The sequence below is a fragment of the Alteromonas sp. a30 genome (assembly GCF_026788005.1).
Classification (GTDB): domain Bacteria; phylum Pseudomonadota; class Gammaproteobacteria; order Enterobacterales; family Alteromonadaceae; genus Paraneptunicella.
Genome location: NZ_JABEPE010000021.1, coordinates 1 through 57,671, shown reverse-complemented (window position 1 = coordinate 57,671; position 57,671 = coordinate 1). Strand labels below are relative to the sequence as shown.

9 protein-coding genes (1 of these 9 running past the window's edge) are annotated in these 57,671 nt (G+C 48.7%); all 9 read left to right on the top strand.

Going from position 1 to position 57,671, the window contains the following annotated elements:
• Positions 1-10,219, top strand: partial view of an SDR family NAD(P)-dependent oxidoreductase gene (locus HJG39_RS16540; protein ID WP_268410873.1) — the 3' portion only. The gene continues 4,055 nt to the left of window position 1, outside the view; only the last 10,219 of its 14,274 coding nucleotides appear in the window; the start codon falls outside the window, past its left edge; its stop codon occupies positions 10,217-10,219.
• Positions 10,220-10,232: 13 nt separating this feature from the next.
• The gene (locus HJG39_RS16535; protein ID WP_268410870.1) at positions 10,233-10,472 is read left to right on the top strand and encodes an acyl carrier protein; all 240 of its coding nucleotides are present in this window, start codon (positions 10,233-10,235) and stop codon (positions 10,470-10,472) included.
• A gap of 23 nt (positions 10,473-10,495) precedes the next feature.
• Complete coding sequence (locus HJG39_RS16530) at positions 10,496-11,758, top strand: hydroxymethylglutaryl-CoA synthase family protein (RefSeq protein ID WP_268410869.1); 1,263 nt, start codon at positions 10,496-10,498, stop codon at positions 11,756-11,758.
• Complete coding sequence (locus HJG39_RS16525; protein ID WP_268410867.1) at positions 11,749-12,546, top strand: enoyl-CoA hydratase/isomerase; 798 nt, start codon at positions 11,749-11,751, stop codon at positions 12,544-12,546. The genes HJG39_RS16530 and HJG39_RS16525 overlap by 10 nt, the downstream gene beginning before the upstream one ends.
• Before the next feature lie 182 nt (positions 12,547-12,728).
• Positions 12,729-22,721 carry a beta-ketoacyl synthase N-terminal-like domain-containing protein gene (locus HJG39_RS16520; RefSeq protein ID WP_268410864.1) on the top strand — a complete coding sequence of 3,331 codons (9,993 nt, stop codon included), beginning with the start codon at positions 12,729-12,731 and terminating at the stop codon, positions 22,719-22,721.
• Positions 22,722-22,727: 6 nt separating this feature from the next.
• Entirely contained in the window at positions 22,728-39,341 is a 16,614-nt protein-coding gene (locus tag HJG39_RS16515) for a MupA/Atu3671 family FMN-dependent luciferase-like monooxygenase (protein ID WP_268410861.1), read from the top strand.
• 9 nt (positions 39,342-39,350) lie between these two features.
• Positions 39,351-40,487, top strand: coding sequence for a MupA/Atu3671 family FMN-dependent luciferase-like monooxygenase (locus tag HJG39_RS16510; RefSeq protein ID WP_268410859.1), 1,137 nt, complete (start codon positions 39,351-39,353; stop codon positions 40,485-40,487).
• 10 nt (positions 40,488-40,497) lie between these two features.
• Entirely contained in the window at positions 40,498-42,843 is a 2,346-nt protein-coding gene (locus HJG39_RS16505; RefSeq protein ID WP_268410857.1) for a type I polyketide synthase, read from the top strand.
• 189 nt (positions 42,844-43,032) lie between these two features.
• The coding region (locus HJG39_RS16500; RefSeq protein ID WP_268410856.1) for a non-ribosomal peptide synthetase at positions 43,033-57,671 on the top strand (14,639 nt) is incomplete at its 3' end.

Below are 57,671 nucleotides of genomic sequence, written 5' to 3'. Positions count from 1 at the left end.
GAGCGTGTCCCAGACAACGCCTCAAAATGCACTGCCAACGGCACACGCTCAGCCAATGCCAACAACGTTAGCGACTGCGGCTCCAGAATCGGCCGAACCCGGTGTTGCCGCGTTGCATAACGATGCGCCTTCGTCACCTAAAATTGCAGTTGTTGGCATAAGCTGCGAGTTTCCGCAGGCCAGTGATGTTAACGCCTATTGGGATGTGCTGGCGCAAGGTAAGGATTGCATTACTGAAATACCTGAGTCTCGTTGGGATTGGCAATCCCTTTATGGGAACCCTCAAACAGAAGCCAATAAAACCAATGCCAAGTGGGGCGGTTTTATTGCTGATATAGACAAATTCGACCCACTCTTCTTCGGTGTCTCACCGCGTGAGGCTTTAGTTATGGATCCGAACCAGCGTTTACTGCTTACGCATGTTTGGAAAGCCTTGGAAGATGCGGCGATTACGCCATCTAGTCTTGCAGGTAGCAATACTGCGGTGCTTATTGGTACGGCTATTAGCGGTTATGATCAACGCGCCGTTGAAGCGGATATGGTGGTAGAAGGTTATACCGCTACTGGTGTTTCGCCTAGTCTTGGACCCAATCGTATTAGCTATTTGCTTGATATTCATGGACCCAGTGAACCTATCGAAACTGCTTGTTCTAGTGCATTAGTGGCAATGCATCGAGCTATCCGACATCTACGCCACAAAGAATGCGATTTAGCCATTACCGGTGGTGTGAATACACTGGTTTCTCCCACGGAACATATCAGTTTTAGCAAAGCGGGGATGCTCAGTGAAGATGGCCGTTGTAAAACCTTTGCGAAAGACGCCAATGGGTATGTGCGAGGCGAAGGTGTTGGCATTGTTATTCTTAAGCGTCTAGAGGATGCTCAACGCGATGGAAACCCCATTTATGCCTGTGTTTTAGGCAGTGCTGAAAATCACGGTGGTCGAGCGACTTCCCTAACCGCGCCTAATGTTAAAGCTCAGACGGCATTACTGGTTGCCGCTTATCGTGATGCCAACGTGTCGCCTGATAGCATTGGTTACATAGAAGCTCATGGAACCGGAACGCCATTAGGCGACCCGGTTGAAATTAACAGTTTGAAAAATGCGTTTTCCCAGCTCTATGCCGCGTCTGGACTAGACTTTCAGCAGGCGCAAAACCAGTGCGCTCTAGGTTCTGTTAAAACCAATATAGGGCACCTTGAACTGGCAGCAGGTATTGCTGGGGTCATCAAAGTGCTACTTCAATTAAAACATCAGTATTTGGCGAAAAGCCTACATTGCCAGCAAATCAATCCTTACATTGAATTGGAGAACGCTGCATTTAGCATCGTACAGCAAGGGCAGGCGTGGCCTGCACTTAGCAATGCCCAAGGACAAGAGCTGCCTCGTCGAGCGGGCGTCAGCTCTTTCGGCTATGGTGGGGTGAATGCACATGTTGTTTTAGAAGAATACAGCCTGCCATTGTCGCAACGTGAATTCGATATGTGTATTTCCGTTTCTCACGCACCGGCTTCTCGGGTGGTTGTCCTATCTGCGAAAACAGAACAGCAACTTAAATCACGAGTAGAACAGTTATTGTTTTGGCTTAACCAACAGTTAGGTGCGGCCATTGATCATCAAGATGACCATCATGCGGCGTTGTTTACTCGGCTCACTTATACCTTACAAGTTGGCAGAGAAGCCTACACACATCGCCTCGCCTTTGTTGCAAGCAATCTTGAAGACATCAAATCTGCATTAAGCGTTTATTCGCAACAAACGCTTAGCAACGTACCTGAATACGCACGGGTGAAACGAGGCGATATTAAAACAAGCCAGATGCAACATTTCGAGACAGGCACAAACGCACAAACGTTAGTAAATGCGTGGCTCGCGGGGACATTCAAAGATTGGCGTAGTCAATATCCTCAGCCCAATATGGCACTGCCAATGTTGCATTTACCAACGTATCCATTTGCTAAAGAGGTTTATTGGATTACCACCTCCAACAAACATAACGCTTCGGCATCGCACTCTTTAGGTGTTAGCGAAACAGCGCTCAACAATGAGGTTCAACATTCCATGACGAGTCAAGCTTCTCCGTCAACTTCGCCCACGGTTACAGAAGTAAAAGTCGCGCTATTGGACGCGGCATCAGGGCCATTGCAGCAAAAATTACAGGGGTTGGAAAAACCAACACCAGACGCAGCGAAGCAACAACGCTATCAAGCCTTTGATCAACTCTTGTTGCAATGGATGTGGTTACAACTTGAGCCTTTAGGGTTAACCGTAACCGCAGAGTCTTGGGATACCAAAACCGCCATTTCACCTATGTATCAAAAATGGATGCATCAATGTGCGCGTATTTTCCGCAGCAATGGGTTTGTCACTGGGCTTTATACCTCACCAGAAAAAGCCGTTTTAGATGCCAAATGGCAAGCCTTTAAAGCGCAAGACATGGTTGCTGCCAACCTAGAAAACCATGTGAGTTTAGTGTGGGATACCTTGTCGGCACTGCCTGCCATTGTGACCGGGCAAACTCCCATTACCGACATTATGTTCCCGAATTCATCCATGCATAAAGTAGAAGGCATTTACAAACGGAATGCACAATCTGACTACTTCAACTTTACCGTTGCCAAAGCGGTTCAAACAATTGCTGAAAACCATACTGGCGCACCGCTGCGTATTGTGGAAATTGGAGCTGGAACCGGGGGAACAACCGAATCCGTGTTGTCGCACCTAGCCGGGATGCATGATCGCATTGACGAATATTGCTACACCGATATTTCACGCGCTTTTTTAATTCATGCCGAGAAGCACTATTTATCGGCCAATCCGTTTATTAATTGCCAATTATTAAACGTGGAAAAGCCGCTTGATGATCAGCCTGTTAAACGTGGCAGTTACGATATCGTTATTGCTAGCAATGTGTTACATGCGACAAAAGACATTGATGTGACGCTGACGCATTTACAGCAGTTAATGAAATATAACGGTGTATTGCTGCTTAATGAATTAACGCAATTTAGCATTTTCAGCCACCTGACATTCGGGTTGACCGAAGGGTGGTGGCTAGCCAACGATCCACAAAATCGTATTGCGGGCAGTCCGTTACTTTCACCCGAAAATTGGCACAACATCCTAACAAAACTCGGCTTCTCGCCGGTGCAGCATCCGCTTAAAGATGATGAAGCGCTTGGGCAGCAAGTGTTTATTGCTCACAACAAAGTCATGCCTGAAGCGAATAACGAAAATAACGTTGAGCACCGCCAAGAGAGCCAAAAACGGTCTCCCAGTGTCGGCTCGCCTGTGAAAACCGCAGCCTACGAAAAGCCAAACGCCACCTTGGTTGAGAATACTTCAAGCCAAAGTGTATCAACACAAATGTTGGCACAGGACGTTCGCGACTTACTCAGGGATGTGATCGCTAGCGTGTTAAATGTAGAAGAACACATCATCGAAGATGATATTCCATTCTCCGATTATGGCGTGGATTCCATCTTGGCTGTGAATTTGGTCAACACCATTAATACACGTTGCGGATTGTCTTTACCTACCGCAGTGCTGTTTGATTACGCCAGCGTTGATCGCTTATTAGCGTATATTCTGAAATCTCATGGTGAAGCGGTCAGCGCCACCTTAAGCGGCACTGCGCCAGCACAAACACAATCCTTGCAGCAAGCGCAATCACAACCCGTTTCTGATGTTTCCTCGCACGCGGCAGATACGCACACCGCAACCAACGAACAAGCACAACCCTCGTCGTTACTAATGAAAATCGCGGTTATCGGTATGAGCGGGCGTTTTGCACAATCTCAAAATATACAGGCGTTATGGCAGCACCTTATCAATGGTGATGATTTAGTTACGCCATCCTCTCGCTGGACGTTGCCAGAGTTCAACGACAGAGGTGAGCCAGTGTGTCAACAGGGCGCGTTTATTGATGACATCGACAAATTCGATCCTTGGTTCTTCAATATTTCCGGTACGGAAGCCATTTTCATGGAGCCGCAACAACGCTTGTTCTTGCAAGAAAGCTGGAACGCGCTCGAAGATGCAGGGTACGCATGCGATTCACCTTACCGTCAACGCACAGGTGTTTATGTTGGCTGCGAAACCAGCGATTACCATAATTTATTTGTTGGTAAAAAAGTACCGCCTCAGGGTTTTTGGGGGAATTCATCATCGTTAGTTGCCGCTCGAATTGCCTACTTCCTTGATTTACAAGGTCCGGCGATGACCTTGGACACCGCTTGTTCCAGCTCGTTATCGTCGATTCATATTGCCTGCCAAGCCATACGTTGTGGTGACGCAAACATGGCCATCGCGGGGGGAGTCTTCCTGCAATCAACCAATGATTTCTTCTACTTGTGTAATAACGCCGATATGTTGTCGCCCAAAGGGCACTGTCATACCTTTGATTCTCGTGCCGATGGTTTTGCTCCGGGAGAAGGCGTGGGGGCGCTTGTCTTAAAACCATTAGACGCCGCTATTGCCGATGGTGATCATATCTACGCCACTATTGTTGGCTCAGGCATGAATCAGGATGGCGCAACCAATGGTATTACCGCTCCCAGTGCTAATTCTCAAGAGCGGTTAGAGTGCGAAGTTTACGATCGTTTTGGTATTAATCCTGAGCACATTCAATACGTTGAAGCCCATGGAACTGGCACAATTTTAGGCGACCCCATCGAATACCAAGCGTTAACGAAAGCCTTTAAGCGCTATACAGATAAGCGCCAATATTGCGCGCTGGGTTCCATCAAAAGCAATATGGGGCACCTTGCTACCGCAGCAGGCGTGGCTGGGGCAATTAAAACCATTTTATGCTTACATCACAAACAGCTCGTTCCATCGTTGCATTTTGAGCAAGGCAACCCCGCTATTGATTTTGAAAACAGCGCGTTTTATGTGAACACGGAAAAACGTGACTGGCAAACTGCACAGGGTGAAAAACGCTTAGCTGCTATCAGCTCGTTTGGGTTTGGTGGTACAAACGCGCACATGGTGTTTGAGGAAGCGCCAGACATCTATCAACCCGCGCCAATAAAAGCGGCGCACTTAGTGGTGTTATCGGCTCGCTCGGAAGCACAGTTACAACAGCAAGTTGAAAACCTACAAGACTTTTTACAAGCTAACCCGGAAACCGACCTCGGTCACTTGAGCTTTACCTTGCTCGTTGCGCGTAAACACTTCGAATACCGCATTGCAACTGTTGCTAGAAGTCTAGATGAATTGCGAAGCGCGCTAGCGAAATGGTTGCAACAGGTTAGCGCCAAAGGCTTTGCTTCCGGCTCTTTTGGGCGCATTGAAGCTGGCTTTACCGGTGATAGCAACCTTGTTGTTCAACAAAGTCTATTGCGTTTTGGTAATCAGTGTTTAATCGAAAGTAGTGCATTACAAAGTGGTGCCGAATATCTCGAAAACTTATCCACCATTGGGCATCTATTCTCGCAGGGCTATGCCTTGGACTACACCAACTTATTCGCACAAGGCCGTTATTTGCGTTTGTCGTTGCCAACTTATCCGTTTGAGAAAGCACGTTTTTGGGCAATGGATGAGAATTTGCAGGATTTAGATTCAGGTTTTTCATTTATTGATAACCCAAATGAGAGCGTTAAGGCGGATTCAAATCACTGTGCGGAAGCTGTAAATCCTTCTACTCAAACTGAAGGGTCAGTTAATGCATCTGCTCAGCCGAGCGAGATCCTAATGATGCAGCCTCACTGGCAGGATTTGCCAGAAGACACAAAGCATACAGGCTTTTCTGCAATTCAAGGCAGTGTATTGATTGTTAGCGCCTGTTTGTCGCAGCTTGGTGATGGTTGGCAAGTCAGTGCTGAAGCTTTGCAAAGTGGCATACGCTCTGAGTTAGCCAAGGCCACTTATCCTGTCAATCAAGACGCTGTGCAATGTCATGCGCTTGAATTACCTCAAGCGCACTTATCAGAGGCGATAAATGCCTTTGCAGTGAAGCTTACGCGGCTGTTACAAGCGTGTTTGGATAGCGCACAAGCCGCGCCAGAACAACTCATTTTGTTGTTGCCGGATGACCCACAAAGTCAACTATTACGAGCCAGTTATGGTTTATTTGGCACAGCGATGGCAGAAGCAGGTGATTTGAAATGCAGTGTATTAACACTACCAGCTAATGCCTCTGAGCAAACATTGGTGGCGTCGGTGATGGGGCAAATTCAGCATGCGCAACATCATAACAACAACCATGTCAGAGTGGTGCCGGCTACGTCCCTCATCCGTCAACAGTGGAGGTGGGACGAAACCGAATTGAACAACCGTCATGCGGCGCCCATTTGGCAAGATGGCGACGTTTATTTAATCACCGGAGGCTTAGGAGGAGCGGGACTTGCGCTTACCCAAGCGCTAGTGGCAGCAGGTCATGCCGTCACGGTTGTGTTATGCGGTCGCACCTCTGCTGAGTCATTGAGCGAACAACAACAAAACACTCTCGTTGAGCTTAACAAGCAAGCTGCAACCGTCCGTTATCGCTCGGTAGATTTAGGGGATAAACAACGTGTGCAGCAATTGATCGCAGATATTCAAGCTGAGTTTGGCGCGCTGCATGGGATTTTGCACAGTGCTGGCGTAAATAAAGACGACTTTATCGTGCGTAAATCTCTTGATGACATTAACGCGGTCTTGCGCCCCAAAGTAAGCGGATTAATTCAGTTAGATCATGCCAGTGCGAAAGAGCCGCTTAAATTCTTTGTGGCATTTTCCTCGGTTGCTGCCATTGAAGGCAATGTGGGGCAAGGTGATTACGCGTTTGCCAATGCCTTTATGGACCATTACATGCGCTATCGCAATGACCTTGTGGAAAAAGGCATTCGTTCAGGCGCAAGTATTTCGGTGAATTGGTCGCAGTGGCAAAGCGGTGGTATGCATATTGACGCCGCCACAACGGCGATTTTGAACGAATGGGGTATGTATCCCATGAGCGACGCTCAAGGCTTTGAAACATTGCAAAACATCATTGCAAGCGGTGCAGGGCAGTACGCCGTGTATTGCGGCGATAAGGCGAAAATTAAGCAGTCTTTGACCATGCTAACACAAGCCAAACCGGAGCCAGCGGCGGTACTCGAAACGTCTACTATACCAAGTGAGCAAGCGCAGAATGTGGACGCAGTGGAAGCTGTCTCGCCAGAAACTCCCGCGTTTTCGCAATCCGGTACAGAAGACTTACTGGCGGCCACCTTATCACACCTCACACAGGTGTTTTCACAAGTCGCCAAGTTGCCTGCGAACAGGCTCAAACCCACGCAATCCTTTACCGATTACGGCATGGACTCGCTCATTGTGACGGAACTAAACCACCTACTTGGGCAACAGTTTGGTAGCTTGTCGAAAACACTTTTCTACGAGCGCGACAATTTACAAGCTGTTAGTGAGTATTTGGTAAAAGGCTTCCCAGCGCAATGTCAGAAGTGGGTAGGACAATCACAAACAGCGCAAACAAAGCCAGAAGAGACGCAAACCGCGCCTCAAACTGAACCTCAAGCAGCGCCTAATGTTGACGCGAATGCTGCTTTGGAAAATACCGCGCTAAATATTGCAGCGCTGTTTAGCGAATCAGAGAAGAGTGAACCAGAACAGCACGCGCCAGCTCGCACGGCAATGAATGCCAAAGACATCGCCATTATTGGGGTTGCTGGGCGTTATCCGCAGGCTGAAAACATCGACCAATTCTGGGACAACCTCAAAGCCGGAGTTAACGCCGTAACCGAAGTGCCATCGGACCGTTGGTCGCTCGATAACTTCTACGTAGCTGACGTGGATGAAGCCGTTTCCGCTGGTCGTAGCTACAGCAAATGGGGAGGATTTATAGAAGGTATCGATACCTTCGATTCCGAACTATTTGGTATCAGCCCACGAGAAGCACAAAACATGGATCCGCAAGAGCGTTTGTTCATGGAAATTTGCTGGGAAGTGATGGAAGACGCAGGCTATACACCTGAAGGCTTAGCCAAGCAAAACGCCGGTAATGTTGGCGTGTTTGCAGGCATTACCAAAACCGGATTTGAGTTGAACAACTATGCACAGTGGCAACATGGCCGATCGGTGCATGGGCGCACTTCGTTTAGTTCGTTAGCGAATCGAGTGTCGTTTGTGTTCGATTTCCACGGCCCAAGCATGCCATTCGACACCATGTGTTCGGCCTCACTTACCGCGATTCACGAAGCCTGTCTGCATTTGCGTGCTGGTGAATGTAACGTGGCGATTGCTGGTGGCGTGAACGTGTATTTGCATCCTCGCAACTATGCCGACATGTGTTTTATGCGAATGTTGTCGGAGGATGGCAAATGTAAAAGCTTTGGTGAAAACGGCAACGGGTTTGTGCCCGGCGAAGGCGTGGGTGCATTGTTGTTAAAACCTTTGCCGCAAGCCGAACAAGATGGCGATCACATTTATGCCTTAATTACGGCTTCTGCGGTGAATCACGGAGGCAGAACCCACGGTTACACAGTGCCTAACCCCAACGCTCAAGGTGATTTAATTGCCAATACCTTAGCCAAAGCGGGTATTAGTGGTAATCAAGTGAGCTGCATCGAAGCACATGGCACAGGCACTAAGCTTGGCGATCCCATTGAAATGACAGGTTTAAAGCAGGCGTTTGGCGTGGATGAATACGCCAGCGAAGTGGCAAAAACCTGCGCGTTAGGATCGGTAAAATCCAATATTGGTCATTTAGAAGCTGCGGCTGGCATTGCCAGCGTTACCAAAGTCATTTTACAGCTTAAGCACCAAATGCTTGCGCCAACATTGCACGCCGAGCGGGAAAATCCCAACATTGACTTCAAGGCAACGCCGTTCACCTTGCAAAAACGTTTAGGCGCTTGGCAGTTGAACAAAAATGCGCAGCAAACAACACGCATAGCGGGTGTCTCTTCCTTTGGTGCGGGCAGCGCTAATGCCCATGTTTTATTGGCTGAATATGCGCCTTCACAAGCGGCGCACGCGCCTGTTCAGCATGAGCCAAATTTGCCAGTTGCTATCGTGTTATCGGCAAAAACGGCTGAGCAAGCTCACACCTTGGGTAAACGCTTACAACACATGCTTAAAGCGGAAAACTACACCGATAACGAACTGCTGAGCATTGCTTACACTTTGCAAACAGGGCGCGTTAGCATGGCAACGCGAGTGGCGTTTGTTGTGACTAGCTTAGCTGATTTGCAGACACAACTTGATATTTGGTTATCGACAGGCGGTGAAACTGGCGTGATCGCCACTGCTGAGAAAACGCCCGCAGACGAACAAGCTCAAATTCAGGACAATCTGCAAGCCTTATTAAATGATTGGATAACAGGCAATGATGTTGATTGGCAAAGCCTGTACACAGAGCAAAATCTGCCAAAACGTGTCCGATTGCCGAGTTACCCATTTGACGCACGCAAATTTGCCATAAGCTTTGGTCAATTAGATGACATTCCAGAACGAGTGGGCATTGAAAACGCAGGGCCTGCGGGACTATCCCGAAAAGACAACGCTCAACAAGCAAACGCACCAGTATCGTCACCGCTGCAAGCGCAAAACCTTGCTAACGTGAATTCACATGGCTTTAGTGCTAACACCCAATGGGTTAGCCCGCGTCGTTTAGTGTTAGATAACGTGGCCGACTATCCAGCAGCGAATGCACCTCAGCCGATACCAACAGCAACACCCTCGGTATCCGCAAAGCCCAACACGGTTGAGCTTACGTCGGTAACTCATCTCCCTGCTGCTAAGCCCGTTTCGAAGGAACAAACAAAACCCGCTCAAATAGAGCCAATTCAAGCATCAACAACGCCCGTACAAGCAAGCCCTGACAGCGCCGCAGCAGAAACCACAGAATCGGAGACATCGGTTTCAGTGGAGGCGATTACGCAACAACTGGAGCAGTCTTTAGAAGCGCATTTAATGTTGGACGAAGGCGAACTTGAAACCGGTAAAGACTTCACGTCACTCGGCCTCGATTCCGTGTTGGGTGTGGAGTGGATACAACAAATTAATCGTCAGTTCGGCACCAATATTCCGGTAACCGCGTTGTACGACTACCCCTCGCCGGAGCAAATGGCCGCGCATTTGATAACACAAATGCAGCCACAACCGGCAACGTCAAATGCTGAGGTATCCGCAGAAGAAGCGGCTCAGAACATCACGCTACAAATATTGCAGCAGCTACAAGCGGGAACGATTGATCCCGAAGCTGCCAAAAAACAACTATCAGAATCTGATTTATAACGAGGAACGCATTATGGATGCCAATCAAGTTTTCAACATTATCTGCGAACACATCAACGATGTTTTAGTTCTAGAAGACGATCAAGTGATCACGCCAGCCGACAGCATGGTTGGGCTGGGAGCGAACTCTATTGACCGTTCCGAAATCATCATGATGACACTAGAAAGCTTGGACTTAGAAATCCCGCTTGTTGATACCTTTGGCCCGAAGAATATCGGTGAACTTTCTGAGCTATTAGCCAGCAAATTGTAATGATCCGCAAAAGAGGAAAATCTATGACTATCGTAGCTGGCATCGAAGCCATGAACATATACGGCGGTAGTGCGAAGTTGGATGTACGCACTCTGGCTGAGCATCGAAAGTTAGATACCGCACGTTTTGAAAACCTGCTGATGAAAGAAAAAGCGGTGGCATTGCCGTTTGAAGATCCAGTTTCGTTTGCTGTAAATGCGGCTAAACCTATTATCGACAAACTCAGCGATGAAGAAAAAGACCGCATTGAAATGGTGATTACCTGTAGTGAGTCAGGCATTGACTTTGGTAAGTCCATGAGTACCTATGTGCATCACTACCTTGGTTTGAGCCGCAATTGCCGTTTATTTGAATTAAAACAAGCATGCTATTCAGGTACAGCGGGCTTGCAAATGGCGGTGAATTTTATTTTGTCGCAAGCTTCTCCGGGCGCGAAGGCTTTGGTGGTTGCCACTGATATTTCGCGTTTCATGGTGGCAGAAGGCGGTGATATGTTATCTGAAGACTGGTCCTACGCAGAGCCCAGCGGCGGTGCAGGAGCGGTAGCAATGCTCGTTAGCGAAACCCCTTACGTGTTCCAAATTGATGTTGGGGCAAATGGCTACTATGGCTACGAAGTAATGGACACCTGTCGTCCGATTCCCGATAGCGAAGCGGGTGACTCCGACTTGTCGCTGCTGTCGTATTTAGACTGCTGCGAAAACGCTTATCGTGAATATGAAAAGCGCGTTGAAAACGCCGATTATCGTACCTCTTTCCAGTATCTCGCTTTCCACACACCGTTTGGTGGCATGGTAAAAGGCGCACATCGTACCGTGATGCGCAAGCTCGCCAAAGCCAAACCCAAAGAAATTGAAGCCGATTTCCAAGCACGTGTTACGCCCGGGCTTAACTACTGTGCGCGAGTTGGCAACATCATGGGTGGCACCGTATTGCTATCGCTTGCCAGCACCATTTGTAATGGTGATTTTGATGTACCAAAACGAGTGGGCTTATTCTCTTACGGCTCAGGATGCTGTTCTGAATTCTACAGTGGCGTTGTCACGCGTGATGCTGCGGGTGTGCTCAAAAGCATGAACATTGAAGCGCATCTCGACAACCGCTACGAACTGTCAATGGAAGAGTACGATCAGATGCTTTACAACAACTCTTGTATTTCATTTGGTACACGCAATGCCAGTTATGACGCCAACATGATACCGGGTGCCGCGCAGTATTTGCAGGGCAAAAACCGTTTGGTATTGAGTGAAATTAAAGAATTTCATCGGGAATACATATGGACTTAAACCAGCTTTCTCAGTTGGCATTTCAGACCATTCGCGTGCAGATCGACAACCCGATCTGCACCATTCAGCTCTATCGGCCTGAAGCTAACAACACCATTAACGGCACCATGTTGCAGGAGCTAACCCAGCTATTGACCGCGTTACAAGCAACGGAATGCACCGTGGTTGTGCTTGAGGGGTTGCCCGAAGTGTTTTGTTTTGGCGCTGACTTTGGCGCAATGGCTGAATCGCATCAAAGTCACGGTGAAGTAGAAAACGATCCTGAGTTTCTTTACAACCTGTGGCTTTTGTTAGCGACCGGGCCTTTCATGACCATTGCCCATGTTCGTGGAAAAGTGAATGCGGGTGGAGTGGGTTTTGTTTCTGCCTGCGACTTAGTCATTGCGGACACAACTGTGACCTTTTCATTATCTGAACTTTTATTCGGTTTAATTCCGGCTTGTGTTATGCCCTTTTTGGTTAGAAAGGTGGGCACACAAAAAGCACATTATTTGACCGTAACGACTCAAACTATTTCTGCTGAAAAAGCAACGGAGTGGGGATTGGTAGATGATTTAGGTGAGAAAAGTAAACCGTTATTACGTAAGCATTTAATGCGGTTAAGGCGAATGTCAAAAAAGACAATTACACGATATAAACGATTTATAAGTGAAATTAATCCTATTTTAACGACGGCTAAAAATACCTCACTTTCGATGAATGCAGAGGTGTTTTCCGATCAGGATAATTTGAACGCAATACGTCGATATGTGGAAGAAGGAATATTTCCGTGGGAAAAAAAGTGCTAACAAATGACTCTAAATGCGTTAGTATAATCTCAAATCGTGTAAAAAAAGCCTCTATTGGTGCATTTTAGTGACTCATTGTATTTAAATGAATGACGACATTAAAAGTAACGCTTGCATTAACTTCTTTCGTTAATGGGTTAAGGCAAAAGAATAATTAATACGATAAAAAGTGGTAAATTTCTGTGACCTTGGATCAAATTTTAAACGCTGTTAAAGCGAAAACAATTGATTTGGCTGAAGCTGAAAAGTTAATTGCTTCTTTAAAGAAAACGCAACCGAATCAGTCAACAGATTCACAAATTGAGAATGACCGTGGTCATGCGAAAAATGCACCGCTATCTGCAAATATTAATCATGCTGAAAACCAGCAACCAGAAGCGCAAAAGTTGGCAGAGAATACCGCGTCAATCAACACGGGTTTATCCAATGAAGGACTGAAAAGTGTTAATTTGAGCGAAGTGGAAGAAACACTACGCAAAACCCTTGCCGTTACCTTGTTTATGGAAGAGTCAGAAGTTAGCGATGACACCGGCTTTACCGATATGGGATTAGACTCCATTGTTGGCGTTGAATGGATGCGCGAATTAAATCGCATTTTCAACTTAGACATGCCAGTGACGGAGTTGTACGACCATCCTACCTTAAAGCAACTTGCTAGCCATATTGCTTCCAACGTTGTCGCAGATGAGCGCACAGACACAAGCGCTCTTGTTAATGCTACACCGCAAGAAAACACCTCGACTCCAGTATCAGCTAGTCGCGAGGCGCCTTCCTCAGTCGCATCGGCAGAAACAACCCAAGTCACTCCGGTTGTGGCAGAAAATGCCAATGCATTAGTGATTAGCACGGTCCACACGCTTGAAGAAATCACTTTATCGGCGTGGCAAAACCCAATACCCAAAGCCAACGAAGTTACCGTAGAAGTGAAAGCCTCTGCTATTAACTTCCCTGATGCCATGTGCGTGAATGGTTTATATCCCACTATGCCTCAATACCCATTTGTTCCGGGATTTGAAGTGGCAGGTGTGGTGACTGCGGTTGGTGGCGACGTGACTGAATTTAGCGTAGGTGATGCGGTTATTGCCATTACAGGCGAACAAATGGGCGGGCATGCCAGCCATGTCAATGTGCCTGCCGACAACACCGTATTAAAGCCAAGTAACATCACTTTTGAAGAAGCCTGTAGCCTGCCAGTTGCCTTTGGTATTGTGTATCACGCTTTCGACATCGCTCAACTGTCACCACACGAAAAAGTCTTAGTACAAACTGCCACCGGTGGTTGTGGCCTACTTGCAATCCAGTTAGCTCGGTTAGCGGGTTGTGAGGTATTGGGAACTTCATCAAGAGCAGCCAAGCTCGATGTGCTACGCAGATTAAATGTTGAGCATAGAATCAATTACCAAAACGAAGCTTTTGATAAGCGCATAGCACAACTCACCCAAAATCACGGCGTTGATGTTGTTTTGAATATGTTGTCTGGTGAGCATATTCAAGCCGGTCTCAACTGCTTAGCGCCTCAGGGGCGTTACTTAGAAATTGCCGTTCACGCACTAAAAACCAGCCCCAAGCTGGATTTGTCGCGCTTGGTTAGTAATCAATCAATTCACAGTATCGATTTACGTCGTTTAAGTATGGATACAGGCGAAGGCGCGAAACCGCATCTGGAAGCCATGGTTGCTTTGCTAAAAGACGAATTGATTGTGCCGATTTTATCGCGTGTGTACCCATTCCAACGCATTGGCGAAGCCATTCAATATGTTGGCCAAGCGCAGCATATCGGTAAGGTTGTTGTGAGTCACACCTGTGATCAAATGATTGATTACACCGATATGTGTATCGGGCGTATGCTCGAACAACAACATGTCGCGGCAAAGCGCACACCAAGCCTTTATCCTCAAGGGTTTTCTAGCCTAGTGGCGACCTCGGTAAAACCCACGGAGGCGACCTTACAGGATAAATCCGTCTTGAGTTCGCCTGCACAAGTGGAAGCTGTTCCACATTTTGCAAGTGATGTATCCCAAAAAGCCTCTATTGCTGTATTAGGTATGGCAGGAAGCTTCCCGAAATCGAGCGATATTCGCGCGTTTTGGCACAACCTTGAGCAAGGCATTGATTGCGTTTCCGAAGTGACCACGGATAGATGGGACAACAACCAATATTACCATCCCGATCCTCAAGCGGTTGGCAAAACCAATTGCAAATGGATGGGCATGCTGCCTGATGCCGATAAGTTCGATGCTGCCTTTTTTGCCATTTCCCCAAATGAAGCCGTGGCAATGGATCCGCAACAGCGCATGGTTATGCAAGCCAGTTGGAGCTGTATAGAAGATGCTGGTATCAACCCAGATGAATTATCTGGCTCGTTATGTGGCATTTATATCGGCGTGGCACCGGGTGATTACGGCACAAACATTCAAGATGAAGAATTAAGTTCTCAAGGGTTAATGGGGCGTTCGTTATCGATACTGTCCGCACGTACCGCCTTTTTCCTCAATCTTAAAGGTCCGTGTATCACCTTGGATACTGCCTGCTCTTCTTCCCTAGTTGCTATCGCAGAAGCGTGTAATAACTTGCAGTTAGGTACGTGTGATGTCGCCCTTGCTGGTGGTGTTAATGTGATGGCAACACCGAACTTGCATATTATGACCAGCAAAGCGGAAATGTTATCTGCGGATGGGCGTTGTTTCACTTTCGACAACCGCGCCAATGGTTTTGTGCCCTGCGAAGGTGTGGGCATGTTGCTATTAAAAACCTTGTCTGCGGCGCAACGTGACGGCGACTTAATAAAAGGCGTTATTCGCGGTTGGGGGATTAATCAAGATGGTAAAACCAACGGTATTACGGCACCCAGCACGGTTTCCCAAACCGAATTGGAACAGCGCGTTTATGACCGTTTCGACATCGACCCGCGCTCTATCGGTTTAATTGAAACGCACGGTACGGGAACCAAATTAGGTGATCCCATCGAAATTCGTGCGTTAAAACAAGCCTTTGCGAAGTACACGCAAGATAGCGCATTTTGTGCATTAGGCTCAGTGAAAAGTAGCATTGGGCATGGTTTGGCGAGCGCAGGTATTGCCGGTTCTATTAAAGTATTGATGGCGCTACAGCATCAAACCATTCCTCCGTTGGCTAACTTTTCTCAGCTTAACGAGCATATTGAACTAGATAACAGCCCATTTTACATTCCACAACAAGCGCAAAAGTGGCAACCAGCGATAGCGGGGCAACCACGTCGCGCGGCAGTAAGCTCCTTTGGTTTTAGTGGCACGAATGCCCACATTGTGTTTGAGGAAGCACCTCAACAGCACATGGTTAATGATGTGTTACCCGTGTACCCGTTTGTATTGAGCGCTCGCACGGTGGAGCAGCTTCAAGCACAGGCAAACCAGCTTTCCGATTATGTGCAGCAACAACCCGCATTAGATGCAGGCAGCGTTGCTTACACCTTGCTAATAGGCCGCAAGCTTTTCAAACAGCGCTTAGTGGTGTTGGCATCTAGCATTTCCCACTTGCAGGAAAAACTTAAAACGGCGGTTTCAGCACTAGCGCCATTCACCTCAAAAGAGGCAAAACCCAAAAATAACCCACAAGTTCAATTGGCCTCTGGCGTGTTTTACGGCGCAGTTAAAGGTCGCTTAAGCGTGAGTGAGCAAGAGAAAAAAGCACAACAACAGCGTGGCGATCAGCTTATTGCCAAGCTATCGCAAGGCTGTGGGCCCATTCTGGATGTGGCTGAATTTGAAGCGGAACTTGCGGGTGTGGCGGCGTTATTAGTTGCCGGTTACGCAGTAGATTACCGAGCGATGTTAGGGTTACGTCGCTTTACTAAAGTCACCTTGCCAACGTATCCCTTTGCTAAACAACGTTATTGGTTAGAACAAAATCCAACGCCAAAATCGATACAAAACGCGCAGCCAGCGCAAGCGCCAGTTGTCGAAAAGGCTCAAATGCAGCCAGCGCAAATTCATAAGCCCAAAGCGATACAACTGGTGTCGCCAGAACGGATTTCAACGCCGCAAATGCAGAGTTTGAAAAAACAAACCCTGTCGTTGTCTGAATCGACAAACGTTGAGCAACCCGAGATCCCGGCTTTAGCCACACCTAACGCTGCAATCAAAACCGAACCCCCGATGCAAACCGAGCAAGCACTTAGCCAAGAGCGACCGCGTATCTTGATTGATTTAACCGACTTAGGTCGCGGTGTGTTCGGCATCGACATCAATCAGCCTATTTCAATTGATGCCATTGCCGATTTAGCCACGCAATTACAAGCAGGACTCCAACAAGTTTCAGCGTCAGAAACCAGCCGCGCCGTTATTGTTAAAGGCGTGCATCACCTTCCACAAAGTGGTGTCGATAACCTCACTCTGCGACAGTTGGTGAGTGCCGTAACAACTTGCGTTTTACCAATTGTGCTCGAAGTTAGCAGCAACGAGAAACAGGCTAGCCTTGCCACTTTGCTCTTAGCGGGTGTCGCGGATTTAAGCGTTTGGCAGTCACAAGAATACGATTGGCGCGCTCAGCAATTGCAGATCCAATCGGATACGGCATTGACAGCGTTACTGACCGAGCGTTTTGGCGCTCGTTTTACCCAATTTGATCAAGCACACGCCTTAAAACTGTGTGAATCCGACAAAAATGGTATGCACTTTGTTGCCAAGGAAAACGTTGCACAAAGCAGCTTAGCCCTTGCTTACCGCTTGGCAGAAGCGCCGCAAGCCTCACTGACCTTGCTAAAACAGCATTTCTTTGCGCCGTTGGATGCTGCCTTAAACGGCGCGGCACAATCGCCACTGGCAAGTGCGGGAGAAAGCATCTCACAGCAGCAATGGTGTGATTTTGCCGTTCAGCAAACAGGACAACCGGTGAATCTATCACCCGAGTCTGTATCCGTAGAAGGTGCAGAACAAGCGCTTGGCGGGTTGATGCATAGCCAAAATATTGCCGGGATAGTCAGCCTCACTCAGTACCAAAATGGTGTGGTTGAAGTCGTGCTAGAAGATAAGCAACAGCACAACATGTTGTCATTGCAAATGATTGAAGCATTAGTCAACGCATTCGACACCATCGCGACGATGGCAGACGCCAAAGTGGTGGTGTTAACCGGATACGATCAGTATTTCTCGTTAGGTGGCACCAAGTCTGGTTTGCAGTCAATTCATCGTGGAGAGGTGAAATTCACCGATTCCAGTATTTACAACATCGCCATGCAATGTGCGCTACCGGTTATTGCCGCTATTCAAGGACACGGTATTGGTGCTGGCTGGGCGCTTGGTATGTATAGCGACTTTGTGATTCTGGGTAGTGAGAGCATCTACATTAGCCCGTACATGGGTTACGGATTCACGCCGGGAGCGGGCGCAACACTGGTATTTTCCCACAAATACGGCAAAGACTTAGGCCGTGAAATTCTATTTACCGCTCGCGAGTATGCAGGTCGAGAATTAGCGCAAAGAAGCCAACAAATCAACGTAGCACCAAGGCAAAAAGTCCTTGCTATCGCTCGCACTTTAGCCAGCCATTTAGCGCAAATTCCACTGCAAACATTAACCGCATTCAAAGCGCAGGTTAATCAAGGGCTTTCCAGCGTGATTCAGCAGGTTTATCAGCTTGAGCAAGCCATGCATGAAAAAACATTTGTGGGTAATCAAGCTGTGCTCGATGGCATAGAAAGTCGCTTTGTCGACAACCTGACAACGCAAGACAACAGTGATTCAGGAGCAGAAGCTATGACGACAACAAACGTAAACGACATCGCGACTCATTCTGCATCACCCTCGGTTGACGCCAACAGCTTGCTGGAGATGCTAATTTCCACACTTGCTGAACAGCTTGGTATGGATGACGACGAAATCGAACCGGAACAAGAGTTTGTGGAATTAGGCGTGGATTCGGTAGTTGGCGTAACGTGGATACGAAAAATCAACGAAACTTATGATTTAGATGTTGCGGTTACAAAGGTTTATCAATATCCCACAATTGAAAAATTGGCAAAGTACATTTTATCTTTGCTACCTGCAACCAATGCGCCTGCGTCGATTCCTGCTCAGCCACTTGAAAAACACATTGAAACGGAAAGTGTTGTTGCAGACGTTGCCACACCTGTGCAACCAGAAAAAAGCGTAAAGTTAACGCTGAATTTGCCTGAGTCAAACAGTGCGCCTAGCGCGCCGATTGCTCAAGCGTCTGCTCAGCAGAAAATCGTTGCGTCTGCCGAACAAAAGCCAGTCACCAGCAAGCAAAACGTACAAGAAAGCGCGCCACAGGTTGAGGCTCCGGTTGAAAAGAATGCGCCTGTTATCGCCATTATCGGTATGGCAGGTCAATTCCCTAAAGCCAAAGACATCGACACCTACTGGGACAACATATGTCAGCAACGCGACTGCATTGAAGAAGTGCCTTTATCCCGCTGGGATATTGGCGAGTTGTACGACCCGAATCCGATGCAGGCAAATAAGTCCTACAGCAAATGGATGGGCAGTTTACAAAATGCGGACCATTTCGACCCCTTATTCTTCGCGATCTCACCGCAAGAAGCGGTGGCAATGGACCCGCAACAACGCGTTATTTTGCAAACCAGTTGGCATTGTTTAGAAAACGCAGGTTACGACCCAGATAGCCTGTCTGGCAGCTTAACCGGTGTTTATGTCGGCTGCGGACCAAACGACTATGGTCATAGCTATTCGGGCGAAATGAATGCCGAAGGTTTAACAGGCTCAAGCTCATCGATTTTAACGGGGCGCATTTCCTATCAGTTGAATTTACTTGGCCCTTGCGTTGCCGTCGATACCGCATGTTCATCGTCTTTGGTGGCGTTAGCGTATGCGTGTGATGCGCTCACATTGCACAACTGCGACATGGCATTAGCTGGCGGCGTTTGTGTGATGGGAGGCTCTTCTATTCACATCATGACTAGCAATGCCGGTATGTTATCGTCCGATGGCCGTTGTTTTACCTTCGACCAGCGCGCAAACGGTTTTGTGCCTTCCGAAGGTGTTGGTTTAGTGTGCTTAAAACGCCTAGATGACGCACTTCGTGATGGCGACCGCATTGAAGCGACAATTGTTGGTTGGGGCACTAATCAAGACGGTAAAACTAATGGCATTACCGCGCCAAATCCAGAGTCGCAAACACGGCTACAACGTCACGTTTATCAACGCTTTAATATCGACCCAAGGCAAATACAGTTGGTGGAAACCCACGGTACAGGCACAAAACTTGGCGACCCTATCGAGATAGAAGCGCTTAGCGAAACCTTCAATGGTTTTGCATCTAAAGTGCCTTCGGGCAATCAAAAAGTAACGGCCATTGGCTCGGTGAAAACCAATATCGGTCACGCGCAAGCGGCGGCAGGTATTGCTAGCGTGATAAAAGTAGCGAAGGCGATTCAGCAAAAAACGTTGCCGCCGACCATAAACTTTTCTCAGCTAAACGAACATATTTCGTTGGATGATACCCCGTTTTATATCAACACCGAGCGCAAAGCGTGGGATGTGGCACAGGGACATAAACGTCATGGTTGCGTTAGCTCATTTGGTTTTAGTGGTTGTAACGCGCATTTAGTGTTGTCGGAACACACAAACGCAATACAAGACTCACCTTCTCCAACCGGTGCTAAGCCGGGAGCTAATGAATTAATCGTGCTTTCTGCGCGCACCGAACCTCAGTTAGTTGAGCAAGTGCGACACCTGCACGACTTCTTAATATCTGATGCAAAAGGCGATGATCTTGCTTTAGCGGATATTGCTTACACCTTGCAAGTGGGACGCAAAGCCATGCAGTTCCGCTTGGCGTTAGTCGTGGATTCGTTAACAGCGTTAACCTCGCAATTGGCAAAATGCCTCGACCAAGCGGCTGCGAAGAAAACCTTAGCCACGGGCAAAAACGCCTTTGCAGGAGAAGCTGGAAAAGACAAGTCGATGCTGGATTTATTCGGCAACAACAGTGAACTAAAACAGTCGATGCAAACATGGCTGCAACAAGGCAACTTTGCACCGCTGGCCGAAATTTGGGTGAAAGGCGTTAACGTAAACTGGCAAGACTTATATCAAGGCGCGCTTAGAAAGCGTGTTGCCCTGCCTTTGTATCCTTTCGCTCAAGAAAGCTACTGGATTGGTGCAGATTCGAAAAAGAGCAATGTAGCGCAACAAACACCGCATAACGTTGATTTAAGCCAAAGCGACGAGTTAGATGCGTCTATCGTGTGCGATTCCACCAAGCCTTTACACACAAACGAATCGCACCAGACCCAATCAGAAAAAACGCAACCTGAGTTTTTGTACGTACAGGAATGTTGGCAAGATGCAGCGCTCGATAGCATTGCCAATCAACCCGACATTGTCACGCGCGTTACCGCCAGTTTAGACGCGAACGCATTGAGTCCGGTGCACGTATTAGTGTTGTTCGAGCAAGTGCGTGAAGGCGAAAAATTCATTCAAACCGTAAACGCTCAGCTTGACGCAATTTCTCCGGCTCTGCGTGACTATGTAGTGATTAAGCGTGAGCAAATTTCGGAAATGGACGAAGTGTTCTACCAAGGTTTGCGCTCGCAGCCGGCAGATGTAGTGTTCTTTTTAGGTGCAGGAAAGCCGAGTTTAAACGGCACGCATACCACCGCAGAGAAAGCGCTCAAACCCATTTTCGAATTAAGTCGTCACTTGGTTGCGCATCAATCGCATCATGCGTGCGAACTCTATTATTGCTGTAGCGATACGGTAATTAACCAAGTTGAAGGCGAAAATACCCAAGCCGAGATCAGCCCATATGCGTTATACCAACAAGGGTTATCTGGCCTGTTTAGAGCGGTCGCCTCAGAAGTGGAAACTCACCACTTTTGTACAGTAACGCATAGTCAGTCTGCTTATCAGCAAGGTCTGGCTTACGATGAGATAGCCCAAGAATGGCTAACCCATTGGTTAGGCGAAAAAGGTTCAAGCAAGAAACAAGGTTACAGCGCTGCGGCACAGCTTGCCATGGTGCGTTATGCGGATGAAACGAATGCTAACACCTCTAGTCGACGCCAAGTGGCAACGCTTTGTGAGTTGCCATCAGAAGCGCTGGTTAGCGAACAGGCGCAATCGCATCAACCCATTTTGCGCGAAGGTGCAACCTATTTAATGGCGGGCGCATTAGGCGAAGTTGGCTTGGCAGTTTGTTTAAAACTCGCCGAAAAATATCGACCAACGTTGGTGATGTTGTCTCGCCGCGAACAAGATCAAAACATTAACGCGCAACTCGACAAGCTCACACAAGCGGGTGCGAAGGTGAAATATTACGCCGTTGATATCAACGATTTCCAAGCGCTATCGCAAGTGTATGCCAGCATGAAAAAAGACGTTGGCGACATTCACGGTGTTTGGCACTTAGCAAGGCAAGTCAGCGATGCTCGCATGGAGCATAAATCCACAGCGAGTTTCTTTAACACCATTGCGGCAAAAACCGAAGGCACTCTGAATTTAGATGCCATCACCAAAGATGAACCCTTGGACTTCTTCTTAGCGTTTTCATCCATGGCAGCGTTTGGCATTGAAGGTTCCTGCGATTACGGCTATTCCACCGCGTTCCAAAACCAGTTTGCACGCTATCGCAATCAATTAGTGAGCAGCCAGCAACGACACGGTGTGAGCAGTGCAATTTGCTGGGGACAGTGGAGTCTCGATCACTATTCCAACGAACAACGCGACTTATTGCTTTGGCAAATGGGGTTCGATTTCATCTCTCCAGAACACGCCATAGCATTAAGCCAGCGCTTGCTGAATCACGCTCGCAGCAGCTTACAAGATTACGCGGTATTGGGCGTGTTAGCGGTAAATGATAAAGCAAAAGTACGCGATTTTTATCAGCTTGCTGAGCCGCCTTATCATGCGCCGCAAATCAATGCGAAAGCCAGTGTAGATACTGTTTCACAAAGTGCTCCACCCCAGTCAACGTCGCCCAAGATTGTCACACTGCCGCGCGGCGCGATAAGAGAGGCTGATGAAGGGAATGCTGAAAAGAGCAGTGCCACAAGCGCGACTCAAGACAATGAGCAATGTTCTGCGTTGGAAAAAGCCTTGCAGCTAATCAGTGAACCATCATCAAAAGACGCATTGGCGCAACTTGAAGCGCAGCTATTGAATGCGTCGCCGGATGAACTAGCTGCCTTGTACCAGAAACTCGTTAATGAAGAGTAGATGACGATGATACGGACCGATTTAGAAGTATTTTTGAGCAAAGAGCTAAAGAATTTATTAGGGCTTGAGGCTGATTTTAGTCTGGACCCGAATGTAGATTTTTCTCAATACGGGATGAATTCCATCGTTTCTGCTCGCTACACACACTTGCTTTCCGAGGCGTTCAATGTTGACTTGTCGCCAAAACAAATTGTGGATTACAGCACCATTGGTAAATTGGCTGAACATCTCACTGAAAACTATGCCGACAAGCTAAGTGGTCATAATGTAAGCGCTAACGGCATTGCCTTAAATGAACCCGTGCAAGCGCCAGCAGAGTCTCAAGCGCCTCAAGCGGCAGCTCCCGAGGAAAACGCGCAAGCCATAAGCCAAGAAAAACCAGAAAGCGAAACAGCAAAGGCGCAATGGGTGCAAAAAATCATGGCGCAACTTAAGCAACGTATAGCAAAGGCTGAGAATGATGAAACCTCTGCTCTGAATTCGTCGCGCTTAAGTCGTGCGAAAAATCAGGGCGCGAACGAAGTAGCGTCCAAGAAAAAGCAAAGCCATAAGCAACCTAATCCCGGTCTCGATTTCAGCTTTATTTTCTTCTCCACTAATAACAATCAGCAAGTCTTCGACGACAAATACGAGTACGTTAAAAACATTGCCAAATTCGCCGATGCCAACGGCTTTAAAGCCTTGTGGATGCCAGAACGTCACTTTTATGAATTTGGCGGAATTTTCCCGCAACCTGCGGTGTTATTGTCGAATATCGCAGCAGAAACCAACACTATTCGCTTGCGCTCCGGGAGCGTGATATTGCCACTGCATCATCCTGCGAATGTGGTGGAGTCGTGGGCGGTGCTGGATAACTTGTCCAATGGTCGCGTAGACATGGGCTTTGCTAGCGGTTGGAACCCTAACGACTTTGTGGTTTCCCCAGACACCTTCGACAACCTGCGCGACGTGTGGTTTTCGCGCATGGAGGAAGTGGAACAATTGTGGCGTGGTGACACCTTAAAATATCTCAACGGCAAAGGCGAACCCGCGCCAATTCGCGTTTTCCCGCGTCCACTGCAAGAAGAATTAAACATGTGGGTCACGGTTTCCGGTAATCCAGAAACCTTCAAAGAAGCCGGTAAACGCGGTTACAACGTGCTTACCATGCTCACCAGTAAGCCCATTGAAGAACTCGCGGAAAACATCCAAGTGTACCGCCAAGCGCGCGCCGATGCAGGCTTCGACCCAGAAACCGGCGTGATTAGCCTTATGCTGCACAGCTACGTACATGAAGATGAAAGCAAAGTAGAGGCGGCAGTCAACGAACATTACTTCGATTACATCAAAAGCGGCCTAATTGGGCACATGCAAGCGCGCGAAGAAACGCCAACCGAAGAAGAAATTAATCGCGTTGTTGAGCACTCTTTTCATTTCCAAAAGAAAAACAGCGCGTTGTTCGGCAATTTGGAACATTGCGAAGCGTTACTTGCCAAAATGCACAGCGCTGGCGTGAATGAAATTGCCTGTTTAGTGGACTTTGGCATTAGCGAAGCGCAAATGTACGAAACTCTGCCTTACTTAACCCAGTTAAAAGATCGCATGCAGCCGCATTCCTATGTGCCTCCGGTGAGCTTAGCGCAAGCGATTAAACGGGCTTCCGCTACACAAGCGAGCGCTGTAGCGCAGCAAGAATTCGCCATTGTTGGCCTTGCTGGGCGCTATCCTAAGGCCAGTAACATCGATGAGTTTTGGCAAAATCTCACCAATAACGTGAGTTGTATTAGCGAAATTCAAGACCGTTACGATTGGCAGGCCATTTATGGCGACCCGAAAAAAGAAGTGGGCAAAACCAACATCAAACATTTTGGTTTAATGGATGATGTGTTCCATTTTGATTCGGCGTTTTTCAGCATTTCCAAGCGCGAAGGCGAAGTCATGGACCCTCACGCACGCTTGTTACTGGAAGCCGCGTGGCAGTGTATTGAAAATGCCGGTTACGCACCGAAGCAATTACATAACAGCAAAACCGGTGTGTTCTTAGCTTTCTATAACTCCGAGTACGGCAACTTGCTGGCGCAAATGGACATAGAAAAATCCAGCGAACCTTACATCAGCACCGCCTTAAGCGGCACCATTAAAGCCAATCGCATTTCCTACATTTTAGGTTTAAAAGGCCCCAGCGAAGTATACGACACCGCGTGTTCTAGCGGACTTGTTGCCATGCATCGCGCAATGCAATCCATTAACGCGGGCGACTGCGACCAAGCTTTAGTCGGCGGCGTCAGTTTGTTGTTAACACCTGACCGTGTTGTGTCGTTATCAAAAATGGGCATTTTGAATGAGTCTGGCGTGTGCAATCCGTTCTCCTTCCCAGCTAATAAAGAAGTGATAGGCGAAGGCGTTGGTTGTATTTTAGTGAAACCACTTGCCAGTGCAGAAGCCGCAGGCGACCACATATACGCCGTTGTGTGCGGTTCCGATGTAAATCACCATGGGGATGCGTCTGGACGATTAACCATGCCATCGGCAAAAGCCATTGGCGAGTTGATGGCGAAAACCTACACCGACCTTGGCGTGAATCGCGACCAGTTGGTGTTTATTGAAGGTCACGGTTCCGGTAACGATTCTGATGCCGTTGAACTAATGGCGCTCCGCCAATGCATTCAACAGTTGAACGGTTACGAAAAAGCCAATAACCAACCGGATTCCGATGCCCCAATTTATGTGGGCTCGGTGAAATCCAACATTGGTTTTGGTGAAGCCTCTGGCGGCATTGCACAACTTACCAAAATGGCGCTTTCCCTGAATTACAAACTGTTGCCTGCCACACTCAATTTCGACGCAGTAGACCCAAGCGTGGACTTAAGCGATACGCCGCTTGCCATACAAACGCAAAACGTGTCGCTGGATGAACCCGCAAATCATAAGCCGCATTACGCAAGCGTGATTGCTTACGGTTTGGGTGGCACCAATGCTCACATTGTGTTGCGTGACTATCAAAGCAATTCGCAAACAAAAGCGCAGGCAAAAGCACACACCTACTCAAATGAAAACGTGCCGTTTGTGCTTTCGGGTAAAAATCACGATGAATTGCTGAGTTACGCACAAAGCCTGTTCTCGCATTTAAGCAATAACGCTGCGCAAAAACGTTACGAAAGCAGCGCCCCGAACTCGCAAACTGCGCTGCTTAACATTGCGCAAACCCTAATGGGGCGCGACCGTTTAGCCAAGCAGCGTGTGGTGTTCCTTGCACCCTCTTATGGCGCCCTGTTAGCGCAGCTAAAACAGTTTATTGAGTTGAACCAAGCGGGTACGAACACCAATGTGCAACTATCGCAAGACGCTTGGGTTTGTAGCGCGCACTTTACTGACAACGCCGCGATAGTCAGTGACGAAGCAATTGAAAACCTGTTGGCGAAGCGTGATGTTGCTTCGTTAGCGCAAGCATGGGTGCAAGGTAACAAGGTGGATTGGCTTGCGCTGTTCGAACACAAACCCTATCAAAAAGTAGCATTACCGCCTGCGCCATTCACCCGTATTGAGTTGAAATTACCGATGATGCCTGTACAGGAAAAAACGGTTTCAGGCGCTCATTGGTTAGCATCGCGCATGAGCGTTGAACAAACAGAAAATGCGTACCCGGAACATGCACAGGTAGCGCCAACGCGCGTGCGTATTCGCTTGCAAGCAAACGACTATTTTGTGCAACAACATGTGGTGGATGGCACCCCAGTATTGCCTGCTGCTGGCTACTTAGCCGTACTTGGAGAGGTGGCGCAACAGGTGTTTAAACGGGATGTCTGCTGCGTGAAAAATCTCGCCTTTTTGATGCCGTTTGAATTGCCACAAGGCGCAACGGCAAGCGAGCTCGTTATTGAATTTGAAGCAAACGGGCAGTTTCGCTGCTATCAACAGGCGTTAAACGCCAATTTACATGCCTCTGAACCCTCCACAATAAATACAGAGGAAGCGGCAAAACTGTGCTGTAAAGGACAATGGGTTGTGCAATCACAAGCCGTTAACTTTGCGCCGCGAGTGGATGTAAATGCCTTAACCAAAGCGACCGAAATCGCTAGCGAAAGTGCATTTTGGGACATGATGAATGCGCCCGAAGCGAAGCAGTCTCACGGGGCGAACATGCGTCGTTTACAGGCGTTGCATGTGTTGCCGTCTTTATGTGTGGCGAAACTGGCTGCCGAGCCACAACGCTTGCCTTTGCAAGCCGCGCCATTCCTAGACTCTGCCTTTGCTGCAAGCGTGGGGTTTGCTATAGCTCGCCAAGATGAAATGTCGCCAAGCGTACCGTTTTCTATCGAAGCTTGTTATCTGCTTAGCCCGATTACAAGCGGCACCGCGCTATTTGCCAGTGTGTCTGAACGTGAGGGCAAACTCACCCGTTACGACATCAGCATTGAAGATGCGAATGGCAAGGTGTACGCCGTTATTCAAGGTTATTTTGCCAAGTCGTTCGAGCAATTGCCGGTGGCGGCTGTGCAGTCATCGTCAGTCTCTGCGCCAGCGCACATTCCGGCGCAAAAGCCTGCGCCAGTAAGCCAAGCAGCAACCCCGACTGTTTCAAGTTCAAATCATCCAACTAGAGTAGGTGATACTGTGACAACCACTTCTTTGTCGACTTTCCTGATTGAACAATTCCGCACCATGATTGCTAACTTTTTGAAGTTAGATATTGATGAAGTGCCAGTGGATGAAGGGCTTGAGCATTTAGGCATGGATTCGATTGCTGTTAACGAGTTAACCGAGCAGGCTAACCAATCCATTTCCATTGATATGCCTGCCACTTTAATGTTCGAGTACACTTGCATTAAGGATATGGCGGAATTCCTTGCTGAAGAATATCAAGAAGAGTTGATGCAAATCTTTGGAAATGATTTAGGGGTTAATGCTGAATCGAAAACTGAAGCCAAGGCCGAATCAAAACCTGAACCACAGGTAGCGGCTGCGCCAGAAATGGCGGCAATGTCGATTGCACCCGCGCAAAGCGGTGCTACGGCGTCCGTTGCGGTTTCTCAAACAGTCGCAGCTAAAGAGGTTACTTCTCATGCCGCAGAGCCAAAATCACCAAGCGGTGAAGTGGCCGTGGTGGGTGTTGGCGGTTTGTATCCGGGCGCAGACAATGCTCACGATTTCTGGGAAAAATTGCGCAAGGGTGAAGACTTAATCACCGAAATCCCTGCGTCGCGCCGTCACTTGGTTTACGCCTTGTTTGAAGAAGACATGACCGAGCTAAAAGGCTTGTACGGCGGTTTTGTTGAACATTCCGATTACTTCGACCCAACCTTTTTCGGGTTAAGCGAAGAAGAAGCCTTAGCAATGGATCCGCAACAACGCTTGTTCCTAGTGGCAAGTTGGCAAGCCATTGAAGACGCAGGTTATTATCCGTTGTCTTTCTCCGGCAAAAAAATCGGCGTGTATGCTGGTGCCATTGCCTGTGAATACTTGCATTTAGTATCGCAACATCGTTTCGACTCGCAATTTGTTGGAACAGGCTGTGCTATTTCCGGTATTGCCAACCGCACTTCTTATTTCCTTGATGTAAACGGGCCAAGCCAAACGCTCGACTCCGCGTGTTGCAGTTCGTTATATGCGGTGGATCGAGCGGTTATCGACATTAACGCTGGCGTTATAGACGCCGCGATTGCTGGTGGCGTGAGCTACATTTGCACGCCAGATGGTTTTAACGCTTATCTTTCAATGGATTATTTGTCGGATGATTTCCGCTGCAAAGCCTTTGCCGCAAACGGCGATGGTTGGAGTAAAGGTGAATTATTCGCGGCGGTGTTCCTAAAACCTTATGTGCAGGCGCAGCAAGATAACGACCATATTTACGCGGTGATTAAAGCCACCGGCACAAATCACGGCGGCCGTTCGCATTTCTACGAGCAACCCAATTCCAACAAACATGCAGAGCTGATTACTTCGGTTTATCGCAAAGCCAAAGTCGACCCGCGTCAGGTGGTACACATTGAAGCGCACGGTACAGGCACCGAAATGGGCGATGCCTTGGAATTCAACGTGATCTCGAAAAGCTTGAAAGAATTGGCGAAAGCACAACAGCTTGATATTGGCCGCAACTACTGTGGTTTAGGTTCGATTAAATCCAATGTGGGTCACAGTGAAGCGGCGGCAGGAATTGCCGGTTTCATTAAAACCGTAATGATGCTGCACCACAAAACCATTGCACCCACGTTGCATGTGGATGCGCCGAATCAGCACATTCGTTTGCAAAAATCGCCGCTCTATATTGCTACCGAAACGCGTCCGGTGGTGAATGCCGGTTACGGTGAGGAAAGTATTGCCAGTGTACATTCGTTTAACTTTTCCGGCGCTGCTGCTCATGTTGTGCTGGCGAGCCACAGTGCGCCGCAAGCGGCAGTGAATGTGGCAGGGTTGACTCGCTTCCCCGTGTGTTTATCGGCAAAAACGCCCAGCGAATTGCTGGCTTACGTGCGTAAACTAAGCGACTTCGTTTCGGTGTTAGATACCAACGTAGATGCAAATGGCAATGCCTATTTAGCTTCATTAGTGATGACGCTAAACCGCAGTAAATCCTACTTTGAACACCGTTTAGCATGGACAGTCAGCTCCATCAGCGAACTGCAAAGTCGTTTGCAACAAGCACAATCTTTATTTGTTGCTTCAACGGTTCAAGGGGCGCAAAGTGAGCAATCCGATGCGGTTCAAATTAACCCTACTGCGCTCACCGCTTCTGGCTTCCAGTATCAGGCATTACTAAGTAAATCCGCTAAGAAAGTTGCAGAATATCCAGCGCTGGTGGATGCCAATGTGGATGGATTAATCAGCTTATGGCTAAGCCAGCCCAACTTCGATTGGAACCTGCTTATTGCCCCGCTGGGCGTTGCTAAAATGGCGCTGCCGACCTATCCATTTAACTTAACACACAGCTATTTGCCGCCGGATAAACGTAAACCCAAACTGGTTACACAAACCTTGCCAACACAAGCCGTTGTGAATGCGAGTGCGCCTGCGCCGCGGCCGGTAAGTCAACCCACAGCGCTTGCTCAACCCACTGCACAAGTTGCCGCGCCGGTTGTTCGAACGTCTGCAAAAACACCGGTAAACAAAGGGCATATTAACGCTTTCGTGAAAAAATCTTTGGCGATGCTCTTTGATATGTCGCCAGCGGATGTTGACCTCAATATGGAAATGCATGCATTTCCCTTCGATTCGTTGGGTATTGTGACCTTGTCTGAGGGCATTAATCGTGAGTTTGGTTTAGAAAGCACGCCGCCGGACTTCTTTGCTTTTGTTGAGCTAAAAGATATTTCCGAGTTTATTGAAGAACAATTGTCTTTGGTATCTGAAAACGACACCCCGGTGGCTGAAAATAACGTGGAAGCTACTCCTTCTGCGCCACCTTCTCGAGTAACGCCGGTTGCTACGCCAGTTCAGGCACAGGCGGCTATTGGTGAGGTGAATCAACATACGCCAGCCACGCAAAACCTTGAAACAGCAAACGACAGCGCTGTCGCCATTATTGGTGTTAGCGGCGCTTTCCCCAAAGCCAACAACCTCGATGAATTTTGGGATGTGCTGAGTAATGGCAAAGATTGCATGGCAGAAGTGCCTGATGATCGCTGGGACTGGCAAGCTATGTGGGGCGACCCAAGCAAAGAGGCAAATAAGTGCAACGTAAAGTGGGCCGGATTCATCGACGATGCCTTCGCGCTCGACAGCAACTTCTTCGAAATCTCCCCACGCGAAGCCACGTTAATGGATCCGCAGCAACGCTTGCTATTAACCCACGCGTGGAAAGTGGTAGAAGACGCAGGATACGCACCCTCTAGCCTTGCTAAGAGCAATACCGCCGTGTTTGTGGGGATCGCTACTAACGGTTTTGATCAGGTCTTAACTGATGCTGGACTCGACATAGATGGACACTCGGCAACCGGATTGTCGGCATCGATTGGTGCCAATCGCATTAGCTATTTCATGGATTTACACGGGCCGAGCGAGTCTATCGACACCGCGTGCTCTAGCTCATTGGTTGCTATTCATCGCGCAGCACGTGTGTTGCGTAACAAAGAAGCGCCGCTGGCAATAGCGGGCGGGGTTAACGTGTTAGTGAATGGCGATATTCACGCCAGTTTGAACCGCGCGGGCATGCTAAGCCTAGATGGCCGCTGCGCCACCTTCTCGGATAAAGCCAATGGTTATGCCAGAGGCGAAGGTGTGGGTTTGGTGTTACTGAAACCCTTAACGCAAGCGCAAGCCGATGGCGATCATATTTATGGTGTCATCCGTGGCAGTGCAGAAAACCACGGTGGTCGCGCGAATTCATTAACTGCACCGAATCCAAAAGCGCAAGCAGCATTGTTGACGGCGGCGTATCAAGACGCTGGAGTCGACCCAGCCAGTGTCAGCTTTATTGAAACTCATGGCACAGGTACAGAACTTGGCGATCCGATTGAAATCAACGCATTGAAATCCGCATTTGCTTCGTTGCTGAAAGAACGTTCATTAAAAGACGGTACGACAACTTCGGCAACGGCGCATATTGCGCTTGGCGCAGTAAAAAGCAACATCGGTCACTTAGAAGTGGCAGCAGGTGTAGCCGGTTTCATTAAAGTGCTATTGCAATTTAAGCATCAAACCCTTGCCAAAAACCTGCATTGCGACACGGTAAACCCTTACATACGTTTACAGCAGTCGCCGTTTTATGTGCTACAAGAACAAAAACCGTGGACACGCTTAGCTGATGCCCAAGGAAACGCATTCCCGCTGCGAGCTGGCGTGAGTTCCTTTGGTTTTGGTGGTGCGAATGCCCATGTGGTGTTGGAAGAATATATCGCGCCGGCTGTTACATCTGCTGTTAACCATGCAGCAGAAATCATTTTGCTTTCAGCTAAAACCGAAGCGCAATTACGCGAGCAAGTACAGAATTTACACGAGTTTGTGTCGAAACAGGCGCTTAATGAAAACACTAATCACCTCGACTTTGCCTCATTGGCTTACACCTTGCGCGTAGGGCGCGATGAAATGCGCCATCGCTTGGCCTTTGTTGCTAACGATTTAGCCGATTTACAACATGCCCTTGAGCACGTTTTACAAAATGACGTCAGCGACCGCACTTATTACCAAGGCGAGGTGGGCAGTCAGGATGAATTGCTACAACGCTTCACTGACGATAGCGATTTTAGCGAGTTATTAAGCAAATGGTTAGCAGCCAATAAAACCGACAAATTACTTTCGTTATGGGCCAAAGGTTTAGATATTCCTTGGCAACACTTGGCAAATTCCACACAACCTTTGCGTCGCATGAGTTTGCCAACTTACCCGTTCTCGAAAAAAGCGTATTTGCCCGCAGCGAAAGGCTTGAAAGTAAAAGGTGTAAAAGCGAAAGAGGCGCAAACAAGTTCTGCGACAAGCGCGCTAAGTGTAGCGTTAGCCAATCAGCACAACCCAGTTTCAAAAGGGGATGACGTGCTGGCTGTTCAAAACACCGTTGAGCAGTCAGCACCGATTCACGCTCAAGTTGGCGTAACGGCTGCCAGTATTCAGCCAGTGAATAAACCTAAGCCCAAATTCAGCTTAGGCGCACCATCGGATGTGTTGACATCGCAAACACAGCCTACGTCCAGTGTTCAAGAAACGGTGATAAGCCAATCTCAAGATAAGATTGAAAACACCGCCCAAGCGCAACCTCAAACATTGCCAGAAGCGACTATTTCACAAGCACCTGCAACGCAAGTGGATGTTGATTCCCTTGCCGCACAATTGGCAGAAGGCTTAGCACAGGCGTTATATCAAGATGTTGAAGACATCGAACAAGACAAAAGCTTTGTTGAATTAGGGTTAGATTCCATTCTTGCGGTGGAGTGGGTGCGTTGGATTAACCAACATTTCCATATCGACTTCCCCGTAATGAAGTTGTACGACCATCCTAATATTCACGCCTTGGCACAGTTTATTGCCGGTTTGATAGGTTCATCTGCAAGTGCCGTGGTGGATGCAAACATCCACACTCACGCTAGCAGCAATGCGGCACTAACTCAGCCCGCTTCTCCTACCTTGGTTGAGCCAGTGCCTGAACCTGTTACGGAAGGTGCTTCTGAAAGCGTCGATGTAAATACCTCAGTTACTGCATCTGTGAATGCCGATGACGTGCAATCCCAACTTCAAGAAAGTTTGGCAGAGGCGTTATATGTTGATGCCGACGATATTGATTTAAACAAGCCTTTTAATGAATTGGGGTTAGATTCGATTATTGCTGTGGAGTGGGTAAGAAGCATTAACCAAGACTTTGGCCTTGCTATGCCCGTGACCAAAATTTACGACTACCCAACGATCAGCGCGCTAACGCAATTCGTTGCAGGTGAAGCTTCAAGAGTCGGCGCGGTTGCGGGAAAGTCTAATGCGGGTGCGCTAACAGAAGAAGTCGCTGCGCAACCCGTAGATATGCAAACTGCGATTACCCAAGCTGCTGCGCCTATCGAAAAAACAGCAGTCGAACAAACGTCAGTGTCAGCACCAGAATCAGCGACCATGCAAACCTTGCCACAAGGACCTAACGGTTTGGTGATCTCCAGCGTTCACACGCTCGATGAAATCGCCATTAAGCCTTGGCAAATTGGCGCATTAAAAGATGATGAAATCACCCTAGAAGTTAAAGCCTCGGCGATTAATTTCCCCGATACCATGTGCGTTAACGGTTTATACCCAACTCTTCCGGCGTATCCTTTTGTGCCGGGCTTTGAAGTGGCTGGGGTGATTACGCAGGTTGGTGCAAAGGTCACTAAATTTAATGTGGGCGATGCGGTAATTGCCATCACAGGTGAAAACTTGGGTGGTCACGCACAATTCGTTAATGTGCTTGCAACAAGTGCAGTACGAAAGCCGCGCAATATCAGCTTCGAGCAAGCCTGTAGCTTGCCCGTGGTGTTTGGCACTGTGTTTTGTGCGTTTGAAATGGCTAAGCTGCAATCCAGTGATAGCGTGTTAATTCAAACCGCCACAGGGGGCTGCGGCTTAATGGCGCTTCAACTTGCCAATTTAATTGGCTGCGAGCGTTTTGCCACCACCAGTAAAGCCAACAAAATGCAGATTTTGGCGCAATTGGGTGTGCCGCATATTTTGAATTACCAACACAAGGCAGGAGAGCTGCCTTTCGATGAGCAGATTGCGCAAATTACCCAAGGTAAAGGCGTGGATGTGGTTTTAAACATGTTGTCCGGCGAGGCGATTCAGCGCGGTATTAATTGCTTAGCAGAATCCGGTCGTTACCTTGAATTAGCGGTGCATGGCTTAAAAACCAGTGGCAAGTTGGACTTATCTCGCTTAGTCAGCAATCAACAATTCTTAAGCATGGATTTTCGTAAGCTAGCCTTAACGGGCGGCGGCGAAAAGCAGCAAGTGATGGACATCATGGTGGACATGGTTGAAGCGCAATTGATTGTGCCGATTGTGTCCCGTGTTTATCCTTACGCAGCCATTCAAGACGCGTTGAAATATGTGTCTCAAGGTGAGCATATTGGCAAGGTAGTTATTAGCCATCAGGCCACGCAAATGCAGGATTGTACGCAAGAATGCATTGCCATGATGCAGCGTCAACGCCAGCAAGCTAAGCCAGATTTGTTTGAATCAAACACGACATCAAGCCATCAGAATTTAGACGATAAGCGCATTGCGGTGATAGGCATGGCTGGGCAGTTCCCTCAGTCGCCGGACTTAGACGCTTTTTGGGACAACATCGCCAGCGGCAAAGACTGCATTAGCAAAGTGCCGCCAAGCCGTTGGTCTATCAACCAATACTATGATGCTGACCCACAAGCACCGGGCAAATCTAACTGCCAGTGGATGGGGGTGTTAGATAACGTCGACAAATTCGACCCATTATTCTTTGCTATTTCACCCGCAGAAGCCAAATTCATGGACCCGCAACAACGCTTGTTCTTGCAAGCCTGTTGGCACTGCATTGAAGATGCTGCCATCAACCCAGATACCTTATCTGGCAAACGTGTAGGTGTGTTTGTTGGCTGCACAACGGGGCAGTATGGCGATTACGAAGATACCGATGGGTTGAGCGCACAAGGGTTGATGGGCGGTAATCCGTCGATTCTTACCTCGCGCATTTCCTACTTCTTAAACTTAAAAGGCCCTAGTATTGCCATTGATACCGCCTGTTCGGCGTCTTTGGTGGCCATTGCCGAGGCGGCAAACAACTTATTGTTAGGCCAATGCGAAATGGCATTAGCGGGTGGCGTTAGTGTGATTTGTGGCCCAAGTTTGCATGTCATGACCACCAAAGCCGGCATGTTATCGGCAGATGGTCGTTGTTTCACATTCGACAACCGCGCCAATGGTTTTGTACCCGGTGAAGGTGTGGGTGTGGTGTTATTAAAACGCTACGCACAAGCCTTAGCCGATGGCGACCCGATTCACGGCATTATGGCGGGGTGGGGCGTTAATCAAGATGGCAAAACCAACGGTATTACCGCGCCAAGTGCCGCGTCGCAAAGCGAGCTTGAGCAGCAAGTGTATCGCGAGTTTGGCATCTCGCCGGACAGCATTTCCTTGGTGGAAGCCCACGGCACTGGCACGAAATTAGGCGACCCGATTGAAGTGGAAGCCTTAAAAGAATCCTACGCTGCCTTTACGCAAAAACAGCAATTCTGCGCGCTGGGTTCGGTGAAGGCCAATATCGGTCACACCCTTGCCGCTGCGGGTGTGTCCGGGTTCTTAAAAGCCTTGTTAAGTTTAAAGCACAAACAGTTGCCGCCAGTGGCGTCTTATCAGCAACAAAATGAGCATATCGACTTAACCAACACGCCGTTTTATGTGAATACACAATTGCAGGATTGGCCGCAAGGCGAGCATCCTCGCCGCGCAACGGTTAGCTCGTTTGCCTTTAGTGGTACCAATGCGCACATGGTGTTGCAAGAAGCGCCAGTACGCCAATCGCTTGATGTTCAGGCTCAGCCGCACCTTGTTGTGTTATCGGCGCGAAGCGAAGAGCAGCTTGCTCAACAAATACAGCAATTAGCCGCTTATTTGAATCAGCCCGCTAACGCGCAAACCAATTTACTTGCTTTAAGCTACAGCTTGATGCTCGGACGCAAACACTTTGCGTATCGTGCCGCGTTTGTGGTGAATAGCGTGAGTGAGTTGTGCCAGATGCTAGCCCAAGCGCTAAATCAAGCGCCAAGTGAATCCGCAGGGAATAAGCTTACTCAGGCTAATTTCTATCTTGCTAATACCCGCGACAAGCAGCAAAAAGCGGCCTTTACCGCCGGTTGTGATAAAGCTCAGTTGAACGCACATTTACAAGCAATGCGTGCAGGCGAAGCGGCTACTCCTTCGCTGTTAACGACCTTTGCACAAGCCTTTAGCTTGGGTTTGTTCAATGGTGACAGTGCCTTGTTCGTGAATGAAATTGGCAATAACACGTTAGTTCGTTTGTCGTTGCCAACGTACCCGTTTGCTAAAGAAAGCTATTGGTTTAAGCCGTTTGATGAAGCGAACCGTGCCGATGCTAAGAGTGCAAAAAGCGCAGTCTCGCAAACTAACTCTCGGACAACGGATATTTCCCCGTCTTTATTCCGCTTTGACGTGAACGGCGAGGGTTATTATTCCGAAGCTCTCGCCATTGCCAGCGTGCAGCAAACTTTAGCCGCGCAAAAAATGCAGGCGGCGCTGAACGGTAAATTCCGTGGTTGGGCGGTACACAATTTAGATTTAAACGCCGTACTAAACGGTAAGTTAGTACCTGCGCCGAGTGTTTCCGATGAATCATCCGGCATCTCACCGTTTGAGGTGAGCCTAAACCCAAAAAACAGTCACCCCGAAAATAGTCTTACCGAAAACAGCTTTGGCGATAAGACCTTGGATTTCACGCTACGCTGCATGGCAACAGGGCAACAAACCCATGCATGCGCCAGTAGTGTGGTAAGCGAAGCGTTAAGCAAACTGGATGTGACGCAAATTCAAACGGCGCTGCAAGACGCGCCAACGTCAAAGCCAGCGCCAACGTTAGGTGTTGTGCGTTATCCAGAAAGTGTGCAAAGCCTTAAAGCGCTGAGTATGGGAGCTTTGGGCGCATCAAACGTGAGTGCAAAAAATCAACAAATTCTGGTCAACATTCGTGTGCCTCATGGCCTGATTGGTCAGCAAGATATTGAACTAGCGTGCTGTTTTGATGCGGTAATCCAAGCCTGTAATGCCTATGGGCTTGCATCTGCCAAGGTTGGCGCAGCAGAAAATACCTATTTCAGCGTAAAAGCCATTGGTGAATTGGCGGCGTATGCGCCCCTAGAAACCGTGATGTGGGCAGTGATTAATGTGCAACCTCGCGTTGAGGGTGACAGTGAAATTGACGGCGAAATGCGCGTTAATGTGTCGCTGTGCGATGCCAACGGTAATATTCGCGCGCAAATCCAACAACTTTGTTTGCAGCCGATTACGCTTGCTCACATGCCGGTCTCTGAAAACGATTCTCCTAAAAAAGCCTCGCCTGAAAAGCCATTATCGCAGAAGAAATTATCAGAGAAGCCAAGCAAACCACTCGACTGGATGCTTCTGGCAGAAGAAGTTGAGGCCGCGCCTCATGCTGCTTCGAAAGAGGCGGGTATCGACTGGTCTCAAGCGGTAACGCAGTTTGCTGGGCAGTCGGTTTGGGTTTTGTATCAAGATGAAGCCGAAAAAGACGCGCTTAAGCAAATTGCCGAGGCGTTGCTTACGCATGGCAAAGAGAGCGTTAAGGAAAGCGAAAGTACAGCTTTATTGGGCTGGCAGTTTTTACCGCTTACGTCGTTAGCATCGGAAAATGCATTAGCGTCACTTCCTGCCGATTTAGTTGAAAACGCGCCTAACGTGGTGTTGCTGCTTGGTGACAGCCGCACAGATGAGGCCGCAACTTACCGTGCTAGCAGCATCGGTAATGCTTTTGCTGCCATTAAATTATTGCAGCGCCGTTTTTGGGATAGCGCGATTCGTGGTTACTACGTGTTTGCGCAAAATGCCCAACAAAACGCCGTTGATTTACAAGCGCTCTCTGGCTTATTAAGCACTGCCAGCATGGAAAATAGGCGTCATCAGTGGAAGTCGTTGAATTTTATCGACGAGCAACCCGCACGCCGCGCCCAGTGGATCATGCAAGAATTATTGGCAGATACACTTCAGCCAAACCAAGAATTATTCGTGAAAGTGCGTTTCCAGCAAGGTGAGCGTTACCTTGAGCGCTTACGCATTCAAGATAACAACACGTTAGCACTGCCTTCACCTGATGCTAGCTCAGCCGTTCCAGCCCCCGCTTTTAAAACCGGCGGAACTTATTTGCTGGTGGGCGGTTTAGGCCCCATTGGTGAGTTAGTGTGTCAGCATTTGGCGAGTCAATATCAAGCCAATATTGTGATTGTGTCCCGAGGCGATTTAAATGCCACCAAGCAAGCACAAATACAGGCGTTAACAGCAATGGGGGCAAGGGTTCACTACGAACAAGCGGATGTCACCCATGAGCCTGCCTTGGCAGCCGCAATGCAACGTATTTTGTCGCAATTCAGTACCATCAATGGCGTGATTTTGTTGGCCAATCAGGTGCAAGACGAAATTGTGGTGAACAAGCAATGGAACGACTTTCACACCAATATTCAAACCAAAATTCAAAGCTGCTTATTGCTGGATAAACACACGCAAACACAACCTCTTGATTGCTTCTTGATGTTTTCCTCCATTGCCGCGTTTGGTATTCCCGGTTCTTGCGATTACGCCTACGGCTCGGCGTTCCAAAATGCCTTTGCACAACACCGTAATCGTTTGGCGAAACGCGGGCTTCGTCACGGTTTTGCCAGCAGCTTATGTTGGGGACCTTGGACAGTGGATTACTACTTGCGCCAAGAGCAAGCCGCGGGCGACGACACCGATCGTATGCGTAAATTCGCCCAGCAAGGCACGGATTTAATCACCCTAGATGCGGCTGTAAGTGTGTTCGATAACGCTAATTTAGCCAACGCCCCTGTTGTAGGTGCGGTTGCCGTTGCCGATCGCCAAACCTTCCTGAAGGTTATGGGTTTGCAAGCGGAGCCAGAAACCGAGCAAGTGCCCGTTACCGAAACCGCGAACACGCGCGTTTCTACAGCAACAACCACAACCACAACCACAACCACAACCACAAGCACAGACGACCCTGTTGAAGCGCAAATTAGCCAGTGGGAACAAGCGTTAGAAAAGGGCGAATGGCTCGACATCAACCGCGTGAAATCCGGTTTATCGATGGACGAAATTAAGGTGATGCCGCCTGCGCTTATCCATCGTTTACATAGCGTATTAAGCGCGTGTCAGCAGCAAAAAACACCCGCGCCAGTTGCAGAAACGCCAGTGAGCGCGCCAAGCAAAACACCGACGGAAATACCAACAGAAACATCAGGCGAAACACCCGAGGTTTCCGATGTGGTGGCTCAAACCGTCGCAACCGTGCTGGAGCTGAACGACATCGATCACGAGGAAACCTTCCAAAACTATGGCATGGATTCCATTGTGGCGATGCAGCTTGTCACCCGCTTAGAAAAACAACTCAAGGTGGATATTCAGCCAAGCTGGCTGGTGGACTTCCCCACAGTTGCAAGCTTTTCTGAGCATCTTGAAAACCAAAAAGTCAGTGTGTAGGAGGCGAAAATGGGATCGATAGAAGACATTTTAGGTGTATCGCCAAACAATGAAAGCTCGGCGCAAGCCGCAACAGACAACACGCCTCATGCTGGTAGCAACAGTAAGGTGAGCTTTAGCCTCATCTTCTTTTCGGATGTGATTAAAGGCATTGCCGATAAACAAAAGTATGAGTTTATGCGTGACCTCACCGTCTTTGCGGATAACGAAGGCTTTGAAGCCGTGTATTTCCCCGAGCGTCACTTTAGTGAATTTGGCTCGATATACGCCAATTCATCCATTATTTGTTCTTACTTAATTCCGCAAACCCAGCGCATTCGTTTTCGTACCGCAGGGATTTCCTTGCCGTTACATCATCCTGCGGAAGTGGTGGAAACATGGGCCATGAACGACATTTTATCCGATGGTCGTGTGGACTTAGGTTTTGGCTCTGGCTGGAATATTCAAGACTTCATTTTAGCACCGGATAACTACCACAATCGCCGTGAAATTTGCGGTGAACGTATTGACCAAGTGCAACGTTTGTGGCGCGGGGAAGCCGTTGAATTCACTGGCCCAGACAACCAAACCTTCCCGATTCAAGTGTTCCCAAAACCCACACAAAAAACACTAAACGTATGGTTGTTGGTGGCACAAAACGAACAGGCTTTCTACTTTGCCGGCAAGCAAGGCTACAACGTGTTCACCATGTTGTATGGCATTGATATGCAAGAAATGGCGAAGAAGATTGCGCTGTACCGAAAAGGCCGTGAAGAAGCTGGTTTAGACCCACAAAGCGGCAAAGTCTCGTTGATGTTGCACACGCATTTAGGCGCGGATATTCCCGCCGTGCAGCAAAAAGTGGAAGCGCCGTTTAAAGATTACATTGCCAGCACTATTGACGCCCACGTGAAAGCCGGACTCGGTAAAGACAAAGGCGTGGATGAAGTGAGTCAGGCAGAAAAAGACAAGGTATTGGAGTACGCCTATCAGCGCTATTTCAAAACCTGCGCGCTCTTTGGTGGGGTGGAAGATTGCCAGCCATTAGTCGAGCAAGCCATTAGCGCCGGTGTAAACGACATTGTGTGCTTAATGGATTTTGGCGTGGATTACGACTCGGTGAAGGCATCGTTGCCATACCTTAAACAGCTAAGCGCCCTGTACTAGGGGGAGCAAAATGAATACAGAACAAGAATTACAAGCTATTTCCGCGCTTCTCGGCGAGACTAACACCGATGAAGCGAGCACCGGCGCTGCCGTTTCCGAAAATCACAATAGCCAAAATGATCAGCAGAGCATTGCCATTATTGGTGTTGCCGCACAATTACCCAGTTGTGATTCTGTGCAGGCGTTTTGGCAAGCTCTCGCCAATGGCGATGACCTCATTCGTGAATTCCCGTCAGATAGATTCGACTGGCAAAGTGCCGCGAATCAATACGACCCAGAATTACTCGACGAAGCGCCACAGTGGGCAGGTAGCATCGACAAGGTTTTTCACTTCGATGCCGATTTTTTCAATGTGCCAGCGGAAGCCGCCAGCCTAATAGACCCGCGTCAGCGTTTGCTTATGCAAAACGTGTATCACTGTATTGAAGATGCGGGTTACGCTCCCAGCGCCCTAAAAGGTTCGCGCACCGGCGTGTTTATTGGTGCAGAAGACAGCGAGTATCAACTTAGCTTGCAACAAGCCGGTATCTTCAACGATTTTAGCGGATCGTCGGCGATGTTAGCCAATAACATTGCGTATTACTTCGATTTTTGCGGTGCAAGCCAAGTGGTGAACACTTTGTGTTCCAGCGGCGCGGTGGCGTTACATCACGCCATTTCTGCATTACGTGCGGGCGAAATGGAGCAAGCCATTGTTGCCGCCGCCAATTTATTATTGCGTCCTGAGCCGTTCATTGGCTTAACACAAATGGCGCAGCTTAGCCCGTCGCGCACCTTACATTCGTTTGGCGAAAAGGCCGATGGGTTTATTCGCTCCGAAGGCGTGATTAGCTTGCTGTTAAAACCCTTAGCGCAAGCACAAAAAGACAAAGACGCCATTTACGCCGTGGTGAAAAATTCGGCGGTGAACTTTAATGGTCAAGGTGGCATGTCGATGGCATCGCCCAATGTGGCTGCCCATGTTGAGGTCATTAAACAGTGTTACCAAAATGCCGACATTTCCCTTGCTGATTTGGACTACATTGAAGCGCAAGGCATGGCAACAACGGTTTCGGACATTGCCGAATGGAGCGCCTTTAACAAAGCTATACGCCAACTTGGCGAAGCGCAAAATCAGCCCATTGCAGAAGGTCAGGTGGCCATTAGCACCTTAAAACCCACGCTAGGGCACATGCATGCAGCCTCTTCTTTGGGCGCGATGTTAAAAGTGATTGCGAGCTTTAAACAGCAAACCCTTTTCGGTATTGCGCACTTTGAACACGCCAGCGACGATTTAGATACCGACCAGTCACCTTGTCGTTTACTTGCCGCTAACGAAGCATGGCAAGGCAAAGACAATCGCCCGCGATTGGCAGCCGTTCATTCTTACGGCATTGGTGGCAATAACGCCCACATTTTGTTGCAGGAATACACGCCTTCACAAGCAAGCGAAGGGGCTAGCTCAGCGGGAGATGTTGCCGCTAATGTCGCAATTAAAGACACGGTAACACTGCCAGTCAGCGCAAAAACCGACGCGCAACTAACGCAGGTCATTAGTCAGTTATCCGAGGCGCTTTGCCAGCTTTCAAAAACAGCTTCAGAGCAAGCTTCAAACACCGAAGCATCAGCAACACTCGCCTCGATTCAACGCACTTTGATGCAAGGTCGCGACAGCTTTTCAGCGCGCGCTGTACTGCGTGTTAATGTCAGCGAGTTTGCCGCACATACCGGGTTTTCTGTGGCGGCTATTCAAGTGCTTAGAGCGAACGACGCGGATTCAAGTGCAGTCGACGCTTTGCCTGCGCCTATGCAACAGTGGCTTGCGGGCAAAACGCCGGATTGGTCTGACTTTGCTAACGCATTGACCGCGCCACGTTGTCACTTGCCTGTGTACCCGTTTGCAGGTGAGTTTTTCCGTATAGAAGCGGGGCGTATAAACGAAGGGCGTATAGAAGCGAGTGCTGCTTCTGCTACAAGGGCAGCAAAAGCCACTGGATTTAGCGAATTGCTTGCTAGCAGCGCCACGACAGAGCAGGCGGCCATCACTTACGTGACGCAATTTATTCAAAAAGCCATGCACCGTAATAACAACGATTTAACGCCACAAACCACGTTTGTCGATTACGGTGTGGATTCCTTAATTATGGTGCGCCTTGGTCGCGCTATCGAAAAAGAAATGCAAGTCAAACTCACCGGCAGAGACTTTATGCAATGCCCCGATATTGGTGCGTTAAGCCGTTTAGTGAGCAGCAAAATGAAGGTCAATCAGCAAGCAAAAAGTGCAGCCTCAGAGGCCGACGCGAAAAGCATCGCCGCGCTGAACAAGTTTAAATCCGGCGAGCTGAGTCTTGATGACCTTAAAAAACTGGTGAAATAAACATTTAGCCCTGATCTCACCAACGTGGGGTCAGCACGCCATGCAATGCGTTGCTGGCAAGAAGTCGTTTTGTTCAGGCTAACTCGCAACAAGAGTTAAGCGAAAAAGTAGCAAATTGGTTTAAAAGTGCAGCAAGCGAGGACATAAGCGGCTGCAACGGCGAGGGAAGGCCGACGAATTGGAAAATCCATGATGATTAATGACGATATTTTAAAAGCATTCAAAGAAGGTACGTATTCAGCAGAGGAAGTTCTAGCGTTGCTGAAGGCAAATGAAAACTCAGTCGCGCTTTCAGAAAATCAGCACGGATTATGGTTACTTCACAAACTCGCGCCCGCATCCAGTGCGTATAACGTGCCGGTGTGTTTTCGCATGCCAGCGGTGGAGCCTGCACATTTTGAGCAGGCGTGTCGCACGGTATTGCAACGTCACAGCATTTTAAATGGTGCGTTTGTTGAAAATAACGAAGCCAATGATCGCCCGGAATATCAGGCTAACGACGATATTCGCCTTAATTGTACCTTTACCGATGCCAGCTTGCTAAGCGAAGACGAGCTAAACGCGGCGATTCAGGCAGAATCTCACGCGCCTTTTAACCTAGCACAAGGCAACCTAATTCGTTTTAACCTGTTTACTCAAGATGATACCTGCACCGTGCTCATTGTGGTGCATCACATTGTGTTTGATGGCAGCTCGATTCCGGTGTTGTTGGAAGACTTGTTGTTGTCGTTAAAAGCCATTAGCGCAGGGCATGAGCCAGATAGCAGCGCGGGCTTAAGCGAACTTACTACCCAATACAGCGACTATGTGCGCTGGGAACAGGATTTCTTAGCCAGTGAAAAAGGCGCGGAAGCCAAAGCCTACTGGACCAAACAACTGGCTGGCACTTTACCTGCGTTGCAGCTTGCCAATGAATCCGATGCCGAACATAGCGTGTTAGATGCCGCTGGCTCAGCTTTTAGTCAGATGCTTAGCGCGGAGCAAAACGAAAATATAAACAACTTATGTAAGCAGTTACGCATTAACGCCTCGGTGTTTTTCCTTGGCTTATTTAAAGTGGTGTTAAGCCGTTATTGTCACGAGCAAGACATCATCGTTGGTATGCCAACGCAAGCGCGTCCATCGGCAGAATTCGACAGCCTAATTGGCTATTTTGTGAATATGTTGCCACTGCGCTCGCAAGTGGAAGAAAACATGCCGCTCACTCAATTGTTTAACGATGTATCGCTAACCTTGGTGGATGCAGTAGATCAAGCGCATTATCCCTTCCCGCAACTGGTGCGCGATTTAGGTTTGTCCACGCAACAACAAAGCAACCCTGTATTCCAAGTGGCGTTTGCTTATCAAAATCAATCCATGGTGAGCTTTGTTGCTAGTGAAGCCGGGCTTGCCGCCATGCAAGGCATTGAGGTGGTGGATTCAGTACAACAGCAAGGCGAATTCAAACTCTGCTTAGAAGTGATTGAAAGCCACGCTGGTTTTGAGCTTGGCTTTAAATACGACAGTCACAAGTACAGCGATGCAATGATCCACACCTTAATGGGCCATTACACGCGCCTTATCGACGACGTATTACAGCATGCCTCAAACAGCTTAGAAAGCGTGACCGTGGCCCAATGCAACTTCATTTCTGATGACGATATTCACCAAGAATTATGGCATTGGAATCAAACCGAGCGCGACTTCCCAAGCGAAGTGTGTGTGCATACCTTGTTTGAAGCGCAAGTTGCAGCAAATCCCGATGCTATTGCTTTGGTTTTTGAGAATAAAACACTCACTTACGCCGAATTAAACCAACGCGCCAACCAACTTGCACATTATTTGCGTGAACAAGGCGTTGGCCCAGATCAGCTTGTTGGCTTGTGTTTAGAGCGCTCATTCGACATGGTAATTGGCATTTATGCCATCTTAAAAGCCGGTGGGGCGTATGTGCCTATCGACCCGGGTTATCCGCAAGATCGCGTGCAATACATGATTGAAGATTCTGGGGTAGACATCATCCTCAGCCAATCGCATTTAAGCGAATTGCTCGTGGCGTCTGCTAGCAACAAAACGCGCGTGCTTTTCCTTGATAATCAAACCGATGCCAAAGGCGCGGATTTAGGCTTAAGCCAGCAAGCGCAAACCAATTTAGATGTTGAGCCGTTGGGCTTAAACGCTACACATTTGGCTTATCTGATTTATACCTCGGGATCTACGGGGCAGCCCAAGGGCGTGATGATACCGCATCGTGGTTTAGTGAACCGCGTGCATTGGATGCACGGCCGTTACGGCATGGACCAAAGCGATGTGGTGCTGCAAAAAACGCCCTTTAGTTTTGATGTGTCGGTGTGGGAATTCATCTGGCCGATGATTTCCGGCGCGCGTTTAGTGATTGCCAAGCCAGATGGTCACAAAGAACCAGCGTATTTGTGCGATTTAATTCGCCAAGAGCAAGTTACCAAACTGCATTTTGTGCCTTCCATGCTAAGCATTATGTTAGCGCACGAAGACATCGCGCTTTGTCCGTCTATCAAACAGGTTTTCTGTAGCGGTGAAGCCTTATCAAAAGCGTTAGTTACGGGCTTTTTTGCCACAGGTACGCACGCGGAATTACACAATTTATATGGTCCAACCGAAGCTTCTATTGATGTCAGTGACTGGCAATGTGATGCCAATTCACCGCTGTTTACTGTGCCTATTGGTAAGCCTATCGACAACATTCAATTGTATGTGTTGGACTCGCAAAAACGCCCGCTGCCGCAAGGTTTAGCCGGAGAGTTATACATTGGCGGCGTTGGCTTAGCGCGCGGTTACTTAAACAAAGAGGCGTTAACCGCCGAGAAATTTATCGCCAATCCGTTTAGCCAAGATGCTGCTTCTAAGCTGTATCGTACTGGCGATTTAGTGCGCCGTTTAGCTGACGGTAATTTGGACTTTATCGGACGCATGGACAACCAAGTGAAGTTAAGAGGTTTCCGCGTTGAATTGGGTGAAATTGAAACTCAGCTAATGGCACAAACTGGCGTGGCAGGGTGTGCGGTGGTGATTAAAACCGATGAGCACAACGAAAAACGCTTAGTGGCGTATGTCGTGCCAGACAGCCAAAGCGCCAGCGAAGCGCTAATAGCGCCGGAATATTTAAAACAACAGCTTGGGCAGCTTTTACCGGATTACATGGTGCCTTCCGCGTTTGTGATGATGCAGGCGTTACCGCTTACACCTAATGGCAAGTTAGACCAACGCGCCTTGCCGATGCCGGATGCCGATGACTTTAGTCGCAAAGCCTACGTGGCTCCGCAAGGCGATGTTGAGCGTCAACTGGCGCAAATTTGGCAAGACATCTTAAACATTGAGGCGGTGGGTCGCGACGACAACTTCTTCGACTTGGGCGGGCACTCGTTATTGGCAACCAGTGTGGTGAGCCAAGTGCGTAAGATGCTTGATGTGGAAATGCCGTTAAAAGCGTTTTTTGCGCATCCCACGCTGCAAGATTTAGCCGATGTCATTGAAAACCTGAACCCGAGTTTGTCGATTCCGTTGGTTGCTGTGGATCGCAATGCCGATTTGCCGCTTTCCTATGCACAGCAACGTTTGTGGTTCTTAGCCGAGCTTGAACAAAGCAGTGCTAACTACAACATTCCGCTGGCGCTACGTTTAGATGGCGCGTTGGATGTGAAAGCGTTAAATGCCAGCATCGACGCCATTATTGCCCGCCACGAAGTGTTGCGAACGCGTTTAGTTGCTCAAGATGAATCGGCCGAGCAACAAGTGTTGCAAGTGATTGATGCGCCGTTCAGCTTAAACCTTGTTGCTGAATCGGTGGAAAACGAAGCGCAGGCACAAAATATTGCTTTAGTGGAATCCCAAGCCGATTTTGATTTAAGCGCCGATCACTTAATTCGCGGTCGCTTGGTGAAGCTCGCGGAACAACAACATGTGTTGCTGATAACGATGCATCACAGCGTGTCTGACGGTTGGTCGCTGGGTGTGTTCTTCAAGGAATTCGCGCATTTTTACGGGGAATTGACAGGCGAGGCAGATCAAGAGCCGCTAGCAGAATTAACGATTCAGTACGCCGATTATGCTCAGTGGCAGCGTCAGTGGTTGTCCGGTGAAAATCTCGACGAACAACTGGGTTACTGGAAAACCCAATTAGCCGATTTAGAAATGGAATCGGCCTTGCCAACGGACCGTTCGCGTCCGGCGGTAAAATCTTACAAAGGCGCGATCATTCGCAAGCCGCTATCAGCAGAATTGGTGGGCCATTTGCAGCAGTTAAGCCAGCAACACGGTGCGACTCTGTACATGACCCTACTCACCGCGTTTAACACACTTTTACACCGTTATTCTGGCAAAACCGACATTGCTGTGGGCAGCCCCATTGCCAATCGTAGCCGCGCCGAGTTAGAGCAACTTATCGGCTTTTTTGTGAATACCTTGGTGATGCGTACGGATGTGTCGGGCAACCCCAGCTTTGTTGAGTTGCTCAACCGGGTGAAAGACACCGCGCTTAGCGCTTATAGCCATCAAGACATTCCATTTGATTACCTTGTTGAGCAGTTACAGCCTGAAAGAAGCATGAGCTATTCACCCTTCTTCCAAGTGATGTTTGTGCTGCAAAACATGCCCTTGTACCCCGAAGTGGGTGGTCAAAATGAGAGTGTTCAAAATGAGGATGGTCAAGGCAATCAGGCGTTGAAAGTGTCCAGTTTTGACTATCAACAAAGCTTGGCAAAATACGACCTAACACTCAATCTGTTCGAAATGCCTGATTCAGCCGGGTTAATGTGCGAGTGGGAATACAACACCGACTTGTTCAACGCCGACACCATCGAGCGCTTGTTTGCTCATTACGAGCAATTGTTGAAGCAGATTGTGGCACACCCGCGCGACAGCATCGCAAATTACGAACTTATGCAAACCGAAGAATACACACAAGTGTTGGCGTATTCTGTGGGCGTGCTCTCGGATTATCCGCGCGATAAAACCGCCTTCCAGCTATTTGAAGCGCAAGCAGAAAGCACACCTGATGCGGTTGCCTTAATTTGGCGCGAGCAGCAAGTGTCGTATCAAACACTCAATGCCCAAGCCAACCAACTAGCGCATTACTTGATGGCGCAAGGCGTTCAGCCGGGCGACAAAGTGGCCGTTAGCTTGCCTGATAATATCAGCACCATTAGCGCGTTTCTTGCTATTAACAAAGCGGGCGCGGCTTACGTGCCGCTTGATGCCGCCTTACCAGAACAACGTTTACGTTATTTGCTAGGCGATGTTGCCCCACGTTTGTTAGTGACCCACAGCAGCTTGGTTGCCACCTTGCCACAAGATATGGCGCTTAATTGCTTGTGTGTGGATGAAGAACAGGCGCAAATGCGCGCGCAGGTGCAAACCAATCCTGCTATTGAAGTGAAACCTAGCGATTTGGCTTATGTGATTTACACTTCGGGCTCTACTGGCTTGCCAAAAGGCGTGCTAGTGCCGCATAGCGGTATTACCCGTTTGGTGCGCGACAATCACTTCCATGAATTCAATAGCAGCACCGTTATGCTGCAAACCTCCACGCTCATTTTCGATGCGGCGACATTGGAAATTTGGGGGCCGCTGGCCAATGGCGGCACTTTGGTGTTGTATCCAGAAGCTTACTTTGATGTTGAAAAACTCAGCGAGGTGGTGAATCAGTTTCAAGCCAACACGTTATGGTTAACCGCAGGTTTGTTCAATCAGTGGAGCTTGGTGTTCAACGACATGCCAAGCCTAACCAAGCTAATGGCAGGCGGTGATGTGGTTAAACCCGCCATTGTGGAACGTTTTTACAATGCCTTGCCCAACCTTGAGATCATGAACGGTTATGGGCCAACGGAAAACACCACCTTTACCGCGTGTTATTCTGCGCCGCGACCATTGTCGCTGATGGCTGGTGCGAAACCGAATAACAGCGAGAGTGACGGTTCAGATACCAGCGCTATGTTGGCATCTTTGCCGCTAGGGCAAGCGATAGCAGGCACGCAATGTTATGTGCTGGATGCCAGCTTGCAACTGGTGCCAATTGGTGCAATTGGTGAGCTGTGCGTGGCGGGTGATGGCCTCGCCCAAGGCTACTTAAACAAGCCAGAACTCACAGATGAGAAATTCGTTCATAACCCATTTAGTCGCGATCCCAATGCGCGCATGTACCGCACAGGCGACTTAGTACGCCGTTTGCCAGACGGTAACTTGCAGTTCTTCGGGCGCATGGATAACCAAATTAAATTACGAGGTTTCCGTGTGGAGTTGGGCGAAATTGAAACCGCCTTGCTTGCACTAGATGAAGTGTTAGCTTGCGTAGTGACCTTATCCCGCTCACAAGCACAGAGCGCTTCTGACGCGGGCAATGAAGACACCAAATTAGTGGCATATGTGGTTGAAAATGCATCGGCAACAGCAGCCGATGCGGATTCAGAAACCTCTCTTACCCCGGATTTTCTTAAAGCCAGCTTGGCGCATGCATTACCGGATTACATGGTGCCAGCGGCGTATGTATTTTTACCAGAATTACCACTCACCATTAACGGGAAAGTGGATTATCGCGCCTTGCCTGCACCGGATGCCAGTGCCTTTGAGCGCAAAGATTACCTTGCTCCGCAAACTCAAGTGGAGCATCAATTGGCGTCTATCTGGCAGTCGGTTCTTGGCCTCAGTGCCAATAGCGTTGGCTTGGACGATAACTTTTTCAACCTTGGTGGACATTCTCTTCTTGCCACTCGCGTGGTTACGCAAATTCGCCACTTGTTCGACATCGACATGCCATTACAAACACTCTTTGAACAACCCACATTACGAAGCCTCGCGGCGGCGGTAACTAGTATGAATCCAACTCTTGCACAAGGCGCGGATGATGCCAGCATCAAGCCTGTTTCCCGTACTCAGCCTTTACCTTTATCTTATGCACAACAACGCTTATGGTTCCTAGCAGAGTTGGAAGGTAATAGTGCCAATTACAACGTACCTTTAGCCTTGCGTTTAAAAGGCGAATTGGATGAAGTCCTGCTAAATCAGGCGTTAGATCACATTATTGCGCGCCATGAGTCCTTGCGTACGCGTTTGGTGAAAGTGGAAGGGCAAACGCTTCAACACATCGACGCCCCGTTTTCATTGGCATTAAGCGCAGAAAACGTAACCGATGAACAGGTTGCTAGCGAAGTGATTGCAACAGAAGCGGCCTTGGCGTTTGACCTAAGCCAAGACAGGCTAATTCGAGCTCGTTTATTGCGTTTAAGCGAAAAAGAGCATGTGTTGATGATTAACTTGCATCATAGCGTGACCGATGGTTGGTCGATGATGCTGTTCTTCCAAGAATTGTCGCAAAGTTATGCTGCACTACATGCAGGTACGCAACCAAATTTACCGGCGCTTTCTATCCAATATGCGGATTACGCGCATTGGCAACGTGAGTGGTTTACTGGCGATACCCGTGAAGCGCAAATGAATTACTGGAAGAAACAATTGGCGGGGCTTGAACCCGTGTCGCCAGTGCCAGCGGACAAACCGCGTCCGGCGCTAAGAAGCTACCGTGGTGCGGTGTTGAATCAAAGCATTCCGCAGGATGTGGTTGACGCATTGAACACCTTAAGTCAGCGCGAAGGTGTGACCTTGTACATGACTTTGCTAGCAGCCTTTAATGTGTTGTTACACCGTTATTCTGGGCAAACCGACATTGCTGTAGGCACACCCATTGCCAACCGAAATCGCGCGGAAATTGAAAACCTTATTGGCTTCTTTGTGAATACCTTGGTGATGCGCTCCAACGTTTCAGGCAATCCGTGTTTCAGCGATTTACTGTCGCGCGTGCGTCGTATGGCAATGGATGCTTACGCCAACCAAGATGTGCCTTTCGACTATTTAGTTGAGCAGCTTCAACCTACACGCAGCACCAGCTACTCGCCGTTTTTCCAAGTGATGTTTGTGTTGCAAAACATGCCCTCTTACCCAATGGCAGACGATGCGTTACAAGTAGAAGAGTTTGCTTTTGAACAGCGCACCGCCAAGTTCGATTTAACCTTTAACTTGTTCGAAAAAGGCGATGGCATGTCTTGCGAGTTGGAATACAACACCGACTTATTCGACGAAGCTACCATTGCGCGTTTATTCGAGCATTACCTTGCCTTGTTAAAAGGTATTATTGCCGACCCACATGCGCACATTTCCAGCTACGAATTGCCTACGAGCGAGCAGCCATCAAGCAATGCATTAGCAGCGTTTGAAGCCTTGCCATACGCAGCACAAAGCTTGCATGAGCAATTTGAAACAATGGCTCAGCAACATGCTTCTCGTCGCGCGTTAGAAATGCAACAAGCGGGCGCATTGCACAGCGTGGATTACCAAACGCTTAATCAGCAAGCCAACAAACTGGCGCACTATTTAAGTCAGCAAGGCGTAAAAGTCAATCATTTTGTGGGCTTGTACGCCCAGCGTGGATTCGACATGGCCGTGTCGATTCTGGCCATTTTAAAAGTGGGCGCAGCTTATGTGCCTATCGACCCGAAGTCACCGCAAGATCGCGTTGCTCACATCATCGAAGACAGCGGCATTCAAGTGCTGTTAAGTGAAACCAGCTTAAGTGCAGAGTTAGATGCCTGCTTGAATCAATTACAAAGTGCGCAGCAAGTGGCGGCATTGAACATCATTAATGTCGATGCAATTCAAGCCCAGCGCGAAGCGTGCGATGCCAATTGGCAAAGCGATTTTGCTGCAACGCCAAACACACCGGCCTACGTAATTTACACCTCGGGTACAACAGGCAAACCGAAAGGCGTATTGCAGTCGCATCACAGCGTATTGCGTTTATTTAGCGCCACTCAGCCAGATTTTAACTTCAGCGAAAACGATGTTTGGACGCTATTCCACTCCATCGCGTTTGACTTTAGCGTGTGGGAATTGTGGGGCGCCTTGTTGTTTGGTGGCAAGTTGGTGATCCCAAGCCATGAAATGACGCGCGACGTTGAGCAATTTGTGGCTCTGTGCGAGCAAACCAAGGTCACGGTATTAAACCAAACGCCGTCGGCCTTTAAAGCCTTCACCCAAATGGCGGTGAAACAAAACGCGCCGCTGAGCCATTTACGTTATGTGATTTTTGGTGGTGAAGCGCTAGAGCTAGACACCCTAACCCCTTGGTGGGCGCATTACGCCGAAGACAAACCGGCATTAATTAACATGTATGGTATTACCGAAACCACGGTTCACGTTACCTACAAGCCAGTGCAAAAAGACGCTTTCGGGCAATCGCTCATTGGTCGCCCGCTACGCGACCAAACCATTTACCTGCTGGATGCGTCCTTACAGCCTGTGCCTCAAGGCGCGGAAGGCGAAATTTACGTGGGTGGGGCAGGTTTATCTTTAGGTTACTTGAATCAACCGGCGTTAACCGCAGAGCGTTTCATTAATAACCCGTTTGCCAGCAACGAGATGCTGGCTCTGGGTTATAGCAAGTTATACAAAACCGGCGATTTAGCGCGGGTGAATAACGATGGCGAGTTGGTGTATTTAGGCCGTAACGACAATCAGGTGAAAGTGCGTGGCTTTAGGATTGAGCTGGGCGAAATTCAACATCACTTGAACCAGTTGCCGTATTTAAAAGATGCCTTAGTTTCTTGGTATAAAGCGCCGGTTTCTGCTGAGCAAGATGCAAGTGATCAAGGGCATGCTGATCAAGGGTATATTGTCGCCTACGCGATTTTAGCCGAGAGCGACAACGCAGCAACGCAAGCACAACAATGGCGCGATGATTTAGCGCAAAAAGTGCCAGATTACATGCTACCAGTGAGCTTGAACTTCCTTGAGTCATGGCCGCTGACCACTAACGGCAAGATCGACAAAAACGCCTTACCCGCACCCAGCTTAACGCATCAGGTTGAGTTTGTTGCGCCACAAACCGACGAAGAAATACTGTTGGCAAAAGAGTGGGCCAAGGTGCTGCAAATGGATTGGCAAAGCATTAGTGCCAACGACAATTTCTTTAACTTAGGCGGTCATTCCCTGTTGATGATCAACTATCGTTCGGCCTTAATTGAAGCTGGATACGACCTGCCTGTTACCGAGTTATACAAAAATCAAAGTTTAGCGCAGCTTGCTAAAAAATTAGCCAGTGCAGAAGCCGCACCAACACCTGCGTCGGGGATACCTGAAAATTGCTTCAAGATTTCTCCAGACATGCTGCCAATGGTGTCCTTAAGCCAAAGCGAGTTGCGTAATATCGAGCAACAAGTACAAGGCGGAAGCACCAATATTCAAGACATCTACCCCTTGTCGCCACTGCAACAAGGTATGTTGTTCCACGCGATTGCATCGCCTGAAGCCGACCCTTACGTCACCAAATCCTTATTGAAGTGCCAAGACGAAGCCGCATTCACCCGCTTTATTGGCGGTGTGGAATACGTGATGAAGCGTCACGACACAATGCGCACGCAGTTCATTTATCAGGGCGTATCTGCGCCAGTACAAGCGGTGTTGCGCGAAGTCAGCTTGCCCATTGTTGAACTCGACGTACCGGAAAATGTCACCGACGTAGCGGCGTGGATGATTGAGCAATACACGCCGATTCAAGCATCTATTTGCTTGGACTCTGCGCCGTTAATTCGCTTGCACATCGCGCGTCAAAAAGACGCGCAAGGCAACCATGCCGTGTACGTGATGTTCCTGCATCATCACGCCATTGAAGACAACGTGTCGCTACGCGTGATTGAGTCGGAAATGGACGCGTATTTAGTCGCGCAAAGTAAAGGCGAAATGGCACCGATTGACCCAGCCGACCAGCCGACCATTCAATACCGCGACTTCATTTGGCAAAGCATGCAGTTAGACCAAGCGGCCGCTGTTTCCCACTTTGCACAGCAACTTGCTGATGTGGAAGAGATTGCCGCGCCATTTGGTTGTAGTGTTGAAATGAGCGAATACGGCGACATGACGCACTTAACACAAGCGTTACCCGCGTCGTTAACCAAAGAATTAGAGGCATTTGCTCAAGCCCAAGGTGTGAGCTTGTCTACTGTACTTCACCTTGCTTGGGCCATGGTAATTGGTGCAACCAGCGGCACACAAGATGTGGTATTTGGTTCGGTATTATCGGGGCGCATGCAAGGCGTGCCCGGCATTGAACGTATGGTGGGATTGTGTATTAACACCTTGCCTGTGCGCGTGAAGCTGGAAAATGTGAGCTTGCACGATGCATTGCAACAAACTCACAACGCCGTAAATGCTTTGTTAGATTACGAATTAGCGCCACTGACCTTAATTCAAAGCGAATTAAAAAAACGTGGTGTGATAGCCGCGGGCAGTGATTCAAATAGTGCTGCGCCATTGTTTAACACCATTTTAAACTGTCGAATGCAAAACGATAGCCAAGCAATGGAATTGCAAATGGCGCATGCAGGTGATCAAGGTATTGAAGCTGTGTGGACAGAAGAACACAGCAACTATCCGGTATCGGCGTCGGTTGATTTTGTGAACGGTGAACTGAGCGTATCGCTTGAAGTGCAAACGCAATTAAATGCACAGCGCTTCTATGACTATTTTGAAAACTTGCTAAGCCGCATGGTTGTCAGCACGTCGACAACGCACTTAAGCCAGTTGAACCTGTTGGGCGAAGCCGAAACACAGCGTTTACTTAATGACTTTAACGCAACACACACCGATTGGGATTTAACCACAACGGCCGCGCAACTTTTTGAAGCGCAGGTGGGAGCTCACCCAGATGCACTAGCCTTAGCGTTCGAATCCGGCGAGGTGGCGAATACAGTGACGGAGGTCACTTATGCAGAACTTAATGCGCAGGCAAACCAAGTTGCCCATTATCTGTTAGCACAAGGGGTTCAGCCAAACCAATGTGTTGGATTGTGCGCTGAGCGCAGCAGTCACATGATTGCTGCGATTTTAGGTATTATGAAAGCGGGCGCAGCTTACGTGCCAATCGACCCGGCATATCCCGATTCTCGTATCGCCCACATGCTAAGCGATTCCGCGCCAGTGTTGGTGTTGGTTGATGCTGAACATCATGAGAAAGTCAGCGCCAATGTGAAAGCTGATTCAACCACAGTTGTCACCTTAAACGCGGCTGCTTTTGCTGAGCAGTCGCAAAGTAACCTTGGTTCAACGTTGTCGAGCGATAACCTTGCTTACGTGTTGTATACCTCGGGCTCAACGGGTTTGCCAAAAGGCGTTCAGGTAGAACAGCGTCAGTTAATGAACTTCATTTACAACGCCCAACACACTTATGACATGAGTGCCCGCGACCGCATGTTGCAGTTCTCCACGGTGAGTTTTGATATTTCCGTTGAAGAGATTTTTGCTTCCTTGTGTAGCGGCGCAACCTTGGTGTTGCGTAGTGATGAATGGTTACAAGATGCCACGCAATTCTGGCGCTTGTGCGACAAACACCGCATTAGCGTGTTGAGTTTACCCACCGCGTTCTGGCATCAAATGGTAACAGACAGCGCCGCGCCGGAATCCTTACGTTTAGTGATTGTTGGTGGTGAAGCCATCAGCCAAAGCAAAGCCGCACGCTGGTTCAGCCGAAACGCCGAGCGTCCGGTGCGCCTAATGAACACTTATGGCCCAACCGAAACCACGGTGACTGCCACCGCGTTTGAAGTGACAGCCGAGAATGTGGATGCTGCGACCAATGAAAACGCCATTCCTATTGGTAAGCCCAATAAAAACACACAAGTATATGTGTTGGATGCCAACCAAAATCTTGTACCGCAAGGCGTCATCGGAGAAATGTATATTGCCGGAGAAAGCCTTGCGCGTGGCTATCTGAATCGCGATAAAGAAACCCGCGAGGCATTTGTTGCCAATCCTTTTGCGGATTCAGCGAATGCTCGCATGTATCGCAGCGGCGACCTTGTACGTTGGAATGAAAACGGCGAATTGCTGTTTGAAGGTCGTGCCGATAAGCAAGTAAAAGTACGCGGATTCCGTGTGGAATTAGCTGAAATTGAAAGTCACATTGCTGCGCTTAACGGCGTGGAAAACGTAGCGGTCATTGCGCGTAGCTTACCTGCTGGCGGCAAATCGCTGGTGGCTTATGTCACCGGCAAGCTGCTTAGCTCTGGGCAAACTAGCTCAGGGCAAACCACGATTGACGAGATTCGCGCAGCATTAGCGCAAAAACTCCCGGATTACATGGTTCCAAGCGCCATCATGCACCTTGATGCATTGCCGCTAACGGTGAACGGCAAACTGGATGAGCGCGCCTTGCCGGAGCCAGACGCCGATGCTATGCCAAGCGAAACCTATGTTGCGCCAACAACACCAACGCAAACGGCGCTATGTGAGATTATGGCGCAGGTGTTAGGTGTTGCAAAAGTAGGCATTAAAGACAGCTTCTTTAAACTTGGCGGTAACTCGATTTTATCGATTCAAGTCATTTCTCGCGCCCGTGAGCAAGGCTTGAATTTGAGCATGAAGCAACTTTTCATTGGGCAAAGTATCGAAGCCATTGCAGCGCAAGTGGACGGTGGTAATTCGCTTTCAAACAGTGCGAGCGTGATTAATGTGCCAGCCATTACCCCACAACCTCAGCCTGAGTATTTGCCGCTTTCTTTCACGCAGCGCCGTTTGTGGATTGTTTCCCAAGTGGAAAATGAAAGTGCCGGTTACAATTTGCCAACGGCATTTAAATTTGAAGGTAATGTGTCGGTCGCGGCATTACAAAAAGCGTTTGAGGCCATTATTGAGCGTCACGCCACCTTGCGTACCGTGTTCCGCGAAGAAGATGGCAAAAACAACGGGCAACCGTATCAGCTCATCTTGAAAGACTACAGTTTCAGCATTCATTTCCACGATTTAAGTGGTCTGGATGTCGACAAGCAAGCGACGATGGTGAAGGCGCTCGCCGATGAAGATGCGTTAAAACCGTTCGATTTATCGCAAGATTTAATGCTTCGTGTGAGCTTGCTGAAGCTAGCAGAACAATCGCACGTCATGTTGCTGAATAAGCACCATATCGCCTCCGATGGTTGGTCGTTGAACGTGATGTTCCATGAGCTAATGCAAGCCTACGATGCCATTATTGCGGGTAAGCCTGTTGCCTTCCCAGAACTGCCGGTTACTTATACGGATTATGCTTTGTGGCAGCAAGATTGGATGCAAGGCGATATTCTTGAGCAACACTTAGCATTCTGGCGTGAAGAATTAAAAGGCTTGCAGCAAATTCATAACTTGCCGCTGGATCGCCCGCGTCCTGCTCAGCGAAGCTACAAAGGTGCAAGCTACAGTAGCGTGTTAAGTAAAGATACCACCAATGCCTTAGATGCCTTTAACAAAGCCAACGGCACAAGTTTGTTTATGTCGTTACAAGCCTTGTTGGCAACCTTGGTACATCGCTACAGCGGTGATGAGGATGTGGCGATTGGCTTCTCTATTTCTAATCGCGTACACAAAGAAATTGAAGGTTTGATCGGCTTCTTTGCGAACACCTTAGTGCTTCGCTCGGACGTTTCTGGCAACCCAAGCTTTAGCGATTTCTTAGCGGCAACCCGTGAGCGCAGTTTGTCTGCGTTAGCGCATCAACATTTGCCATTCGAATTGCTGGTGGAAGAGTTAAATCCAGAGCGTAGCTTGTCGCACAGTCCGTTATTCCAAATCATTCTCGTAGTGGATAACAACCCTGTAATGGCGCAAACCGACGATGACTTTAGTGTTACGCCAGTGGATCAGGACTTCCCGGTAAGTAAGTTCGATTTAAGTTTGTTCGCCAGCTACAACGCGCAAGGTCAGCTAACATTGAACTGGGTGTACGCCACCGATTTATTCGATGCCAGCACCATTGAGCGCATGGCGCAGCACTTTGAAGTGTTGCTGGAAGGGGCGTT

What these genes read in the sequence shown, in the direction of transcription:
- HJG39_RS16525 (WP_268410867.1), top strand. Translation starts at nt 11,749, where the DNA reads ATGGACTTAAACCAGCTTTCTCAGTTGGCATTTCAGACCATTCGCGTG.
- HJG39_RS16515 (WP_268410861.1), top strand. Translation starts at nt 22,728, where the DNA reads ATGATACGGACCGATTTAGAAGTATTTTTGAGCAAAGAGCTAAAGAAT.
- HJG39_RS16505 (WP_268410857.1), top strand. Translation starts at nt 40,498, where the DNA reads ATGAATACAGAACAAGAATTACAAGCTATTTCCGCGCTTCTCGGCGAG.
- HJG39_RS16510 (WP_268410859.1), top strand. Translation starts at nt 39,351, where the DNA reads ATGGGATCGATAGAAGACATTTTAGGTGTATCGCCAAACAATGAAAGC.
- HJG39_RS16535 (WP_268410870.1), top strand. Translation starts at nt 10,233, where the DNA reads ATGGATGCCAATCAAGTTTTCAACATTATCTGCGAACACATCAACGAT.
- HJG39_RS16530 (WP_268410869.1), top strand. Translation starts at nt 10,496, where the DNA reads ATGACTATCGTAGCTGGCATCGAAGCCATGAACATATACGGCGGTAGT.